This window comes from Aeromonas sp. s7(2024) (assembly GCF_040907825.1).
In the GTDB taxonomy this organism is placed as follows: Bacteria; Pseudomonadota; Gammaproteobacteria; order Enterobacterales; family Aeromonadaceae; genus Aeromonas; species Aeromonas veronii.
The window spans coordinates 1-53582 of sequence record NZ_JBFOCM010000033.1 but is presented as its reverse complement, the minus strand read 5'-3'; the positions used below and the strand labels follow the sequence as shown (position 1 = coordinate 53582).

Here is a 53582-nt window from a genome sequence, read left to right as displayed (position 1 = left end):
ACGTTGATAGGTGGGGTGTGTAAGCGCGGCGACGTGTTGAGCTAACCCATACTAATTACCCGTGAGGCTTAACCATACAACACCCAAGAAGTGTTCTGGGCCTTGTAGCGAATGAACGAACTACTCAAATTCAGTGGTAATGACAAAGCAAACTAGCAAAGTCGTTACTCACGTCAGCTTTCTAGATTAAGAATTTGCCTGGCGGCCATAGCGCCGTGGAACCACCTGATCCCATGCCGAACTCAGAAGTGAAACGCGGTAGCGCCGATGGTAGTGTGGCATTCGCCATGCGAGAGTAGGACACTGCCAGGCACCCAATACAAGAAACCCCGCTCATCGAGCGGGGTTTTTATTGTCTGAAAATCAGCAAATAGCCTGATAATTGCCCCGTTTTATTACTATCCCTTTGAATTCCTCGTCTTCCCCGTCTGTTTTACTCATAAAAAACGGTCGCAACAGCTTAAAATGGCGCTTTATTTCGTCGGATATAGCCCATGTTTTGTCCAAAATGCGGCGGTCAAACCCTGCAGAGCGTCAGCCCCAAAGAGCTTCGTTGTGGCTGCGGTTTTCATTTTTTCCAGAATGTGGCGACGGCGGTAATGGTGGCGCTTTGCTGGCAGGATGAGGTGCTGGTTGCGGGGCGTGCCCGCAATCCGGGCAAGGGGTTGCTGGATCTGCCGGGAGGATTTGTCGATCCCGGCGAGTCGCTGGAGGTAGCGCTGGTGCGCGAGTTGCAGGAGGAGCTGGGACTCGATGTCAGCGCTCAACCTTTTACCTATCTTGGTTCCTTCCCCAATATCTATCCCTACGATGGCATTACCTATCACACCTGTGACACCTTCTTTGCCATCAGGCTGAGTGAAAAACCGGTCATCCAGCCGGCTGACGATGTGGCCGCCTGTCAGTGGTTGAAGATCAGCGATATCCCCTTGTCCCGCTTTGCTTTCGAGTCGACGCGCACCGCTATGGCGCGGCTGCAGCAATCCTCTTTGCAAGCCTGATCCCTGCTGATGATATGGGGATTGGCAGCGACCATACCTGTCTCATCCTTGTCCACTTTTGTCCCGCAGACGCCATTCGTCAGACGGTGAGTGATATAGTCTGCAGTGGATCCGGATTCAAGGAGCATATCGTGAAGAAGATAGTTCTCATCTTGCTCGGCATCGCCGTGGCGGCCTTGCTGGCCATAGTGACGTTGATAAGCCTTATCGACCCCAATCAATTCAAGCCCCAACTGGCTGAACAGGTGCGCAAGAGCACGGGCCGGGAACTGGTGATGGCGGGGGAGATTGACTGGCGTTTCTGGCCGAGTCTTGGCCTCTCGCTGGAGAAGGTGGCTCTGCGCAATCCGGCCGGCTTTGCCGAGCCGGATCTGGTTCGTTTCGAACAGGGGGAGGCCTCGGTGGCCCTGTTGCCGCTGCTCTCCCATCGCCTGGAGATCGGCAAGGTGACCCTGAGTGGCGCCCATCTCTTTATCCAGACCAAGGTGGATGGCAGCTCCAATCTGAGCGGACTGCTCAAGGATGCCAATGCTGATGCAAGCGAACCGGTCGTCCCCGCAACCCCTGCGCCAACCGCTGATAGCAAGCCCTGGCAGATCAGCTTGCAGGGTGTCGCGCTCTCCCAGGCCAGTGCGCTGGTACAGGATGATCGCAGCGGCACCTCGCTGCGACTGGATCGCCTCGATCTCGATATGGGGCAGCTGGCCACCGGTCAGTGGGTACCCGTGACGCTGGCCGCCAAGGGGAGTGCCGACAAGCTCGCTTTCGATGTTAAAGGGCAGACCCAGATCAAGCTGGCGCAGGAGGTGATGGCCAGTGAACTGAAAGACTTGAGCCTCAGTGGCAGCCTGAGTGACCCGTCCCTGCGACTCGACAGTTTCTCCATCAAGGCAGACCGACTGGCCCTTGGTGAGTGGAGCAACCTCACGTTGGCGCTGAAGGGGGCCAAGGTAGAGGGGCAGCAAGCTTCACTGGCTGGTTCGCTGGAAGGAACACTCAAGGGACGGCTCGATAAAGAGATGAAGCTGGCCGAACTCTCCGATATGGTGCTGACAGCAGCGCTGGAAGGTGATGCGCTGCCGCGCCCGCAGATGAAGCTGAAACTGGCCGGTTTTGCCCGTGCCGAGCTCGACAAGCAGTTGATTACCCTGAGCAAGCTGGTGATGAGTGCTGATGAGGCGCTGCTGAGTGGTGATGGAAGCGTGCAGCTTGGCGCTGTTCCCTCGATCAGCTTCGATCTCAAGGGGGAGAAGCTGGATCTCGACAAATGGCTCGCCAAATCGGCACCGACCATGACCGCACAGGCGAAAGAGGACAAACCGGCGGTCGGTGCTTCCAATACCGCTGCAAGTGGCAATAAAGCGGCAACCGGCAAGAGCGAAGCCCTCTCCGCGGTTGAACCGGATCTGGGCGCGCTCAAGGGGGTGGATCTGGATGGTCGGCTGCAACTTGCCAGCCTGCGCCTGAAAGGGCTGGATCTCGGCGCTGTCGATCTGCAGGTGGCTCTGGCCAAGGGACTGCTGACGCTCAAACAGTTCAGCGCGACCGTGGCTGGCGGTCAGGTAAGCGCGAAAGGGGTTCTCGACGCACGCCAGAAACCCGCCACCTACAAGGTGCACAAGCAGGTGGACGGAGTGAGCATTCGTCCCTTGCTGCAGACTCTGGCCCAGAGCGATCTGCTGGAGGGCAAGGGCGATCTCGATGTGCAGGTGCAGGGGCGTGGTCTCTCTTCTCTGGCATTGCGCAACGGAATGCAGGGCAAGGTTACCTTGAAGCTGAGCGACGGCGCCCTGCATGGCATCAACCTGCCGGAGATGATCCGCGAGGCGCGGGCCACCCTCACCGGCAAGGGGGCCGAGCAGGTGAAGGAGGCGCGCAAGACCGACTTCAGCGCTCTGACCGCCAGCTTCCAGATTGCCGATGGCATCGCCCGCAGCAAGGATATCCAGCTCTTTGCCCCCGCCTTGCGGGTCAAGGGGGAGGGGCAGACTGCGCTGGTGCCGGAGAGCCTCGACTTCCTGTTCCTCACCTCCATTGTCGAGAGCAGCAAGGGGCAGGGGGGCAAGGATGTGGATGAGCTCAAAGAGATCACCATTCCGGTGCGGATCGGCGGCCACTGGCAGGCTCCCAGCTATCAGCTCGACGTGAAGGCGCTGCTCAGCAACAACAAGCTGCTGGAGGATAAGGCGCGCAAGGAGGCCGAACGCGGCCTCAAGAAGCTGCTGGGTGACAAGGCCGACAATGAAGCCGTCAAAGGGGTGGCTGACCAGCTGCTCAAGGGACTGTTCAAATAGGTGACGGTTCATATGGGCTGGCGCGAGCCGCGCCAATGCCGTTAGCGGTTGACCGGATGTCAGCGCCATTGAAAAATGGCGCTGACATTTTTTATGGCGCAGTGATCTGCTGCGCCTTCATCCGGAGTCATCTCGAGTTGAACTCATGCGCCTGATCCTGCTGCTCTGCTCCCTGATCTGCTACGGCATGGCGTATCCCGTGCTGGCCGGGCAGCTGGCGGATCGTCTGGCTGGCGAGCTGGCCAGGCAGGCTCCCGAACAGGCGCTGCCTCTTGACGAGGTGCAGCGGCTCGACCGGCGCTTGATTGCTCCCGACTCCCTCTATCCCGCCTGGCAGCGCTATCCGCTGCGCCAGCTGCAGGCCATCTATCGCTATCAGCAGGAGTGCGGGACAGATAATGACTTACCCGCCGAGTGGCTGCCGCTGCTGAGGGCGCTTTGTGGCCAAGGGGCTAAGCCCTCGACCAGCTGGTTTGCCGCTCACCCAATCTATCCGCTGGGCGGCTCCAGTGCGGCTCGCTGGCAGGTTGATCATCCGGCGGCTGGGCTCGACGCTCTGCTCCATGTGCGGGAGCGGAGCGATCGGTTGGGGCAGCTTGGCGAGCTTGATGATGACAACCTCGACGCCCTACTGAGGGGCGAGCGCTGGCTGCTGCAATCGGGTCAGATCTGGGTGCTTGCCGATGGGCAGTGGCGCCGTTATGGTGCCGGGCAGTGGCAACCGCTGGCCGAGCGGCTTGGCGTGACGCTGGATAGCCGCACAGCTGGTACTTGTGAAGAGCGAGTCGGAGCGATCTGTTTCAATACTCGCCCCACGCTTGACTGGCAGTGGCTGGCGCTGGCCAGCTCGCTTGGTTTTATCCTGTTGCTGGGGTGGGCCAGCTGGCAGCGCTGGTGCCTGCTGCGGGAGCGGCGCGTCGCATTGCAGATGCTGACCCACGAGCTGCGTACTCCCATCATGGCGCTCTCTGGCATCAGCGAGGAGCTGCGCCACGATTTCGACCGGCTGCCCCCTTCCGCCCAGCAGAGCGTGGGTCAGCTGCTGGGCAGTGTCGCCCGTCTGCATCAGTTAGCGCAGGCCAGTCGCCACTATCTGGCGGCAGAGACCCTCGAGGATGAGCGGGTTGCGGTCAGTCTCACCGAGTGGCTCACCCTGGCTTGTGAGCGGCATGGCGCTACCTTCTGCCTTGAGCGGGAGATGACTCTGGCGCTCCCCTTTTATTGGCTCGATCTCGCCCTCGACAACCTGCTGCGCAATGCCAGCCAGCATGGTCGTGCGCCGGTTCGGATCTGTGCCAGCTGGCAGGCGGGGCGCTTGAGCCTCGCAGTCAGCGATGGCGGCGAGCTGCCAAATTACCGGCTCGCTACCCTGCTGCGCCGCGGTGCCCGTGCCGATGGTCTGGGGCTGGGGCTTACCATCGTGCGCCATCTGCTGCGCCGTCTTGGCGGGCGCCTCGCCCTATCCGGCCCGCCCACTACCTTCACCCTGACGCTGCCCTGCCAACTCTGGAGCGACCCCGAATCATGAAGACCATCTTGCTTGTCGAAGACGAGGCATTGCTGGCGGAGAACCTGCAACGCTATCTGACCCGCGAGGGGTATCGCTGCCTCTGGTGCGACACCCTGACTGCGGCGGAGCAGCAGTGGCTGGCGGCGGATCTGGTGCTGCTGGATCGCACTATGCCGGAGGGGGATGCCCTCGACTGGCTGCCCCAGTGGCAGGCACGCAAGGCGCTGCCAGTGATCGTGCTCACCGCCAGGGTGGAGGTGAGCGATCGGGTGGCCGGGCTCGATGCGGGGGCGCGCGACTACCTGACCAAGCCCTTCTCCCACGACGAGCTGCTGGCGCGGATCCGGGCTCAGCTGCGCCAGCTGGGGGATGGCACTCAGGCGGTGGGCGGCTTGCAGCTTCATCCCGCCCGGATGCAGGCGAGCTGGCAGGATGCGGAGGTGAGCTTTACCCCCACCGAGTTTGCCCTGCTCACCCTGCTGGTGCGGATGGCGGGGCGGGTGCTGAGCCGGGAGGAGATCCTCAACCGGTTGTGGGGCTATCAGGCGTTTCCTTCCACCCGCACCGTTGATACCCATATTCTGCAACTGCGCCAGAAGCTGCCTGGGCTGGCCATCGAGACGGTGCGCGGTATCGGCTACCGGCTGGAGGTGACAGCGTGAAGCGTGCAACGCTGGTTGGGCTGCTGTTGGCTCTAAGCGGCGGCCTTTTGAATGCAAGCAGCGTGATGGCAACCGAGCGCCTCCTGGAAACCGAACGCGCCGACCCGCTGCAACCGGCTACCTTGGCGCTGTTGCAGGGGGATAACCGGCACGCCTGGCAATCTTTGCAGCAGGCTTGGCCTGCCCTTAACAGCGATGCCGAGCGCCGTAGCTGGCAGGGGATGCTGGCCGCGCTGAGTGCCCAGCACTGCGGCAAGGATTTCCCGCTCACTCTGCCTGATGGGGTGAGCGAGCTGCGCCTTGAGCTGATCCAGCGCGATGCGCCGCTGCTGCGGGATTATCGGGTGCAGTTGACCGGGGAGGGGCCCATCACCGTCGCTGAACTTGTCGATCCCGCTGGTCGCAACCGGTTGGAAGGTGCCCAGTGGGAGGCGGAAGAGAATAAAGGGGTCAGGGTCGTGGGGGCCGATCTACCGGCGCCTTTACCAGCCGGACTCTATCAGCTGCGGCTGACGGTGGCGGGCAAAGCGTGGCAGATGGCGTTGCCGCTGCCTGCGGTGCAGGATCTGGACTGGCTCTCCCGCTCGCCGCTGGCGGTGGCCAATCCCCCCGCCAATCCCGCTTCTTGTACGCCGCTCTGGCTTGAGCAGACGGTGCTGGCCCGCCCGCAATATTCCCTGCTGTGGTGGAACCGCCTGCCTCTGGATGGCAAGGTGGGTTGGCCTGCCGCCACGCCCGACAGTTGGCGCACCCTTTCGTTGGTGCAAACCAGTCAGCGCGGCCAGCTGGTGTTGCAGCTAAGTCACAGTCAGGCGGGGCCGGTGGAGTGATGCCGGGGGATTGGGTCGCTGCTTCTGGCAAAGATTGTTTCGCTGGTGCAATGACTGTCACTTTTTGTTGATGTTATTTGCAACAATTGCCCGGTGGATGGTGGGGGCTATTAAACGGGACATGGCTGAGAGAAGCCTCCGCCGCCAATCTGTGCTTAATCCTGACATTGGCCTGACAATCCAAGCCTGCCGATCTGCTGCAATGGCGGCTCCCGTTTTTATCAGGAATCACCGACCATGACTTCTTTCCCCGTGCTGGCGAGCCGGATCCGCCTGCTGCTGTTGATGCCGCTGTTCTCTCTGCCTGCCGAGGCGCTGACCCTGGCCAATGATCAGTGGCGTATCGAGCTGGATCCCGCCACCCTGGCGGCCGAGGCTGTGCTGCCATCGGGCCAGCACCTTGCCATCTCTTCCCCCGGTCCGCGCCAACCGGTCACCACGCTGCAGCAGGAGGGGGAGCGTGCCAGCTGGCTGACTCGTGCCGATGGCGAGGTGCGAGCCTCTGCCCGTCTCGAGGGCAACCGTCTGATCCTCAGCTTGAGTCGTGCGAGTGCTGGTGAGCTGGTGTGGCCGCGAGTGCCGGCAGGGGCGCAGGCGCTGATGCTGCCGATCCACGAGGGTTTTCGCATCCCGGTTGATCATCCCGCGTGGCGCAAGGCGCTGGCGCAGGAGTATCAGGGGATCAATACCACCGAAAATCTCACCCTGCCGCTGGTCGGGCTGGATCACGGGGATCAGCAGCTGGCGATCCTCTTTGCCAACCCCTTCAACAACCGGCTCACTTTTACGCCGAGGAAAGATGGTATTGCCCTGACGGCGACCCATAGCGTCAATCGCCTCAATCTGGCCGACCCCTATGAAGTGGTGGTGACGCAGCAGCCGGGCAACGACTGGCTGGCGGCGGCCAAGGTCTATCGCAGTTGGCTGCAGGAGCGGGGCGAGCTGGTCTCGCTCGAGAGCAAGTTGGCGGCAGTACCGGATGGCAAGCGGCTGATTGGCGCCTCTCACCTCTACCTCTGGGGCGAGCGACTGCTGGTGCCACAGGATGTGAAGAGTTGGCCCGCGCTGCGCCGCCTGATCCCCGCCGACTGGCTCAAGGGGGAGAACAAAACGGCGCTGCAAGCGCCCGATCTGGCCCGTAACCGCTACCTGCAAAATCTAGTGTTGGCCGGAGTTGAGCAGGCGCTGGCGCTGCGCCATCCGGGTCAGCAACCGGCCGATTTCGCTGCCCGGCGCACGCTGGCGGCCATGCAACTGGGGGCTGCGCTCAACGAGCCGCAGAGTTGGGGGGATGGCAGCTCGGCCAAGATGATCGCTGCTCTCAAGCAGGCTGGACTACCCAAACTCTGGCTGGGGCTGCCCCAGTGGACCGCCGGTTTTGCTGCGCCAGAGGGGATTGAATTTGCCAAACAGGCGGGCTATCTCATCGCCCCTTACGACTCCTACGATACCGCGCTGCCGGAGGGGAATCGCCAGCAGAGCTGGCTCACCGCCCAGATGGGGCAGGATATCAATCTGCGCTGCGGCATCATGCTGGAGAATGGACGGCGCAAGAGCGGCTTTCAAAACAGCGGCGTCTACACCAATCAGGCCTGCGTGCGTCCGGTGATGGAGCAGCGCGTACCCTGGTTGCAGCAGGCAAGCCACTACAACAGCTGGTTCCTCGATGTAGCGGCGACCGGCATGGTGTTTGACGACTTCGACCCGGCCAAGCCGACCAGTCAGGCGCAGGATGCGCAAAACCGGATGGCCGGGATGGCGTGGATTGCCAGGAGTCAGGGGGTGCTGGTGGGCTCCGAGGAGGGCGGCGCGGTAGCCAACCGCACCGCGGCTTTTGCCCACGGCCCCCAGACCAGCGGCTTTGGCTGGCAGGATCCCGATATGCGCCGCAACAAGCGCTCTCCCTACTATCTGGGGGCCTGGTATCCCGACTATCAGCCTGCATTTTTCTTTCGCCAGAGCCACCTCAAGCCCGGGTATCAGGGACTCTACTTTGATCCGGCGCTGCGGTTGCCGCTGTTCCAGAGCGTCTTTCACGACAGCATAGTGACCACCCACCACTGGACGATGGACAGCCTCAAATTCAGGGAGAGCCGTCAGGTGACCGAGCTGTTGCTGCAGCTCTACAACGTGCCGCCCCTGCTCAACCTCAGTCTGGATAGCGCCAGCGTGCGCATTCCCTACCTCAGGGGGCTCGATGCCTTCTTCCGCCCGCTGCATGAGCGGCTCTACAACCAGTCCCTCACCGGTTTTCGCTGGCTCGATAAAAGAGGCGTGGTGCAGCAGAGCGAGTTTGCCGATGGCACTCGACTGATTGCCAACTTCGGCCCGGCCACCGAGCTGGCAGGGATCAAACTGGCCGCTCAAAGCGTGCTGGCGCTGCTGCCAGATGGCAGCCAGCAGCAGTTTGTCTCGCAACCGGATGGCGCCCGCTAATCTGGCGTTCTGGCTTTTATTTCATCAGAGGATGATGTGGTAGAACTTTTCATGTATAGATGAACGTTCTGCAAAATAAACGAGAGGCAGTTCTGATGATTGAGAGTGAAGTGATTAGAGAGGTAAACCATCCGGCGTGGCCGCTGGTCTGGCAGATCTATGGCGAGAGTTTTCCCCGCTACGAGCAGCGCCAGTCACAGCATCAGCCCCAGAAGATGCGGGATCCTCGCTATCACTGCCAAATCTTTTATCAGGACGGCCTGCTGCTCGGTTTCATCTTCTGGTGGGCGTGTGGCGAGCAGATCTATATCGAACATCTGGCCATCAATCCGGCGCTGCGCGGCCGCAATTACGGTAGCCGCCTGCTGGCCGAATTTTGCGAGCGGGCAGGCAAAACCGTCATTCTCGAGATCGATCCGCCAGAGGATGAGATTGCCATTCGCCGTCTGCGCTTCTATCAGGGGCTGGGCTTTTGTCTCAACGATTATGCCCATCTCCACCCACCCTATCATCCTGACTATCAAGGTCATGCCCTGCGGGTGTTGAGCTATCCGGGGCTCCTTGAGGAAGAGGCCTATCAGCGTTTCAACAGCATGCTGGTGGAGACGGTAATGGATCACGGCTGAGCAGCCGTAAGGAGAGAAGAGAGGGGCCCGCCTGAAGCAATTCAGGCGGGCCCATTTGCATTGCCGCTGGCGGGAATTACTCCCCCAGCAGGGTTTGCCAGACGGCGAGCACATGGCTGCGCTCGTTTTGCAGCTGATCGTCGCTCACCTTGCGGGAGATCTCCGAGAGGTTGAGGCGATGGCCGAGGTTGCGGATCTCCAGATAGGCCTGCTTCAGCCCCTCCGCCTGCTCCAGGGTCAGCACCCCCGCCATCACGCACTCATCGAAGATGCGCACGTTATCGGACCAGCGGGTGAGGGCATCGGGCTCGCCGCAGGCGTGGGCCAGCACCAGATACTGGGCGATAAACTCGATATCCACCATGCCGCCGGGGGACTGCTTGAGGTCGAACTCGCCAGCCCCCGCCTTGAGCAGGTGATCCCGCATCTTGTGGCGCATCTCGCGCACCTCGCGGGCCAGGGTCGGCAGATCCCGCTCCTTGGCCAGCACATCACGGCGGATACGGGCAAACTCGGCAACAATGGCGTCATCGCCATAGATGGGGCGGGCCCGCACCAGCGCCTGATGTTCCCAGGTCCATGCCTCGTTTTGCTGGTATTGCTCGTAGGCCGACAGCGACGAGACCAGCAGGCCGGAGTCGCCGGAGGGGCGCAACCGCATGTCGATCTCGTAGAGGATGCCGGAGGGGGTGCGGGTGCTGAACAGGTGCAGGATCCGCTGGGCGAGGCGCAGGTAGAACTGGCGGCTGTCGATGGGCTTGCGACCATCTGTGTAGCTGTTGGGGTCGCCGCCGTGCAGAAACACCAGGTCGAGATCAGAGCCGTAACCGAGCTCGATGCCGCCCAGCTTGCCATAGGCCACCACCGCAAAGCCGCGCTGGCCGCTCACCGCCACCTCAGGCGGCACCCCGTAGCGCTCGCTCATCTGGGCCCACGCCTGATTGACTACCTCTTCGGTGATCGCCTCCGCCAGCCAGGTGAGGTGGTCGCTCACCTTCATCAGCGGCAGGGCGCCGGCGATGTCGGCCGCCACGATGCGCAGCAGCTGCACCTGTTTGAACTGGCGCAGCGCCTCCATCTGCTGCTCCACGTCCTCTTCGGGGATGCGCAGCAGGAACTGGCGCAGCTGGGGCTTGTACTGATCGAGCGGGGTGGGGTGGTAGAGGTGCTGGGGATCGAGCAGCTCGTCCAGCAGGATGGGGTAGCGGGCCAGCTGCTCGCTCACCAGATGGCTGGCATCACACAGCCGTACCAGCTGGCGCAGGGCACCCGGGTTCTCCGCCAGCAGCTGCAGATAGGCGCTGCGGGTGAAGATGCGGGTTAGCAGCTCACACACCCGCTCGAACAGGCGAGCAGGTTGCTCACTGGCGACCACCAGCCGCAGCAGCTCCGGCATCAGCCAGTCCAGTGCGATGCGCCCCTGCGGCCCCACCTGACGGCGCTTGTACTCCTCCTTGAAGCGCAGCAGGGCGGCGCAGAGCGGGGCGGGCTCGGCCACCCCCTGCGCAGTCAGCAATTTTTCCAGCTCGGCGGCGTCGAGCTCGGTGCGCCAGAGATCGAGCCAGAGCTGCTCCAGATGGGCGGGGGCCTCTTTCTCTTCCCCCACCACGGCGGCGAACTCCTGATGGACGGCTGCCATCTCCTCATCCAGATGAGCCATAAAGGCGTCCCAGTCAGCAAAACCCAGAGCCGCGATCAGCCGCTGGCGATCCCGCTCCTCGGTGGGCAGGGTCTGGGTCTGCTGATCGCCGATCTCCTGCAAGATGTTTTCGACCCGGCGCAGGAAGCGATAGGCCGTCAGCAAGCGGTCGCAATGGGCAGATTCGAGGGCGCCACATTGGGCGATGGCGGCCAGCGCCTCCGGCAGGTGACGCACCCGCAGTGCCGGTTCACGGCCGCCGCGAATAAGTTGCAGCGCCTGGGCGATAAACTCCACTTCACGGATGCCGCCAGCCCCCAGCTTGATGTTGCCCTCCAGCCCCTTGCGGCGCACCTCGGCGGCGATCATCGCCTTCATCTGGCGCAGGCCGTCGATAACGCCAAAGTCGATATAGCGGCGAAACACGAAGGGGCGCAGCATCTCGGCCAGCTCCACCGCGTGCTCGCACTGGGGCCCCAGTACCCGCGCTTTGACCATGGCGTAGCGCTCCCAGTTGCGGCCGTGGTGCTGGTAATAATCCTCCATGGCGGCGAAGGAGATGGCCAGCGGCCCCGCATCGCCAAACGGGCGTAGTCGCATATCAACCCGGAACACCTGACCATCCTGGGTGGGCTGGTGAAGGGCGTTGATGATGCGCTGGCCGAGCTTGATAAAGAACTGCTGGTTGGCGAGCTCGCGCCGCCCGCCGACCGTGTAGCCGTTCTCGGGGAAGGTGAAGATAAGGTCGATATCCGAGGAGAAGTTGAGCTCGCCACCTCCCAGCTTGCCCATCCCGAGAATGAGCAGCGGCTGCGGGTTGCCATTGCCGTCCATCGGGGTGCCCAGCTCGCTGCACTGTTTGGCGTAGAGCCAGTCGCGAGCGGAGCAGATCAGGGCATCCGCCAGTTTGGTGAGATGGATAAAGCTCTCTTCCACCGCCGCATGGCCCAGCAGCTCGCGCCAGGCGATCACCAGCATGCGGCTGCGGCGGAACTGGCGCAGGATACGCTTGAGCGCCTCTTCATCGCTTACCTCGGCGAGCAGGGCGGTCAGATCGCGCTGGTAGGCGGGCCAGCGTTCGGAGCGCTCCAGATCTCCGGAGGCGAGCAGCTCGGTCAGCAACTCCGGCTGTTTGAAGAGGGAGTCGGCGACAAAATCGGAGAGGCCGAGCAGGGTCTGCAGGGTCTGGCGAACGGGCTCGGGCAGCGAGCCATAGTCGGGGGCCAGCTCGACCAGTCGCTGCCATTGGCGCTCGGCCTGTTCTTGCAGCAGGGGGGAGAGGGCGGAGAAAGAGGGAGAGTGCTGGGCCACGGTTGCCGTCCTTGTGGTTCACGACAGCGGGTTAACGACACGAGGTTAACAACGCTGCCGGTTCAAAATGGTGGCTGCCAATCTAGCACTGTCAGGCCCCCGCGTCACAGCGCAGGGGCGAGAAGCATGATCCGGTGGGAATTATTGGCCGCCAGTCAATCAGGTGCGCTGGTAGATGGCAGGGTTGTAGATCTCCATCAGGCTGTCTGGACTTGCTGGGGGCGCAAAGCCAAAACCGGCATAGAGGCCGTGAGCATCAGAGGTGGCGAGAGCGAGACGACGTAATCCCTGCAACTCGGGATGGTCGACAATGGTTGCCACCAGTGCCTTGCTGTAACCCCGGCCGCGGTACTCAGGCAGCACGAAGACATCGGCCAGATAGCCAAAGGTGGCCTTGTCGGTGATGACCCGGGCGAAGGCAACCTGCTGACCGTCGACATAGCCGCCAACGCAGAGGGAGTGGTTGATGGCCCGCACCACAGTGCTGTGGGGAATACCGCGGCACCAGTAGGCCTCTTCGGAGAGAAAACGGTGGATCAGCGGCACATCGAGCCGCCCCTTGTCGTCACTGAGCTCGAGTGGTGGGTGCGTTGCATTCTGCTGCATATTGGCTCCTTGCCGTGCGCTGGAAATGAGAAAGGCCCCCTCAAGGGGCCTTCCAGTCTAACCGGATTGGGGCATGAAAACAGTCAGACGAGTTTGAAGGACTGGATCTGGCTGTCGAGCTCCTTGCTGTGCTGCTCGACCAGCTCGGAGGCCTCTTGCAGTTCGCGCAGCACCACGACGGAGCCTTCGGCGATCTGCTTGACCTGCTCCAGATTGCCGCGCATCTCTTCGGCGACCGAGCTTTGTTGCTCGGAGGCGGCGGCGATGTGGCGGTTCATGTCGGCGACACCCTGTACCCGCTGTACTATGGTGGCGAGCTGGGTACCGGCCTGGGTCACCTGTTCCACCCCCTTGTCGGCCTGCTGTACGCTTTGGGCCATCAGCTCGCCAGCCTGATGGGCATTGCCCTGCAGCTGTTCGATCATCTTCTGGATTTCGACGGTGGCGGCCTGAGCCCGGTTGGCCAGCTCGCGCACTTCGGAGGCCACCACGGCAAAGCCACGACCCGCTTCACCGGCGCGAGCCGCTTCGATGGCGGCGTTCAGTGCCAACAGGTTGGTCTGCTCCGAGATGCCGCGAATGGTGTCGACTACCGAGCCAATGCGCTCGACCCCCTGCTCCACCTCGTTGACCACGGTGGCGGAGCGCTGGATGTTGCCGGAGAGGGTGTCTATGGTGCTGACGGTGTCGGCGACGCAGCGGCTCCCCTCTTCCGCCAGTTGGCTGGTCTCGGCGGTGGCGTGAGAGGCCTGATCCGCATGGGCGGCCACTTCGCGAATGGCACCGACCATCTGGCTCATGGCGCTGGCCAGCTGTTCGATCTGGGTGAACTCTTCGTTGATCGCTTCGTTGGCCTCTTCCATGCAAAGGGTCACCTGGGAGGCGATGTCGTTGAGCTCCTTGCAGGCGGCGCGCTGGTTGCCAAACACCTCTTTGAGGTTCTCCTGCGAGTGGGAGACCGCCTTGGCGATGTCACCGAATTCGTCACGAGACTTGAGCAGTACCTTGTGGCTGAGGTCCCGCTTGGCGAAGCGTTCCAGCAGGCTCACCAGATAGTGCACCTGCTTGACCATCAGGCGGGAGCCGGTGAGCAGCAGGATCACGAACAGCAGCCCCATGATGGCGGTCTCCATCAGACCGGTCCAGAGCAGGCGATTGGAGATCGCATCCGCCTTGGCGGGATCGAGCCCTTCGCTGAGCAGGGTCGCTTCCAGATTGTTGGCGTCAAACCAGAGTTTTGTCAGTAGCAGGAGGGTACTGAACACCATCAGCAGCACCACTTTGGGTACCAACCGGATGTTGCTCATTCTTTTCTCCAGCAGGTTCAGCTGCATTGTCATTCTCCTTTTAAAAGCCGTTTTTTCCTTTGCCCTCAGGACTATCGGCATTATCTTCTCTTTTATTAATTTGCACTGTGCTTAAAGTTGGAAAATGTATGCGACATCACTTAACTCATCTGCGGGCGATGGATCTGCTGATGGCATTTCTGTCGATTATCTCGGTTGTGCTGGTGACGGCCCGCTGGTGGGGCCATGAGAGCCTGACACCACAGACCCTGCAGCTCTTCTATGACCTCGACAGTCTGATCTGCTACTTCTTCCTCGCGCACTTTGCTTATGGCTGGATCCGGGCCTCCGATCGCAAGGCCTATTTCAAGGCCAACTGGATCTATCTGCCGGGTAGCCTGCCGATGGCGGAGCAGTTGCGCTGGGCGCGGTTGATCCAGCTTTGGCGGGTCTATCAGCTGTTCAAGGAGCACCCGGATCTCTGGGCCATGTTCCGTCGCGAGCGCAACGAGACCACTCTCTCCGGCATCCTGTTCCTCTTCTTCCTGCTGCTGGGGGTGGGTTCCGGCGTCATGTACTGGATTGAGTCAGGCCAGCCCGGCAGCCAGATTGAGACACCCTATGACGCATTCTGGTGGACGCTGGTGACCCTCTCGACAGTGGGTTACGGGGATCTGGTGCCCAAGACAGAGGAGGGACGGTTTGTCGCCAGCCTGCTGATCCTGTTCGGAGTGGGTCTGTTCGGTGCCATCAGCGGTTTTATGGCCAGCCTGTTTTTGCAGCCCAACAAGGGGGATGGCGAGACCGACAAGTGGCGTCATCACTACAACAACCAACAAGAGGAGCTGCTGCGGGAGATCCGCGCCCTGCGCAGCGAGGTGCAGGAGCTGAAAAACAAGTGAGACCGCAGACGGGCAAGTTGCGAGGTGACTCGCAACTCTGCGCTCTTTATCTGGGGGGAGGTGCTTTTTCTTTGCTTGTCCTTTAACCTGCTGGCGGCTTAACATTCAACCTCTTGTCCAAACCTGAAAAAGAGAACCGATCGACCATGCGCGCCCTTCTCGGGATTTTGATCTGCTTGTGTGCCCAACAGGCACTGGCCGATACCCGTTATGTTTCAGACAACATCTTTACCTATATCCACAATGGCCCGGGTACCCAGTACCGGATCCTTGGCAGCGTCAAGGCTGGTGAACCGCTGGAGGTAAAGGCGGTGAACAGCGAGGCCGGTTTCACCCAGGTGGTGGACGGTCGTGGCCGCGAGGGGTGGATCAAGAACAGCGAACTGCAGAGCCAGATCAGCCTGCGCGAGCGTCTGCCCCAGGTGGAAAAAGAGCGCGATGAGCTTAAAGATCGCCTGCAGAACCTCAACGGTGACAACGAGAAACGCTTCACCGAGAAGGATGGTCAAATCGCTGCCCAGAGCAAGGAGATCGCCGCCCTCAAGGCTCAGCTGGTCAGTCAGGGTGAGGAGATGAGCAATCTCAAAGAGCAGAATGATGCCCTGACCCAGAGCTACGACAACCAGGAGCACGACATGCAGATGGACTGGTTTATTCGTGGTGGTGCCATGGTGGGTGCCGGTATCCTGCTTGGTATCCTGCTGCCCATGCTGCCCCGTCGTCGCAGCCGTGGCGATCGCTGGATGAACTGACAGCATCTGGCTGAATGAATTGCTGAGAAGGGTCGCCGTGGCGGCCCTTCTTTTTTTGGGGCGCATTGACGACATCCGCTATTGGGCGGAATGCGTGGCTGCTTTGCGACAGGGCGGGCGGTGGCAGATCGTATACAAAATGAAGTCAGATGACCCTCACGCTTGCTGACGTATTGGCTTCAAAAGGGAATTCATGGGGGGAATGAGCGATCTTTGTTAAAGAGTGGCAACAAATTCATTTCATATAGGGTGCAACATTGTATACATTATCGGCGTTTCGGCGGCACGTCCGCCTTTGTCGATATCAGCCCTAGGGCGTACAGGAAGACCCCATATGTTCAAAGCTACTCAAGTGCTTGCCGCTGACTATATCCCCTCTGATCTGGCCGCCCTGCGCGAAGCCATTACCCAGAACTACGTGGTGGATGAAAATGCCTATCTGGCCGAACTGTCGGCCATGTTGCCGGGGGATGGCGCCTCGCTGGAGCAGGTGACCCAGCGTGCCCGTACCCTGGTGACCAAGGTGCGCAAGGAGAGCGGCTCCGGTGACGGTATCGACGCCTTCTTGCAGGAGTACAGTCTGGATACCCAGGAGGGGATCATCCTGATGTGTCTGGCCGAGGCGCTGCTGCGCATTCCCGATGCCGAGACCGCCGATGCCCTGATCAAGGACAAGCTCTCCGGCGCCAACTGGTCTTCCCATTTCCGCAAGAGCGACTCTACTCTGGTCAACGCCTCCACCTGGGGGCTGATGCTGACCGGCAAGATCATCAAGCTGGATAAAAAGCTCGACGGCAACCCGGCCAACCTGCTGGGGCGGATGGTCAACAAGCTGGGGGAGCCGGTGGTGCGTTCCGCCATGTACGCCGCCATGAAGATCATGGGCAAGCAGTTCGTGCTGGGTCGCGACATGAAAGAGGCGCTCAAGGCGAGCCGCAAATCCCGCGAGCTGGGTTACACCCACACCTACGACATGCTGGGCGAATCGGCACTGACCATGCAGGATGCCGACAAGTATCTGGCCGATTACCGCAACGCCATCGAGGCGGTGGGCAACGAGCGGATCAGCGACGGCGGCCCGGCCCCCTCCATCTCCATCAAACTCTCGGCGCTCCATCCGCGCTATGACGTGGCGAACCGCGAACGGGTGCTTGGCGAGATGTGCGAGCGGCTGGTGGGGCTGGTGCGGCTGGCTCGCGACAAGGATGTGGCCATCAGCATCGACGCCGAGGAGATGGACCGCCTCGAGCTGTCGCTGGATCTGTTTGAGCAGCTCTACCGCTCCGACGCCAACCGTGGCTGGGGCAAGCTCGGCATGGTGGTGCAGGCTTACTCCAAACGCGCCCTGCCGGTACTCTGCTGGCTCACCGCACTGGCCCGCGAACAGGGTGACCTCATTCCGGTTCGCTTGGTAAAAGGCGCTTACTGGGACAGCGAACTGAAATATGCCCAGCAGGCGGGCCTGCCCGGCTACCCGCTGTTTACCCGCAAGGCGGGCACCGATATCTCCTACCTCGCCTGCGCCCGCTACCTGCTGAGCGAGCCGACTCGCGGCTTTATCGCTCCCCAGTTCGCCACCCACAACGCCAATACCGTGGTCAGCATTCTGGAGATGGCTGGCGATCGCCAGTTCGAGTTCCAGCGTCTGCACGGCATGGGGGAGGAGCTGCACAATGCGGTGCTGAACGACAATCCCGGCCTGCACTGCCGCATCTATGCGCCGGTCGGCGCCCACAAGGATCTGCTGCCCTATCTGGTGCGCCGCCTGCTGGAGAACGGGGCTAATACCTCCTTCGTTCACAAGCTGGTGGACCCCAACACCCCGGTGGACTCGCTGGCCGAGCACCCGCTGCGCACCCTCAAGCGCTACTCCGGCTTTGCCAACGACCGTATTCCCCAGCCGGTGAACCTCTTCAGCGACCGCAAAAACTCCAGCGGCGTCAACATGAACATCCTCTCCATCCAGCGCCCCTTCTTCGCCCGCTTGAAAGAGCTGGAGAGCAAGCAGTGGCTGGCGGGCCCCATCGTCGATGGCGAGACCCTCAAGCGTAGCGAGGCACGCACCGTGCTGAGCCCGCAGGATGTGAGCCTTACCGTCGGCAAGATCCACTGGGCCGACGAGCAGGCGGTGGAGCAGGCCTTGGCATCTGCCCACGCTGCCTTCCCGCGCTGGCGTGAAACCCCGGTGAGCGAGCGTGCTGCCGCGCTGGATAAGCTGGCGGATCTGCTGGAAGCGAACCGCGAGCAGTTTGTCTCCCTCTGTACCCGCGAAGCGGGCAAGTTGCTGCAAGATGGCATCGACGAGGTGCGTGAAGCGGTGGATTTCTGCCGCTACTACGCGGTACAGGCCCGCGGCCTGATGGGGCAGGCGACCCTGCTGCCCGGTTACACCGGCGAGCAGAACGAGCTGTTCCTGCAGGGGCGCGGCGTCTTTGTCTGCATCAGCCCGTGGAACTTCCCGCTGGCGATCTTCCTCGGCCAAATCGCTGCGGCGCTGGCCACTGGCAACACCGTCATCGCCAAACCGGCGGAGCAGACCGGTCTTATCGCCCATCTGGCGGTGACTCTGGCCCATCAGGCCGGTATTCCGGGCGACGTGCTGCAGCTGCTGCCCGGTGATGGTGCCACCGTCGGTGCCAAGTTGACGGCGGATCCGCGCATCGGCGGCGTCTGCTTCACCGGCTCCACCGAGACCGCCAAGCTCATCAACATGACCCTGGCCCAGCGCGATGGCGCCATCCTGCCACTCATCGCCGAGACCGGCGGCCAGAACGCCATGATCGTTGATTCCACCGCCCTACCGGAGCAGGTGGTGCGCGACGTGGTGAGCGCCGCCTTCCAGAGCGCCGGTCAGCGCTGCTCGGCCCTGCGGGTGCTCTACCTGCAGGAGGAGATCGCAGAGCGGGTGCTGGAGATCCTCACCGGCGCCATGCAGGAGCTGAAAGTGGGCAACCCGGCCGAGCACAACACCGACGTCGGCCCGGTGATCGATGCCGATGCCAAGGCCGGTCTCGATGCTCACCTCGCCTACATGATCCCGCGTGCTCGCCTGATCGCGCAGGCGCCGATGCCGGCCGCGACCATGGAAGGGCACTTTGTCCAGCCGACCGCGCTGGAGATCGGCTCCATCCGCGAGCTGGCCAAGGAGCAGTTCGGCCCCATCCTGCACGTGGTGCGCTACGCCACCCGGGATCTGGACAAGGTGATCAGCGACATCAACGGCACCGGCTACGGTCTGACGCTGGGGATCCACAGCCGCAACGAATCCCACGCGGAGGAGCTGGCGAGCCGCATCAACGTCGGCAACGTCTACATCAACCGCAACCAGATCGGCGCCATGGTCGGGGTGCAGCCGTTCGGCGGCCAGGGGCTCTCCGGCACCGGCCCCAAGGCGGGTGGCCCCCACTACCTGAGCCGCTTCGTTACCGAGAAGACCCGCACCATCAACACCACGGCGGTGGGCGGTAATGCCTCCCTGCTGGCGATGGGTGATGCCTGACCCGCGTAGATAGAGGCCGGATACGGGATGCCGGATAACAACGGGCCGCCTTCGGGCGGCCTCTTTATTTGCACCATCCGTTTTTTACGAATGGGACAATCGGCCACGGCGGGGTCGTCAGCGACCCGTGCTGGTCGTAAGATGGAAGCCATTCGCGTGGCGTTTGCCCCTTGGCGGGCCCGCCGTAGCCGGGGTTTTGTTTTAACGAGAGTGTTTATCCGATGTCATTAACCGAACAAGCCTGCTGGTTCGTGCTGGGGGGCGATCATCTGGTACTGCTCGATCAGCAGGGAGAGGTGCCACAAGGAAGTAAAGCGTGTCTGCCCGCAGCGCTGGCTGACGCCCATTTCGAGCGTTTTGACGAGTGGCAGGGGCTGCCCTGCTATCTGCTGGATCTGGGGGCTGAGGCCGACACGAGCGCCATGAGCCCGCTGCGCCAGCTGATGGTGGCGGGAGACGAAGAGGGCTTTCGCCTCGCAGGCCGTGCCTGGCAGCTCGTTACCTTCCGCCGCACCCACCGCTTCTGCGGCGAGTGCGGTGCCCCCATGACCCCGAAGGCGGGGGAGTGGGCGCAGGTGTGCCACCTCGGCCACACGGCCTATCCGCGTATCTCCCCCTGCATTATCGTGGCGGTGCGCAAGGGGCCGGAGATCCTCTTGGCGGCCCATCGCCGTCACTATCAGGCGGACGATCCCATGTATACCGTGCTGGCCGGCTTTGTGGAGGCGGGAGAGAACCTCGAGCAGTGCGTGGCGCGGGAGGTGTTCGAGGAGAGCGGCATCCGGGTGCGCAATGTGCGCTATGTGGCGAGCCAGCCCTGGCCCTTCCCCCACAGCCTGATGATGGGCTTTACCGCCGACTACGAGAGCGGCGAAATCCGGGTGCAGGATGACGAACTGGTGGCTGCCGATTTCTTTGCCGCAGACCGGCTGCCCCGTTTGCCGCCCCACGGCACCATTGCCCGACGGCTGATCGAGCGTTCGCTGGCGGGCGAGGGGTAACGAGGCGCTTATCTTTTCGCCAATCTTTTTGCACTTCTTGTTACAAGCGGGGCGGTCAGGTTTGCGCCCCTTCACATCTTTGCAACCGCGCGCCCATTTGCCACGTTTTGGGCAGTCCGCTTGGCTGGGCAAAGTGGTATTATGGCCGCCATTTTATGCGTGATACGAACTCAGGAACTGGGATGAAAGAGCTGAAGAACGATCGATACCTGCGCGCTTTGCTGCGTCAGGACGTGGATATGACCCCGGTATGGATGATGCGCCAGGCTGGCCGTTATCTGCCGGAATACAAGGCGACTCGCGCCCAGGCGGGGGATTTCATGTCCCTGTGCCGCAATGCCGAGCTGGCCTGTGAAGTCACCCTGCAGCCGCTGCGCCGCTACCCGCTCGATGCCGCCATTCTCTTCTCCGACATCCTCACCGTGCCCGATGCCATGGGGCTGGGGCTCTACTTCGAGCAGGGTGAAGGCCCGCGTTTCGAGCGTCCGATCACCTCCATGGCCGACGTGCAGGCGCTGCCTATTCCGGATCCGGAAGATGAGCTGGGCTACGTGATGAACGCGGTGCGCACCATCCGCCGTGAGCTGAAGGGCGAAGTGCCGCTCATCGGCTTCTCCGGCAGTCCATGGACCCTGGCCACCTACATGGTGGAGGGGGGCAGCTCCAAGGCGTTCACCAAGATCAAGCAGATGATGTACGCAGAGCCGCAAACCCTGCACCTGCTGCTCGACAAGCTGGCCGACAGCGTGATTGCTTACCTCAACGCCCAGATCAAGGCGGGTGCGCAGGCTGTCATGGTGTTCGACACCTGGGGCGGCGTGCTCACCCCGCGCGATTACCGCGACTTCTCCCTGCAGTACATGCACAAGATTGTCGATGGCCTGATCCGTGAGCACGACGGTCGCCGTGTGCCGGTCACCCTGTTCACCAAGAACGGCGGTCAGTGGCTGGAGCAGATCGCCGCCACCGGTTGCGATGCGCTGGGTCTGGACTGGACCACCGACATTGCCGACGCCAAGCGTCGGGTCGGCGACAAGGTGGCGCTGCAGGGCAACATGGACCCCTCCATGCTCTACGCCACTCCGGCCCGTATCCGTGAAGAGGTCGCCTCCATTCTGGCCGGTTTCGGCCACGGCAACGGCCACGTCTTCAACCTCGGCCACGGCATCCATCAGGATGTGAACCCGGAGCACGCCGGCGTGTTCGTCAACGCGGTACACGAGCTCTCCGCCCAGTACCACGGCCGCTAAGGCCGGGGCGAGCGAAGAGAAACTGATTGAAATCCGGGGCCGTCAGGCCCCGTTTTACATTGAAATAGGCGCTGCAACGACGAGAGCGTGGCGCCAGTGCAGGAGGCAAGATGAGCAGCAAGTCACTGGATTGGGGTATCGATCTTGGCGGTACCAAGTGTGAATGCGTGGTGCTGGATGGCGACGAGGTGCTGCTGCGCCACCGCATCCCCACCGAGCGGGCGGGCGGTTATGAGCACATGATCGGCCAGATCGCCAAGCTGGTAGCAGAGTGCGCCGAGAAGATTGGCCAGCGCCCAGCCGTGATCGGCATGGGCACGCCGGGGGCGCGGGATCCGCAGACCGGCCTGATGAAGAACTGCAACACCACCGAGCTCAACGGCAAGCCGTTCAAGGAGGATCTGGAGCGCAAACTGGGCGTGCCGGTGCTGATCGCCAACGACGCCAACTGCTTTGCGCTGGCAGAAACCCATCTCGGTGCAGTGCGCCAGCATCATCCCGATGCGAAAGTGGTGTTCGGCATCATCATGGGCACCGGGGTCGGCTCCGGCATCGTCATCAACGGCCAGATCCTCAATGGTCACCACGGCATCGCCGGTGAGTGGGGCCACAACGTGCTTTCCCCTGATGGCCCCGAGTGCTACTGCGGCAAACGTGGCTGCGTCGAGACCCTGATCAGCGGTCCGGCGCTGGAGGCTTGGTACGAGGCCAAGGCTAAGCGGCGCCTCTCGCTTGCCCAAATCGCGGCCGCCACGGCTCACGATCATGTGGCCAAGCTCACCATCGACCGGCTGCACCTGCTGTTTGGTCAGGCGCTGGCCAATGTGGTCAATATTCTCGACCCAGATGTGATCGTCATCGGTGGTGGGGTGGGCAATGTGCAGAGCCTTTACAGCGCCGGACGGCAGACAATTTTGCCCTTCCTCTTTAATCCCCGTTTCAGTGCCCCCATTATTGCTCCTGCCCTTGGCGACAGTGCCGGGGTATTCGGGGCCGCACTGCTGGCCCGTGGTGAATTCAAGGGGGCCCTGCTGTCGTAGCCGGGGCTCCCGGGCGGCCGGTGCGCCGCCCTGTTGCTGGTTCAAGGAAACGGATTCTCGATGATCAAGATTGCCATCAATGGTTACGGGCGGATCGGTCGCAACGTGTTGCGAGCCCTCTATGAAAGCGGGCGCGACAAGACCATCAAGATCGTCGCCATCAACGAGCTGGCGGCCCCCGAGGCCATGGTGCACCTGACCCGTTACGATACCAGTCACGGTCGCTTCCACCATCCGGTGCAACTGGCGGGCAACAGCATGCTGGTGGGGGAGGATCTCATCTCTCTGTTTGCCGAGCGGGATCCGTCAAAGCTGCCGTGGCGGGCGCTGGGAGTCGATGTGGTGCTCGATTGCACCGGGGTATTCGGCTCGCGGGCCGATGCCGAGCTGCATCTGGCGGCGGGGGCGGGCAAGGTGCTCTTCTCCCACCCGGCGGATGCCGATGTGGATGCCACCGTGGTCTACGGGGTCAACCATCATACCCTCACCGGAGCGGAGCGGATCGTCTCCAACGCCTCCTGTACCACCAACTGCGTGGTGCCGGTGATTGAAACATTGCATCGAGAATTCGAGATAAATTGTGGTACTATTACGACAATTCATTCGGCCATGCATGATCAGCAAGTCATCGATGCCTACCACAGTGACTTGCGCCGAACCCGCGCTGCCAGTCAGTCCATCATTCCGGTGGATACCAAGCTGGCAAAGGGGCTGGAGCGCATCCTGCCCCACTTCGCCGGCAAGTTCGAGGCGATCGCGGTGCGGGTGCCGACCATCAATGTAACAGCGATGGATCTGAGTATTACTGTTCGTAAAAAAGTGACAGTTAGTGACGTAAATCAAGCCCTGCAACGGGCATCCAGAGGTACATTACACGGTATTCTGGATTACACGGAAGAACCGCTGGTCTCCGTAGACTTCAATCATGATGCACACTCCTGCATCATTGATGGTACCCAGACCCGGGTGAGCGATGCCAACCTCGTCAAGATGTTGATGTGGTGCGATAACGAATGGGGCTTCGCAAACCGGATGCTGGATACCACCCGGGCCATGATGGCCGCAGGCTGAGCCTGCCCCGGGCGAAAGGTTACTGTTTTTAACATTACCTGGAAAATATAGAGGACTGAATATGTCTGTTATCAAGATGACTGACCTGGATCTGGCGGGTAAACGCGTTCTGATCCGTGCTGACCTGAACGTACCGGTAAAAGACGGCAAGGTCACCTCCGATGCACGTATCGTTGCGACTCTGCCGACCATCAAGCTGGCTCTGGAAAAGGGCGCCAAGCTGATGATCACCTCCCACCTGGGTCGTCCGACCGAGGGTGAATACAACGAAGAATTCTCCCTGGCTCCGGTTGTCAACTATCTGAAAGACGCTCTGTCCTGCCCAGTTCGCCTGGCCAAGGATTACCTGGATGGCGTAGAAGTCGCTGCCGGTGAGCTGGTTGTGCTGGAAAACTGCCGCTTCAACAAAGGCGAGAAGAAGAACACCGAAGAGCTGGCCAAAAAATACGCCGCCCTGTGTGATGTCTTTGTAATGGATGCGTTCGGTACTGCTCACCGCGCCGAAGGTTCCACCTACGGTGTTGCACAATTCGCTCCGGTCGCCTGTGCTGGTCCGCTGCTGGCGGGTGAACTGGAAGCCCTGGGCAAAGCCATGCTGAAGCCCGAGCGCCCGATGGTTGCCATCGTTGGCGGCTCCAAGGTCTCCACCAAGCTGACCGTTCTGGAATCCCTCTCCAAGATCGCTGACCAGCTGGTTGTCGGTGGTGGCATCGCCAACACCTTCATCGCTGCTGCTGGTCACAACGTCGGCAAGTCCCTGTGCGAGCACGACCTGATCGACACCGCCAAGAAACTGGCTGCCGAGACCAACATTCCTGTGACCACCGACGTGGTTGTAGGTGCCGAGTTCTCCGAGTCCACTCCGGCGACCATCAAGTCCGTCTCTGACGTGACCGACGGCGACATGATCTTCGACATCGGCCCGGATTCTGCCAAGGCCCTGGCTGACATCATCATGAACGCCAAGACCATCCTGTGGAACGGTCCGGTCGGTGTGTTCGAGTTCGACCAGTTCGCTGAAGGCACCAAGGTTATCGCTGAAGCCATCGCAGCTTCTCCGGCCTTCTCCATCGCTGGCGGTGGTGACACCCTGGCTGCTATCGACAAGTTCGGCATCGCTGACAAAGTCTCCTACATCTCCACTGGCGGCGGCGCCTTCCTGGAGTTCGTAGAAGGCAAGGTACTGCCGGCTGTTGCGATTCTGGAACAGCGCGCCAAAGCCTAATTGACCCGGAACGGGGGGCAAAAGCCTCCCGTTTCGTTTATCATGTGCCCGCTGTGCCGGTTCATGATGAACCCCCCATTTTTTATTAACGGCATACGAGACAGGACGATTAAACATGTCTAAGAAAATTTTCGACTTCGTAAAACCCGGCGTGATCACTGGTGATGACGTTCAGAAAGTGTTCGCCATCGCTAAAGAGAACGGCTTTGCTCTGCCGGCCGTAAACTGCGTTGGTACCGACTCCGTTAACGCCGTACTGGAAGCTGCCGCCAAGGTTAAAGCGCCGGTTATCGTTCAGTTTTCCAACGGTGGTGCCGTGTTCACTGCCGGTAAGGGTCTGAAGCTGGAAGGTCAGAAAGCTGCCATCCTGGGTGCCATCTCTGGTGCCAAGCACGTTCACGCTGTTGCCGAAGCCTACGGCGTGCCGGTAATCCTGCACACCGACCACGCTGCCAAGAAGCTGCTGCCGTGGATCGACGGTCTGCTGGAAGCGGGCGAGAAGCACTTTGCTGAAACCGGCAAGCCGCTGTTCTCCTCCCACATGCTGGATCTGTCCGAAGAGTCTCTGGAAGAGAACATCGACATCTGCTGCGAGTACCTGACCCGCATGGCCAAGATGAACATGACTCTGGAGCTGGAACTGGGTTGCACCGGTGGCGAAGAAGACGGCGTCGACAACAGCCACATGGATCAGTCCGCTCTGTACACCCAGCCGGAAGATGTTGCTTACGCTTACGAGCGTCTGTCCAAGATCAGCCCGCGTTTCACCATCGCTGCCTCCTTCGGTAACGTACACGGTGTATACAAGCCGGGTAACGTCAAGCTGACCCCGTCCATCCTGGACGCTTCCCAGAAGTACGTTTCCGAGAAGTTCGGCATCCCTGCCAAGTCTCTGGACTTCGTATTCCACGGTGGTTCAGGTTCCACTCTGGAAGAGATCCGCGAGTCCATCTCCTACGGCGTAGTGAAGATGAACATCGACACCGACACCCAGTGGGCAACCTGGGAAGGTCTGCTGAACTTCTACAAGAAGAACGAAGCTTACCTGCAAGGTCAGCTGGGCAACCCGGAAGGCGCCGACAAGCCGAACAAGAAGTACTACGATCCGCGCGTATGGCTGCGTGAAGGTCAGACTTCCATGATCGCTCGTCTGGAGAAAGCATTCTCCGACCTGAACGCCATCGACGTACTGTAATTCGTTACAGCACCTTGATTGCATGAAAAGGCGCCCTTCGGGGCGCCTTTTGCATTTCTGTGATCCGTGGTAGCTGGTTTGCCGTGCCGTAGCTGGGTATTATCGAAACAAGTTTGCTTATTTTATTAAACAATTTGCAACCAAGGCAGGATGCTGAGTATGCAGGCAGGAAAGCACAACGGATATCAGGAGCACGTCGCCTCCTACTACGCGGCCACCCGCAACGACTCGCAACAGTGGCCCGAGCTGGAGGGGGAGCACAAGGCTGACGTCTGCATCATCGGCGGCGGTTTTACCGGTCTCAATACCGCTATCAATCTGGCTGATGCCGGTTACAAGGTCGCCTTGCTGGAAGCCAACCGTATCGGCTGGGGTGCCTCCGGGCGCAACGGCGGCCAGCTTATTCGCGGTATCGGCCATGACACCAGCCAGTTCGCCCGCTGGATTGGTGAGGATGGGGTGCGCGAGCTGGATCTGATGGGGCTGGAGGCGGTGCAGCTGGTGCGCGAGCGGGTTGAGCGCTTCAACATCGAGTGCGATCTCACCTGGGGCTACTGCGACCTCGCCACCCGTCAGCGTCATCTGGCTGGCTTCGAGGAGGATCTCGACCATCTGGCGAGCCTCGGCTATGAGCACGAACTCAAGCTGGTACCGCGGGAAGATATCCATACAGTGGTGGGATCGGATCGCTACATCGGCGGCCTCATCGACATGGGCTCCGGCCACCTGCATCCTCTCAATCTTGCGCTCGGTGAGGCGCGAGCCGCTGCCAGCCTCGGGGTTTCCCTGTTTGAACACTCCAGAGTGACCCATATCGATTACGGCAAGCAGGTCGAGGTGACCACGGCTCATGGCCGGGTCACTGCCGATTATCTGGTGATCGGCTGCAACGCCTATCTCAACGACCTCAATCCGGAGCTGGGGGGGCGGGTGCTACCTGCCGGTTCCTACATCCTCGCCACCGAGGTGCTCGATCGCCGCTTGCGCCAGCGCCTGCTGCCGCAAAACATGGCGGTGTGCGACCAGAATGTTGCCCTCGACTATTACCGCCTCTCCGCCGACGGCCGCCTGCTGTTTGGCGGCGCCTGCAACTACTCGGGAAGGGATCCCCGCGATATCAAGGCCTTTATGTTGCCCAAGCTGCTGCGGGTATTCCCCGAGCTGGCTGGCACCGCCATCGAGTTTCAGTGGGGCGGCATGATCGGGATCGGCGCCAACCGGCTGCCGCAGATTGGCCGCTTGAAGGAATACCCAAACGTGTTCTACGCCCAGGCCTATTCGGGTCACGGCCTCAACGCCACCCATATGGCGGGCAAGCTGGTGGCCGAGGCGATCCGCGGCGAGAGCCGGGGTTTCGATCTCTTTGCCAGCGTGCCCCATATCACCTTCCCCGGCGGCCCGGCGCTGCGCTCCCCGCTGCTGGCACTGGGAATGTTGTGGCACCGGATGAAGGATATCTTCTGACCCCCATTGTCAGCCTGCGCAGTGATGGCTGAACGTGGCCCCTTTTTGCCAACCCCTTGTTTATAGCGGGTTGGCACTATCGTTCCGCCTGATAGACCAAAAGATGCATTCGCGCCAATCTCGTCTGGTTGGCGCTATCTTTTAGGTGTGAGTGCGGTTATCTGCCAAGGGGCAAGAGTTTGTCAGATTGCCGGAATATTTGCCGAAAAAGGGCCAGAGGGCGGGGAGAGGAGGGCCAAGATGGAGATAAATGTGGTCGCGTCAGGCGGGCTCAGCCCGCTGGCGCAACGGCAGGGTTCTCCCGCTGTGCAGGCACAGGAGCGGGCTGCAACTTCACCATCAACGGGCAGTGACAGCCTGGTGCGCGACCTTGGCGCTGTGCTGGATGAACTGGGGCTGTCACCGCAAGGGGAGAGCAGTGGCGGTGGCACTGTTTCAATCAGGGATTCGCTGGAAGCGTTCATCAACACCATGATGGGCTCCCTGCAACAGCAGCAGGAACAACAGCTGGCATTGCAGCAACAACAGCGGCAAGAGCAGGAACAGCGCAAACTCGCCATCGCCGACAGCAGCGAGAACCCGCTCAAGCGGGATCTGGAGCGCCTGCTGGAGACGCTGGATCAGCAGGGCGGACAGGAAAAAGAGAGCGAGCAAGGAGCCGAGCGTGAAGCGGTCAACCCCTTGCAGAGCCAGCTGACCAAGCTGCTGGAGAGCAGTGGTGCGGCAGAGAGCGGGGTCACCCTCAAGGAGGTGCTGTCAGGGTTGGCCAGCAAGCTGCCGAACGAACCTGCCGAGCGAAAAGGGTATCGGGTCGATACCCAAGTTTGAGCTGGTTGGCAACGGCAGTCCCGCCGTTGCATAGACATGAGGGGCTTGTTGCCCTTTATTGCGCCGGTTCCGCCAGCCGCCACCCCTGTTCGTCCTTCATCATCCACACCTCGGCCTCTTGTGGCAGCACCTGGCCTGCCTCGAACTCGCCATATTTACGCTCGAGCTCCATCAGACCCATCTCCTGCTGGAAGGGGCCAACCCGGTCGTAGACCAGATCCTCGTCGTGCAACACCTGCAACTGATCGAGCCCCTGCTTGAAGTGGAGCTGGTAACTCACCTTGACCAGATAGACCCCCTCCATCCGCTCCTCCTTGCCGAGGATGGTGAAGTCGCTGATATCGAACAGGTTGGCGTCTGTCTCGGCCAGTAGCTTGGCGGTGACCTGCTGGCGGATATCCTCTTCACCGGGCCCTGCACTGCAGCCATAAAGCCAGAGGGCTAGCAGGGGGATGAACCACTTTTTCATCAAAACTCCGGACAAGTGCAAAACGAGAGGGGCGATTGTGCCACGCGAATGCGCGGCGGCAAACCTCGGCTCACGGTTCCAGTGAACGTTCCAGCACGATGGCCTCGGCCCGATAACCAGCCAGCTCGCGGCGATAGCACTCGGTGAACCCTCTGCGCAGCCAGAAGGATAGAGCACTCTCATTGCTGGCAATTACTGACAGGCGAAGCCGGGTAGCCCCCCATGAGCTTGCCAGCGTGCAGGCGTGAAGATAGAGCGACTGACCACGGCCACTCCCTTGCCAGGGTTCCCCCACCAGTAACAGACCCAGATAGGCGGTGTCTGGATTGGGGTAGCCGCGCAGCAGATCAATGACAGCGGTGAGTTCTCCCTGCTCCCAGCGGCCGATGAGATGTTTGTCGGAGAGAGGCAGGCCGGATGGGCAGGCGACAAGTTCCTCTTCTCCTGCCTGTGCAGAGAGAGGGTCATTGCTCACCGCCGCCTGATAGGAGGGGGCCTGCTCGAACAGCCGCTGCAAGGCAGGTGCATCGCTTGTCTGCAGCCGACGCAACTCAGTGTGTATCACTTACCATCTCGAGATGTTTGGCAAAGGGGATAGGCCCCATAAAACCGGTGACCCGCTGGCCTGTCAGCTCCTTGCCCTCGCGGTCGAAGAAGATGAGGGTCGGCAGTCCCAGCACATTGAGGCTGTTGAGCAGCTCGACATCGGCATCGTCGTTGGCGGTGACATCCGCCTGCAGCAGCACCATCTGGCCGAAGCGCGCCCTCACCGCCGGGTCGCTGAAGGTCTTGTGCTCGAACTCCTTGCAGGCGACGCACCAGTCGGCGTAGAGGTCGAGCAGCACCGGCTTGCCGCGGGCGGCGGCCAGCTGCACCTTGAGATCATCCAGCGTCTTGACGCGGATAAACCGCGGCGCCGTTTGACTGGCATCCGCCGTGATGGCAGCAGGGGTGGCCGGTTGCAGCAGATCCTTGCCTACGACCACGGCGCTGATCATCGCCAGCAACAGCACGAAGCCGCGCACGCTTTTGGCCACCGAGTGGGGTTGGTGCTGGTTGTGGTGATAGAGATAGCCGCACAGCAGCAGCCCCCAGCCGAGCCAGGTGAGAGTGACAATCTGATCGCTCCAGAGCCGTGACAGCAGCAGGATCGGCACCGCCAGCAGGGCAAAACCAAACAGCTGCTTGATCACATCCATCCAGGCGCCCGCTTTGGGCAGCAGCTTGCCACCCGAGGTGCCGAGCAGCAGCAGCGGCAGGCCCATCCCCAGTGATAGCGCATAGAGCGCCGCCCCGCCGAGCCAGAGATCGCCGCTCTGGGCCACGTAGATCAGCGCCCCCGAGAGCGGCGCCGTGGTGCAGGGGGAGCAGACCAGCCCGGAGATCATCCCCATGATGGCGACCCCGACTACCGAGCCCCCCTGCTGGCGGTTGGAGAGGCCGGAGAGACGGGTTTGCAAACTGCTCGGCAGTTGCAGGGTATAGAGTCCGAACATGGAGAGGGCCAGCAGCACGAACATCACCGATAGGCCGATCAGTACATAGGGGTGTTGCAGCGCCGCCTGGAATTTCAGCCCCGCTGAGGCCACTACCAGCCCCAGCAAGGTGTAGGTGACCGCCATCCCCTGCACATAGACCATGGAGAGCAGGAAGGCGCGACCGGTGGAGAGGCGATGACCGGCGCCGGCGATGATGCCGGTCAGAATGGGATACATGGGGAAGACGCAGGGGGTGAAGGCGAGCCCCAGCCCCAGCGTGAAGAAGGCGACGATGCTGAGCCAAAAACCCTGATTACCGAGGGCGGCGGCCAGCTGATCCTGCTGGCTAACCGGTGCGACGCTTTGTGCCGTATCAGCAGTGGACGCTGTGGTTGCCGTGACCAGCGGGGCCACGTCGATCAGTTTGTCGGTCGGCGGGTAGCAGAGGCCGTCGGTACAGCCCTGATAGCGCACCCGCAGGGTGGCATTTTCCCCCACCTCCTTTAGCGGCACCACGATGCTCACCTGCTGGTAGTAGACCCGGGTCTTGCCGAAGAAGTCATCCTCGTGCTCGGTGCCTTCCGGCAGGGTCGGCTCGCTGAAGGTGAGGTTGTTCCCCTTGAAACGCAGGCTGTGGCGATAGAGGTAGTAATCGTCGGCGATGTGGAGGGTCAGCAGCAGCTGATCGCCGCGCTGTTCGCTCTCGATCTGAAAGGCCTCATCGACCTGCAAAAATTTGGGTTTGGCGTTGGCCTCAATGCCCAGCGAGCTGAGCAGATCGGCGCCGCTGGCGTGGGCAGGGGAGCTGCCCACCGCTGTCATCAACAGGGCACAGAGCAGCAGCAGGGGGGAGAGCAAGCGGGTGAACGTCATGAGGTCTCCCCATTGATCCAGTCGAGATAGGCAGGTAGTCCGGCACTCACCGGCAGGGCCAGCAGCTCGGGCACCTCATAGAGGTGATTGGCTTGAATACATGCCTGCAGCTCGGCAAAGCGCGATTGGCGGGATTTGATGATGAGCTGGATCTCGGTGGCGCGCTCCACCTTGCCTTGCCAACGATAGACGGAGGTGACGCCCGGCAGTTGATTGATGCAGGCGGCCAGCCGCTGGTTCAGCAGCTGTTCGCAGAGAAGGTCGGCACTGGTTTGATCTGGGCAGGTGCAGAGCACCACAATGGCGTCGGTCATAAAGCGGATCTTCACCTCGTTGGGGTAAACCGGGCAGGCGCCCTTGCCGTCTCATCCCTGTTTGCGGATGAGGGTGAAAAAAGCGCCTGAAAATCAGCGGCTACTATACCCCAGAGCCACTTCAAATAGCATCTGTAGCCATTTGTGAGCCAGCGCCAAAAATTTGTGGGGGGCATGAGATAGACGCTGTCATGGGGACAGGGCAGAATGAGCGGGCTTGTTCCCAATTGACGTAAGGAAATGTATGACCCAACAGAATGAGCAGCAGAGAAACCGCATGTTGAGCCTGCTGCGCGAAGGTGAGCGCCGCATGTTGGTTCAATTGGCCGGGCTGCTGCGCACGACCGCCGATGAAATCAATGCCGAGCTGGAGAAAGAGGAGCTGATGGCCACCCTGGAGCAGCCCATCACGGTGGAGTATCTCAACGGCGTGGTGCAGCACCATCTGTTCGAGCGCAAACACAAGGGAGATATGGCGGTTGCCCAGCAGATCCTGAGCGATTATCAGAGCGAACTGGAAGCGCTGCAGGCCGCTCAGGCCCAGCCTGAAGAGGCTGCCGCTGCCGACGAGAGCGGCGAAGAGCTCAAAGCCCAGGCTTGAGCGACGGGCAGGCTTGAATCCTTACCTCTGAATCAGCCGGCCTGCCAGCGCTGACGCCTTTTGCGGCCCCATCATGTCTGCCATGATGGGGCCGTGTCGTTTCTTCTGTAGTCTTTCCTTGTTGACCTTCACGTCTCGGCTTCAGTCCAACTGATTCGTGCCTTAGCGCGCCTCTTGTGGCATGCCGTGCGGCACTTCGCGGGGGATGGGGAACACCTTGTCATAGCCCCAGTTGTAGACGAAGGCATAGATCAGGTAGAAGACGACGAAGCCCAGGTCCAGCACCAGCGCCTCCAGCATGCTGACGCTCAGCCACCAGGACATGACCGGCAGCGCGACGATCAGCAGACCGCCCTCAAAGCCGAAGGTATGCAGCACCCGTTGCCACAGGGTTTTGTGGGTATGGCCCTGATATTTGAGCAGCAGCTTGTCGACCCCGATGTTGTAGATGTAGTTCCAGACCGTGGCCAGCACCGAGAAGAACAGTGCCAGCGGGCCCATATGGTTTAGCCCGACCCCGGTAACCCAGCTGGCCAGCGGGGCGGCAATCAGCAGGCCAATGAATTCAAAGCCAATGGCATGGCGCAGGCGATCGTTACGGGTACGCATAAGTCACTCTCTCAATCAGATTTATTCACGGATTGCTGGTTAATCTATAGAACTTTAGCGATAGATTCATGTTGGTATCCATCGCTAAAATAGATGGATGAGAGGGCTTGCCGGAGGGCCATAAGATGACGCCATCACTGGAACAACTGAGGATCTTGCTGGCTGCCGCCGAAACCGGCTCGTTTTCCGCTGCCGCCCGCAAGCTGGGCAAGGCGCAGTCGGTGGTGAGCAGCGCCATCGCCAATCTGGAGATCGATCTGGCGCTCACCCTGTTTGACCGCAGCGGCCGCTATCCGCAGCTGACGGAGGCGGGGGCCCGCATGGTGCAGGAGGCGGGGATCCTGCTGGCGCAGAGTGAACGGTTGCAGTCCATTGCCGGGGAGCTGGCGGCCGGGGTGGAGACGCGCCTCACTCTGGCCATCGATGATGACTCCCACCTCCCCTGGCTCGGCACCCTGCTGGAGGAGTTCGCCACTCGCTACCCGACCGTGGAGCTGGAGCTGCTCTTCCCGCTGATGGAAGATGTGACCGAGATGCTGGTGACCGGCCGGGCCCAGCTCGGCATCAGCTATCAGAAGGTGCATCCGCAGCGGGAGATTGTTGCCCATTCGCTGGGGGAGGTGACCATGCCGCTGGTGGTATCACCGGATCATCCGCTGGCCCGCAAGCAGCCGCTGCGGGAGGTCGATCTGCAGGGGGCACGTCAGCTGATGGTGACCGGCCGACGGGAAGGGAGCGAGCGTCAGCGTTTTCGCATCTCGGCTCAGGTGTGGTGGGTCGAGGGGGATCTCGGGGTGCTGGAGCTGGTCAAGCGGGGCCTTGGCTGGTCCGCCATTCCGGAATTTCTGCTGCATCAACCGCTGAAGCGGGGCGAGGTGGTGGTGCTGGAGCCGGACTTTATCGCCAGCCACGCGCTGGCGCTGGAGTTGCAGTGGCATCGCGCCCGCCCGCTGGGGCAGGCGGGGCGCTGGCTGAAGGAGGCACTGCTGGCGCGCGTGCCTCGCTAGCCGACCTTACTCGGTCAGGGCGTAAGGCAGGGGTTGCAGGGTGAGGCGGGAGCCTTCGTCCTGCTTGAGGCGGAATTGGGCGTCAGCCTCGGTATCTTTCGGCAGTACGGCGGTGAGCCACACCTGCCCGGCCTGTTGCCAGGCGTTGAGCACCATGCCGCTGCGGCGCCAGTTGTCACCCAGTTGCAGCTCCAGGGTATCGCCCGCATTGACCGGCTCACTGGCACTGCCCGCCAGCAGGAACAGGGCGCGGTTGTTGGCGCCGCGATACTTGGCGCGGGCCACCGTCTCCTGCCCCATGTAGCAGCCCTTGTTGAAGCTGATGCCGTCCAGTGCCTGCAGGTTGAGCATCTGCGGGATGAACTCCCCCTGATGCACCGCTTCCATGTGTGGCAGGCCCGCCTTGATCTCGAGCCCCCACCAGAGTGACTCGTCACCTTGCGGCAGGGCGTCGGCTTGCTGATTGCTTACCAGCAGCCAGCGATCCTGTTCAATCTTCACCGCCATGCCGCCGTCGATAAGACCGCTCTGCAGAAGGCCAAACTGCTCGGCGATCCACCCATCGCTGCCCGTACCGGCGATCCCGGTGGCGTGACGCTCATCGGCGGCGATCTCGACCTTGGAGAAGACGGCAAATTTCTGCAGCTCCGGCAGCTGACGTTCCAACACTGAAGGGCTGGTCAGCAGCAGCAGGCTGTCGTCGAGGCAGAGCAGGCGGAAATTGCTCCACAGCTTGCCCTTGGGATCACAGTGGCCACCCGGGGTCTGTTGCCCCGGTTGCAGGGCGTTGACATCACAGGTGACCTGACCTTGCAGATATTTGGCGCGATCCTGGCCGCTGATACGGGTGATGGCCAGCTTGGTCAGGGGGAAGCGGGTCGGCTCGGCAGGAAAAACAGGTGGTTGCAGGCTCACGATGGTATTCCAGAGAGAAAGTATGTGAGCTGCATGGTAAAGACGTAACTAATGTTTGTCAGCCGGAAAATCCAGCTGGTACCATCCCCCGGTCTTTGTAAGGAGAGTGCCATGTTGAGCCCAGTTGAAAAATCCCGCCTGAAGTGGGCCTGCCGTCGCGGTATGCTCGAGCTGGATGTGATCTTTATGCCCTTTTTCGAACACGAGTTCGACGCCCTGAGCGAAGCCGATCAGCAGACCTTTATCCGCCTGCTGGCGAGCGACGATCCGGATCTGTTCAAATGGTGCATGGGGCATGGCGTCCCTGCCGATCCCGCATTTGCCGCCATGATCCCGATGATCCTGGAGCGCAATCAGGCGCGCCACGACCGCCAGGGGTAATCCTGTGGAGCGGGTGATCATGACGGTTCACCCCTCCCGCCATCAGCAATGTTTGCTGGTGGCCCTCTTTCTGTTGCTGCTCTGGCCGGTGGCTGGCCTGATTGCCGGTTGGCAGTGGGCGCTGTTGCTGCCCGTCTGGCTGGCGGCGCTCTGGTTGAGCTGGCGGGCGCTCGCCGAGCCCCCGTTCGAGCTTGTCTGGGATGGTCAGTGGCTACAGTGGCAAGGTTGCCGCTATCAGCTCGGCAAGAAAAGCCGCATTTTGCCCGGCGTGCTCAGGCTGGCGCTTTGCCCCGAGCCGGAAGGCTCTGAATCGGCGTCGCCACGGCAACTGTGGCTCTTCTCCGACGCCCTTCCCCCCGAACATTACCGCCTGCTGGCGCGAGCCATCCACTTTCTGCCGTCCCGGCGCTGACGCCTGCTTTCCGTGATGACCATGCGCTGATTTATCGCGATAAGCTGTTGCCATGTGGCTGGCGGCACTCTTTTTGTGGCTGAAAAGCGGTTGAAAACAAGTGACCCCGCCGGGGCGGGGTCACTGATAGCTGCAACGCTTGGCAGGAAGGAGGATTAATCCCGCTCCGGAGTTAGCACTGTCGGTTTGGAGTCCGGCAGCATATCCGGATAATCCAGGTTGTAGTGCAGGCCACGAGACTCCTTGCGCTGCAGGGCGCAGTTGACGATAAGTTCGGCCACCTGCAGCAGGTTGCGCAGCTCCAGCAGGTTGTTGGAGACGCGGAAGTTGGCGTAGTACTCCTGCACCTCCTGCTTGAGCAGGTCGATGCGGCGCTTGGCGCGGGCCAGGCGTTTGTTGGTACGCACTATCCCCACGTAGTCCCACATCATCAGCCTCAGCTCGTGCCAGTTGTGCTGGATCACCACCAGTTCGTCGGAATCTTCCACTTTGCTCTCGTCCCATACCGGCAGGCGCGGCGGCTCCACGCTCATCGGCAGCTTGGCCAGAATGTCGGCCCCCGCCTGATGGGCATAGACCACGCATTCCAGCAGGGAGTTGGAGGCCATGCGGTTGGCGCCGTGCAGACCGGTGTAGGTCACTTCGCCGATGGCATAGAGGCCGGGGATATCGGTCTGGCCGTTGTTGTCGATCATCACGCCGCCACAGGTGTAGTGGGCGGCCGGCACGATGGGCATCGGCTCCCTGGTGATGTCGATGCCGACCGCGAGGCAGCGCTCATAAATGGTCGGGAAGTGCTTGATGATGAAATCGGCCGGTTTGTGGCTGATATCCAGATACATGCAGTCGGCGCCGAGTCGCTTCATCTCGTGGTCGATGGCGCGGGCGACGATATCGCGCGGAGCCAGCTCGGCCCGCTCGTCAAACTCCGGCATAAAGCGGCTGCCGTCCGGGCGGCGCAGATAGGCCCCCTCGCCACGCAGCGCTTCGGTCAGCAGGAAGTTGGGGTCGTCCGGGTGGAACAGGCTGGTGGGGTGGAACTGGTTGAACTCCAGGTTCGCCACCCGGCAACCGGCCCGCCATGCCATGGCGATGCCATCGCCAGAGCTTACATCCGGGTTGGAAGTGTACTGGTAGACCTTGGAGGCGCCACCGGTGGCCAGCGCCACGAAACGGGCGCGGATCACCTCGACCTGCTCGGCGTTGCGGTTCCAGACGTAGGCCCCCAGTACCTTGTTGCCCGGCAGGTTGAGCTTGCGGGTGGTGATGAGGTCGACCGCGTTGAAGCGCTCCATCAGCTGGATATTGGGGTGGGCGCGCACCTGATCGATCAGGGTGAGCTGCACCGCCTTGCCGGTGGCATCCGCCGCGTGGAAGATGCGGCGATGGCTGTGGCCCCCTTCCCGGGTGAGGTGGTACTGAGACTCGCCGTCGGCGTTCTCCTCCTGATCGAAGGGGACCCCTTGCTGAATGAGCCACTGGATGGATTCGCGGGCGTGGCGGGCGGTGAACTCGACTACTGCCGGGTCACACAACCCGGCGCCCGCGTTGAGCGTGTCGCTCACGTGGGATTCGATGCTGTCGGTTTCGTCGAAAACGGCAGCGATGCCTCCTTGCGCATAGAAAGTGGCCCCTTCACTGATGGGCCCCTTGCTCAGAACCAGGACTTTGGCGTGGTCTGCCAATCGCAACGCGAGGGACAAACCAGCGGCACCGCTGCCAATGATCAGTACATCGCAAAGGTATTCAACACTTGCTTTCATAAGTATCATTGGCCTGGATTAAGAACTGGCACCATGGTAGCCCAAGCGAGGGCGAGGATGCAGCCTGCATCACATTTTTTTCAATTGAAGCGAACTTTCTCTGATTCTCCCTGTCTGAACTTGTGCGCTTAGGAAGGGCCGGAAAAGAAAAACGATAACCTGATGGGGGTTTTACGGCTCTGATGAGCGACCAGAATCTACTGGACGAACAGCTGGTTGAACGGGTCCAGCGCGGCGATAAAGCAGCTTTCAACCTGTTGGTAAAAAAATACCAGCATAAGGTGGTCAACCTGGTTGCCAGGTATGTCAACAATCCCGGTGATGTGCCCGATGTGGCGCAAGAGGCCTTTATAAAAGCCTACCGTGCATTGCCGACATTCCGTGGCGAAAGTGCTTTTTACACCTGGTTGTACCGAATTGCCGTGAACACGGCGAAGAATTATCTCACCTCCCAGGGGCGCAGGCCGCCCAGCAGTGATGTGGAGGCTGACGAAGCGGAGTCTTATGGTGGTGGTGAAGCCTTGCAAGAGGTCTCAACCCCCGAAAACCTGGCGCTGACTGACGAGATCAAACGCACCGTGTTTTCAGCCATAGAGGCATTGCCGGAAGACCTGAGGACAGCTATCACCCTCCGCGAACTGGAAGGGCTGAGCTACGAAGAGATTGCCGAAATCATGGATTGCCCAGTGGGTACGGTCAGATCCCGTATCTTCCGGGCGAGGGAAGCAATCGATAAAAAGCTGCAACCTCTGATCGAGAATTAACTGGGGAAAGACGGGTTAACTTATGGCAAATAAAGAGCAAATCTCTGCCCTGATGGATGGTGACCTGAGTGACGCAGAGGTACTGAACGAGCTGGAGATGGACTCCGACTTGCAAGATACCTGGGGTCGTTACCACCTGATCGGCGATGCCATGCGGGGTGACCTGCCGGTCAATCTGCAACTGGATCTCAGTGACAGCATTATGGCTGCGCTGGAGGATGAGCCCACCATACTGGCACCCAAGCCGGTCGAGACGGCTCCCGTGCTGCAACCTGTCGTTGCACCGGTCAAGACAGATGCCAATGTGGTTCCGTTGTTCCGCCGTGTCGGTCAGCAGCTGGGTCAATATGCCATTGCGGCATCCGTGGCCGCTGCCGTTATCTTCGGGGTGCAGCAGTATCAGGGGCATGATGGCGTTCCGGCCAATCCGGTGCTCAATACCATTCCAATCGGTGGCAGTGCGGCGCCTGTGAGTGTTCACTATCCGCAACAGGAGGGTGCCCGTGCCCGTCAGCAGGGGCTGACCGAACAGCAGATGCAGGAGCAGCGGGAGCGGATCAACGCCTTCCTGCGTGACCACCAGTTGCAGCAGCGCCTGTTGCAAGACAGACAGATCCAACAATAACGAATTGTCAGGGATACAAACGTGCGCCAGTCCAGCCGTATTTTGCTGGCCTCTCTCCTGCTGATCAGTGCCAAGGCCTCGGCCGACGATAAGTCGGCCGAGGCCTTGTTGCAGCAGATGCAGAGTGCCGTGCAGCAACAGAATTTCGAGTTGTCCATGGTCAAGGCCCGTCAGGGGCGTCTTGAACCGATCCGGATCAGCCATGCCGTGATCAATGGCAAGGAAGTGGCCCACCTCAGTTACCTCGACGGCAAGGCGATCGAGTATCTCCAGCGCCAGAACGAATACACCTTCTTTGAAAACAGCCACGATCCCTACACCCTGAAGGATGCCCGCTTCCCCGGCATCTGGTCGACCCTGGTGAAGATGCCGCTGGCGCAGGTGCTGGAGAGCTATGATCCAGTGCTGGCTGGTCGCAGCCGGGTCGCCGGTGTGGTGGCACAGGTGGTGAGGCTGGTGCCTAAAGAGGCCGATAAATATGGTTTCGTGCTCTGGATTGACGAGCAGAGCCACTTGCTGTTGCGGATCGACATGGTCGAGCGGGAAGGCAATCTGGTGGAGCAGGTACTTGGTGTCGAACTGGATCTGCAGAGCAAACCAGCCCCCTGGCTGGTGAAGCTGGCCAACAGCAAGCAGCCTCCGGCGCTGGCGCTGGAGGATGCTTATCCGGCGCCGCAACAGCAGTTGAACTGGCAGATCACCTGGTTGCCCGATGGCTTCAAGGTGCTGTCGCAAGACCGGCACCAGCTGGTGACCACCAGTATGCCGGTGGATTACATGATGCTCTCCGATGGGCTGGTGGATCTCTCGGTCTACGTCTCCCGGGTGGATCCCAAGCAGGCGGTGCGCCAGCAGCTGATCCGCCAGGGGGCGACTTCGCTGGTGAGCTATGTCAACGAGGTGGGGGTCGAGATCACCGTGGTCGGTGAGGTGCCTGCCGAGACTGCCAAGCGCATCGCCGAGTCGGTCCAGCCGCTGGCCCGCAACGAAGCGGTGCAGTAACGGGGGATGCGGGGTTCTTCCCCGCTTGCCGAGCGTGGCGAGTCGTGGTCAGATCCCCTGATTGTGTGAACCCGAGGTGTTGCCGTGAATGAGATGAGTGAAGAGCTGGCGACCGTGGTGGCCATTGAGGGTGACCATGCCTGGGTGGAGTGCGAACGGCGCTCTGCCTGCAGTGGTTGTCAGCAGCAATCCAGTTGCGGTACCGGCACCGTGGCGAAGGCGTTTCCCCTGAAAGCTCCCCGCTTGCGGGTCAGGCTGACCGCCGAGGTGTGGGTTGGCCAGCAAGTGAGGCTCGGTATCCCGCAGGAGAGTCTGCTGCGCGGGGCTGCGCTGGTCTATGTGTTGCCGCTGTTTTGCCTGCTGGCTGGCGCCTTGCTGGGGCAGCTCTGGCTGGCGCCGCTGCTCTCGGGCGGGGAGGGGATCACCATCCTCTGCTGCCTGCTGGGGGGCATGCTGGGCTTTTTACTGGTTCGTTACTTTTCCAACCGCCTGGATCAGGGGCGTTACGGCCCGCAGATGCTCGGCGTTGTCGTCCCTGTCCGCATCCTCCCCTGACTGAACAGGCGCTATTTCACTGGCGCTGGCGACTAAAGAATGGCCGTCAGCCGGGTTATCCAGTAAAATCGCGCCTCCATAACTGACCTTAACTAATTTTGAGTGACTCTTGCTCGATGAAACACATTCGTAACTTTTCGATTATTGCGCACATCGACCACGGTAAATCGACCCTGTCGGACCGTCTGATCCAGACTTGCGGTGGCTTGTCCGACCGCGAGATGCAGGCTCAGGTGCTTGACTCCATGGATCTGGAGCGCGAGCGCGGCATTACCATCAAAGCACAGAGTGTGACCCTGAACTACCAGGCACAAGACGGTAACACCTACCAGCTGAACTTTATCGACACCCCGGGCCACGTGGATTTCTCCTACGAGGTCTCCCGCTCTTTGGCGGCCTGTGAAGGGGCGCTGCTGGTGGTGGATGCCGGCCAGGGGGTTGAGGCACAGACTCTGGCCAACTGCTATACCGCCATGGAAATGGATCTGGAAGTGGTGCCGGTGCTGAACAAGATTGACCTGCCGGCTGCAGAGCCGGAGCGGGTTGCCGAGGAGATCGAAGACATCGTCGGTATCGACGCGGTTGATGCAGTGCGCTGCTCCGCCAAGACTGGTCTGGGTGTTGATCTGGTGCTGGAAGAGATCGTCGCCAAGATCCCGGCACCGGAAGGTGACCCGGATGCCCCACTGCAGGCGCTGATCATCGACTCCTGGTTCGACTCCTATCTGGGCGTTGTCTCTTTGGTGCGGATCAAGAACGGTTCCCTGAAGAAGAACGACAAGATCAAGGTGATGAGCACCGGTCAGGTGTGGGGTGTCGATCGTATCGGTATCTTCACGCCCAAGCAGGTGGATACCCAGGGTCTGGGTTGCGGCGAGGTAGGTTGGGTTGTCTGCGGTATCAAGGACATCCACGGCGCGCCGGTGGGCGATACCCTGACTCAGGCCAAGAACGGTGCCGACAAGGCGCTGGCTGGCTTCAAGAAGGTGAAGCCGCAGGTTTATGCGGGTCTGTTCCCCATCTCCAGCGATGACTACGAGTCGTTCCGTGACGCCCTCGACAAGCTCTCCCTGAACGATGCCTCCCTGTTCTTCGAACCGGAGAGCTCCACTGCGCTGGGCTTCGGCTTCCGTTGTGGCTTCCTCGGCATGCTGCACATGGAGATCATTCAGGAGCGTCTGGAGCGTGAATACGATCTGGATCTGATCACCACGGCGCCGACCGTAGTGTACGAGATCGAGCTGACCGACGGCTCCACTATCCATATCGACAGCCCGGCCCAGATGCCCGCCATCACCAGCATCAAGGAGATGCGCGAGCCGATCGCCGAGTGTCATATCCTGCTGCCGCAGGAGTACATGGGCAACGTGATCACCCTCTGTATCGAGAAGCGTGGCGTGCAGACCAACATGGTCTACCACGGCAAGCAGGTGGCGCTGACCTATGAAATCCCGATGGCGGAAGTGGTGCTCGACTTCTTCGACCGTCTGAAATCCACCAGTCGCGGTTACGCCTCGCTGGACTACGGCTTCAAGCGTTTCGAAACCTCCGACATGGTCCGTTTGGATATCATGATCAACGGTGAGCGCGTCGATGCCCTGGCCATCATCACCCACAAGGACAACGCCCAGTATCGCGGTCGTCAGGTGGTGGAGAAGATGCGCGAGCTGATCCCGCGCCAGATGTTCGATATCGCCATTCAGGCGGCCATCGGCAACCAGATCATCGCACGCAGCACCGTCAAGGCTCTGCGTAAAGACGTAACCGCCAAGTGCTACGGTGGTGACGTGAGTCGTAAGAAGAAACTGCTGAACAAGCAGAAAGAAGGTAAGAAGCGGATGAAGTCCCTCGGCCGTGTCGACGTGCCGCAGGAAGCCTTCCTCGCGATTCTCCACGTCGGAAAGGATTAATAGATGGCAAGCACGTTTTCCCTGATCCTGGTGGTGGTCTGCGCGATCACCGGTGTTATCTGGTGTCTGGACAAGATGATTTGGTCCAAGCAGCGCGCCGCCAAGATTGCCGTGGCTCGTGCCCATGGCGGTGCCCACCTGGATGAGAAGACCCTGGCCAAGGTGGCCCCCGTGCCGGTCTGGATTGAGCAGACCGCCGGGGTCTTCCCGGTCATCACCTTTGTGCTGATCCTGCGTTCGTTCATTTTTGAACCGTTCCAGATCCCGTCAGGTTCCATGATGCCCACCCTGCTGGTGGGCGACTTCATCCTAGTGGAAAAATTTGCCTATGGTCTGCGGGACCCGGTGACCAACACCAAGTTCCTCGAGACTGGCGAGCCCAAGCGTGGCGACGTGGTGGTGTTCAAGTATCCCCTTGAACCGCGCGTTGACTACATCAAGCGGGTGGTCGGCATGCCGGGTGATCGGGTTATCTATCGCAACAAGGAGCTGATGATCCGGCCCAAGTGCGAGGAGCAGGAAGGGAAAACGTGCCCGGGCTTCAAGAAGCTCGACGTCAAGTTTGAACAAAGAGGCGAATTTACCCAGATGGGGATCCCCCTTGACCGCTATACCGAGCAGTTGGGTGATGTCTCCCACGAGACCCTGCGCAATCCACTGATGCCCGACATGGTTGGCCGTTACTATCGCCAGCCCGGCACCTACCCCGACGAGTGGGTGGTACCGGAAGGCCAGTATTTCGTGATGGGCGACAACCGCGACAACAGCACCGACAGCCGCTTTTGGGGCTTTGTGCCCGAGCAGAATCTGGTCGGCAAGGCGGTCGCTATCTGGATAAGTTTTGAATTCGAGCGCGAAGAAGGCTCCCTGCTGCCAAGTTGGGTACCGACAGGTGTGCGCTTCAACCGCATTGGCGGAATCAAGTAAATGAATATCAAGATGAACAGACTGCAGTCCCGTCTCGGGCATGTCTTTGCGGATCTGGAACTGCTGACCCGCGCGCTGACTCACCGCAGCGCCGGCTCCCGTCACAATGAACGACTGGAATTTCTGGGTGACTCGATTTTGAGTCTGGTGATTGCCGACGATCTCTTCCACCGCTTCCCGCAAGCGGCGGAAGGGGATCTCAGCCGGATGCGCGCCACCCTGGTGCGCGAGAAGACCCTGGCCGAACTGGGCCGGGAGTTTGATCTCGGGGATCACCTGATCCTCGGTCCCGGCGAACTCAAGAGCGGCGGTTTTCGCCGCGAATCCATTCTGGCCGATACGGTCGAGGCGGTGATCGGTGCCGTCTATCTGGATACCAATCTTGAGACGGTGCGGACACTGCTGCTGAGCTGGTACGCCAGCCGCCTGGAAGAGATCAAGCCGGGCATCGAGCAGAAAGATCCCAAGACCCGTCTGCAAGAAATTTTGCAGGGAAGCCGCAAATCCCTGCCGACCTACACTGTGACCAACGTCAAGGGCGAGGCACACAACCAGGAGTTCACCGTCCAGTGTGACGTGGAAGGTCTGGATGGTCCCCTCGTCGGGGTCGGCACCAGCCGTCGCAAGGCCGAACAGGCCGCGGCGCAGCAAGCATTGGAAAAACTGTCATGACAGATACCACCTACTGCGGCTTTGTCGCCATCGTGGGCCGCCCGAACGTGGGCAAGTCCACCCTGCTCAACAAGCTGCTTGGCCAGAAGGTCAGCATTACCTCGAAGAAGCCCCAGACCACCCGTCACCGGATTTTGGGGATCGACACCGAGGAGAACTACCAGACCATCTATGTAGATACCCCGGGTCTGCACATTGAAGAGAAACGGGCCATCAACCGTCTGATGAACCGTGCCGCCACCAGTTCGCTGGGTGATGTGGCCATGGTGGTGTTCATGGTCGACGGTACCCACTGGACCAAAGACGACGAGATGGTGCTGGGCAAGCTGCGCAATCTCAAGTGCCCTGTGGTGCTGGCGGTCAACAAGATCGACAACGTCAAAGAGAAAGAAGATCTGCTGCCCCACCTCGAGTGGCTGGGCCAACAGATGAACTTCGCCCATATTCTGCCCATCAGTGCCGAAAAGGGCACCAACGTGGAGAAGATCCGCGAGTGGGCCAAGGATCTGCTGCCGGAAAACGTCCACTTCTTCCCGGAAGATTACGTGACTGACCGCTCCTCCCGCTTTATGGCCTCCGAAATCATCCGCGAGAAGCTGATGCGCTTCACCGGTGAGGAGCTGCCCTACTCGGTGACGGTGGAGATCGAGCGCTTCAAGGTGGAAGAGAACGGCCTCTACCACATCCACGGCCTGATCCTGGTCGAGCGCGATGGCCAGAAGAAGATGGTCATCGGCAACAAGGGCGAGAAGATCAAGACCATAGGCACCGAAGCGCGCCTCGATATGGAACGTCTGTTCCAGAACAAGGTGCACCTCGAGCTGTGGGTCAAGGTCAAATCCGGTTGGGCTGACGATGAGCGCGCCCTGCGCAGCCTCGGGTATGGCGACGACTGATTGCTGACCCCGGCTTTCGTCATCCACAGTCGGCCCTATCGGGAGACCAGCCAGCTGGTCGAGGTCTTCACCCAGGATAGTGGCCGATTTACTCTGGTGGCTCGCGGTTCTCGCGGGCCACGCTCCCCTCTCAAGGGGCTGCTGCAACCCTTTACCCTGCTCACCATCGCCTGGCGCGGCAAGGGGGATCTCAAGAACCTCACCCAAGTCGAATGCCCGGATCACTCCCTGCGTCTCGGTGGCGATCGCCTCTTCTACGGCCTCTATCTCAACGAGTTGGTCTACTACCTGCTGGAAGCGCACACCCCGTTCCCCGAAGTATTCGACGCCTATGCTCGTGCCATCATGGCGCTGGCCGACGGCGAGACGCCGGAGCTGCCGCTGCGTCGCTTCGAGTTCCTGCTGTTGCAGGCGCTCGGTTATGCGGTGGATTTCGAATACACGGCGGACGACGAGTCGCCCATCGAGCCGACCCTGCTCTATGGCTTCGAGCGTGAATTGGGCTTTGTTGCTTGCGAGCGGGCGCCGGATCCCCGTACCCTGTTTCTCGGTGCCCACCTGCTCGCCTTTGCCGAGGGACGTTTCGATACCCCTCCCTTGCTGCAGGCGGCCAAACGTTTCAGCCGATTGGCACTGCAACCCTATCTGGGCAAGCGCCAGCTAAAGAGCCGGGAGCTGTTTTTAAAACGCAAAGCCAGTATGCAAGGCTGACACAGATTACAGACATACGGATATTGGCGCGGTGTGATTCGCTGACCGCGCAGTCAACAGATGAAGCCTTTCAAGGAGTTCTCAATGAGTGAAATCTATCTGGGTGTGAACATCGACCATATCGCCACCCTGCGCAACGCCCGTGGCACCCAGTATCCTGATCCGGTACAGGCCGCGTTCGTGGCCGAGCAGGCCGGGGCCGATGGCATTACCGTGCATCTGCGTGAAGATCGCCGCCACATCACCGACCGCGATGTGGAGATCCTGCGCCAGACTATCCAGACCAGAATGAACCTGGAGATGGCTGTGACCGAAGAGATGATCGGCATCGCCTGCCGCATCAAGCCCCACTTCGTCTGTCTGGTGCCGGAGAAGCGCACCGAAGTGACCACTGAGGGCGGTCTGGACGTGGCCGGTCAGCTGGCCAAGGTGACTGACGCTGTTGCCCGTCTCTCCGCTGTGGGGGCCCAGGTTTCGCTCTTTATCGATGCCGATCCCATCCAGATCGATGCGGCTGCCGAGAGTGGCGCCCCCTTTATCGAGATCCATACCGGCCGTTACGCCGATGCCACCACCGATGCCGAGCGTAACGCCGAGTTCAAGCGCATCGCCGCCGGTGCCTCCTATGCCGCTGGCAAGGGCTTGAAGGTCAATGCCGGTCACGGCCTGCACTACCACAACGTCAAGGCCATCGCCGCCATCCCCGAGCTCTATGAGCTCAACATCGGCCACGCCATCATCGGCCGCGCCGCCTTCGATGGCCTGGCCAAGGCCGTGAGCGATATGCGCCTGCTGATGCAGGAAGCCCGTCAGGGGATCTGAGTTGCAAAATAGGCCCGCGGCCTGAGACTGGCCGCTAGAAATAACAAGGGACGCCACGGCGTCCTTTGTTATTTCAGGTGTTGTTCAAGTGAGGACAATGGGCTGGCGGCCACCGAGCTGTAATAACCCAGCACAATCGGCTATAAGCAGTTGATGTCAAAAGGGTTACACTGGTTGACCCTGTGAGTTGGACGAGATTGTTATGGATCATCCCCTGTACCACCCCGATATCACCGAACTTGAACCTGTCGCCCGCGCGGCGGGGGCGGCCATCATGGCCATCTACAGCCAGCCCTTCGCTGTGGAGTACAAGAGCGACGAGAGTCCGCTGACCGCGGCCGACAAGGGGGCTCATGAGGTGATAGTGCAGGCGTTGGCACGGCTGACTCCTGATATCCCTGTGCTGTCGGAGGAGTCAGGGCCCGAGGTGATGGCGGTGCGTCATTGCTGGTCCCGCTACTGGCTGGTGGATCCCCTCGATGGCACCAAGGAGTTTGTCTCCCGCAACGGTGAGTTCACCGTCAATATCGCGCTGATTGAAGAGGGGGCACCGCGCTGGGGGCTAGTCTATGCCCCTGTGCTGGACAAGCTCTGGTATGGCGGAAAGGGTCTCGGTGCCTGGCGCATCGCCGATGGCAAGCGCGAGCCTATCCAGACCCGGCCTCATCGTGAAGGCGAGGCGTGGCGAGTGGTGGGCAGTCGCAACCACCTGTCGCAGGAGACCCTCGATTTCTTGGCTCCTTTTGGCGAGCTCGAGCTGGTCTCCATGGGCAGCTCCCTCAAGTTCTGCATCATTGCCGAGGGGGGGGCCGAGCTCTATCCGCGCCTCGCCCCCACCTGCGAGTGGGATACCGGCGCTGCGCAGGCGGTGCTGGAGGGGGCCGGTGGCAGCGTCACCCAACTCGATGGCTCGTCCCTTGTCTACAACAAGCCCGATATTCTCAACCCCTGGTTTGTCGCCAGGGCGTAAGCCTGATGTCGGGATGCAAAAAGGCCGGACTGGAGTGAACTTCCAGTCCGGCCTTTTTTATTTCGCTATGCGCTTCGGGTCAGAAGACCTTTTTGAACGGCTTGATGGTCACTTTGGCATAGACGCCAGCTGCCACATAGGGATCGGCATCGGCCCAGGCTTGGGCATCCGCCAGCGAGGCAAACTCGGCGATGACGGTGCTGCCGGTAAAACCTGCATCGGCCGGATCCTCGGCATCGATGGCCGGGTTGGGGCCGGCGGTCAGCAGGCGACCCTCATCCTGCAGGGCTTGCAGTCGGGCCAGATGGGCAGGGCGAACCTGCTTGCGCAGTGGCAGGCTATCGGGGACATCTTCGGAGTAGATGAGATACCACATGAGAGGATCCTTTTCTGATGAGGGTTATTCTTTGGGTTCGTCTTTTTGCTGGGACAACTGCTCGGCAGGGATGTGGCGATAGAGATAGACGCCGCTCAGCAGGGTAAAGACCAGCGTCATCCCCAGCAGACCGAACACCTTGAAGTTGACCCACATCTCTTGCGGCAGGTTGAACGCCACGTAGAGGTTGAGCAGGCCACAGACGGTAAAGAAGCCGACCCAGCCGAGATTGACCTTGTCCCAGACTGCATCGGGTGCTTGCAGCTCCTTGGCCAGCATCTGTTTGATCAGATTCTTGCCAAAGCCGTAGCGGCTGATAAGCAGACCCAGTGCGAACAGCACGTTGATGACAGTCACTTTCCACTTGATAAAGGTGTCATCGTGGAAGAAGACGGTGAGGCCGCCGAAGAAGCCGACCAGCAGGAAGGTAAAGAGCTGCATCTTCTCGACCTTGCGATAGCGGATCCAGCTATAGGCGAGCTGCAGACCGGTGACCACCACCAGTGCGCCGGTAGCCATGTAGATGTCGTAAAACTTGTAGACCGCAAAGAAAACGATAAGTGGAATAAATTCAATAAATTGCTTCATTGTTGGCGCCTAGTCCTCAAAGATGGCCTGCAAATTTCGCCCAGTCTACCTGTACAGCAGACAACGGCAAATGAATAAGACCGCTCATTTTTACGCCGGTTCCGCGCCGTCGCCAAACAGTTGGCGTGCAATGGAGATCCCCAGTCGCTGCTGATCGGCCAGCAGTTCACGGATATGGCGCTCTTCGATAAGCGGGTTGAGCAGCACGGCGCGCAGCAGGGTGAGCGGTTGGGCGCCGTAGCGCAACACAGCGCGCTGGGTGCGGGAGACAAAGCTGTGCCCCTCGGCCCGCTGGGCTTTTTGTAGCGCCACGTTGAAGGCGTTGATCTGCTCGTTGGCCGCTTCGTCCAGCACCTTGCCCTGCAGATGGGGCGGGATGCAGCGGTAGGAGAGCAGGTTCATCACCGGAGCAGACATCAACTCGAAGGCAGGATCGCTTTCGATGAGCTCTGCCATCAGTCGGGCCCGGTCGTAGTTGGCTTCGATAAGCTCGGCATAGCCTCGCTGGCCGAAGAGCTGGAAGGCGGCGTCCAGATAGAGGGCATTGGCCGGGCGGGTGCCCTCCAGGGTAAAGCGACCCTGATCGAACGAGGTGGCGCGAATGGCATAGGGCGCCTCCCGCTTGACTGCCATCATCAGGTCGGGCTGGCGGCAGAGCAGCATGCCGGTACCGAGTGGCACCAGCAGCTGTTTGTGGCCATCCAGTGTGACGGTGTCGGCCTGCTCAATGCCGGTCAGCAGGCCTTGATAGCGGGGGGAGAAGAGGGTCGGGCCGCCCCAGGCGGCATCCACGTGAAAGTGGATCTGCTCGCGCTCGGCGATGGCCGCCAGTTCTGGTAGCGGATCGATGGAGCCAAAGTCAGTACTGCCCGCCACGCCGACCAGCGCCAGCACCTTGAGTTTCTGTTCCTTGCACTGGATCAGTGCCTGCTCCAGCGCAGCCAGACTGAGCCGGTTCTGCTCGTCAGTCTCAAGGCGCCAGACGCTTCGGGCGCCCAATCCCAGCAGATCCATCCCCTTGTCGAAGGAGTAGTGCATCAGCCGGGAACCCAGAATGACGGCGCCGCGATAGCCCTGCTCATAGAGGGCGAACAGGTTGTCGCCACAGGCGCGGTTGCGGGCCAGCCACAGTGCCGTGACATTGGCGATGGTACCGCCGCTGGTCATGACGCCGAGAGCGGCATCCTTGGCATGCATCTGCTCGCCGTAGAAGGCATCGTCCCTGCCATAGATGAGACGGTGCAGCTTGGCCAGCACCTCCCGCTCCAGAAAGCTGAGCAGGCGGGAGGACTCCATCTTCATCGGATTCTGGTTGAGCATCACCAGCAGGCGCGACAGCTCGGCGGTATAGGCCGGCAGTGGCGCGGTCATGTGGCCCATGTAGCGTGGCGAAGTGAGGTGAGAGGCACCGGGTACCAGAGTAGCCAGCCGCGCCAGATACTCCTCGATAGGTTGGCCGACTGCAGGCATGCGGGATTGATCGAGCTGGTGGGTGAACAGGTCGCGCTGATAGGGGGCCTGACTGTCGTCGGAGTGGTGGAAGCTCTCCAGCAAGGTGTTCATCGCCTCGCCAAAGGCGGGATCCGCTTGTGCAAACAGCTCAGTCAACTTCATCAGGTTCTCCAGACCAGGTCACCGGGGTAGGTGTCTATGCCGCTTGTCTCGGGCATCGGCGGCAGAGCATACACCAAAGGGGGGCGGGTGACAGCCATCCCCTTTTTTAAGCGAACACTTGTACTCCGAAATGGTGCTGGGTAGAGTGAGCCACAGTTATTGTGGAGTTGATGTTATGAGTGGTGTGATGGATTACTCCCCCCGGGAGGAGCTGGCAAACCGGCTGAGTCATGGTGCGGGATTGTTGCTGGGGATTGTCGGACTGGTGTTGTTGCTCATCAAAGGATGGGGGCAGGGTACGCAGGCGCTGGTGAGTTACAGCCTTTATGGCGGCAGTCTGGTGCTGCTCTATCTCGCCTCGACCCTCTATCACAGCATGGCGGAAGGGCGGGCCAGACGTTGGTGCAAGGTGTTTGATCACTGCGCCATCTATCTGCTGATTGCCGGCACCTATACCCCCTTCCTGCTGGTGGCGCTCGACACGCCGCTGGCGAAGGGCTTGATGGTGGTGATCTGGGCCCTGGCGCTGGCTGGTGTGGTGTTCAAGCTGGTGTTTATCAACCGCTTCAAGAAGTTGTCGCTCTTTACCTACCTGATGTTGGGCTGGCTGTCGCTGGTGGTCATCTATCAGCTCTATATCCATCTGGCCGGTGAGGGGCTGCTGCTGCTCGGGCTTGGTGGCCTTATCTACAGCCTCGGGGTCATCTTCTATGTGGCCAAGCAGATCCCCTATAACCACGCCATCTGGCATCTCTTTGTGCTGGGTGGCAGCGTTTGTCACTTTGTGGCCATTTACGGCTACATCGCCTAACGTCTTGCAACTAGCCCTTAATTGGTATTTTTGGCGCGTAAAAGGATAAATTCGTGCGGTATCACACAGTTGGCATCAGCGTTTGCTGACAAGCTAGGGCCAGTTCAATTCGCAAAGGATGCACGAAATGAGTGAAATCGCGCTTTCCATCAGCATGTTGTCGCTGGTGGCAGTGCTAGGACTCTGGCTGGGAAACTGGCGAGTCTATGGCGTTGGCTTGGGAATAGGGGGGGTGCTGTTCGGCGGCATCATAGTGGGTCACTTTGCAGGCGCCTCCGATCTCGCGCTGGATGCACAAACGCTTCACTTTATTCAAGAATTTGGCCTGATCCTGTTTGTCTATACCATCGGCATCCAGGTTGGGCCGGGTTTCTTCTCGTCATTGCGCAGTTCGGGTCTCAAACTCAACGCCTTTGCCGCTTTGCTGGTCATCCTTGGCTGCGTGGTGGCCGCAGGCTTGCATCAATTTTTCGATGTGCCGTTGCCGGTCATTCTGGGGGTCTTCTCCGGTGCCGTCACCAATACGCCATCCCTCGGTGCGGGCCAGCAGATCCTGGCCGAGCTGGGCGCCGCGCCCGGTTCGACCGGCCTGATGGGAATGGGCTATGCGGTTGCCTATCCGTTTGGTATCTGTGGCATTTTGCTCACCATGTGGCTGGTTAGGGTCTTCTTTCGCATCAAGATCGACGATGAAGCCGCCCAGTTCGAGCTACAAACCGGTAAAACCAAGGAGAGCTTGCAGACCATCAACATCGCGGTGCGCAACCCCAACATGCACGGCCTGATGCTGAGCGAGATCCCGAGTCTCGACGAGTCTGATGTCATCTGTTCACGGCTCAAACGGGGCGATGAGCTGATGGTGCCACGGCCGGAATCCCGTATCGAACTGGGTGACTTGCTGCACCTGGTGGGTGAGCGCCACGCGCTGCACAAGGTGTTGCTGGTATTGGGGGAGGAGGTGGAGACCTCGCTCTCGACCCGCGGCACCGATCTGCGAGTCGAGCGGGTTGTGGTGACCAACGAGCAGGTTCTTGGCAAGAAGATCCGCGATCTGGACATCAAACAACGCTATGACGTGGTGATCTCCCGTCTCAACCGTGCCGGTATCGAACTGGTGCCGACCAGCCAGACCAGCCTGCAGTTTGGTGACATCCTCAACCTGGTTGGCCGTCTCGACGCCATCGAGGCCGTGACCAATGTGGTCGGCAACGTGCAGCAAAAGCTGCAGCAGGTGCAGATGTTGCCGGTATTTATCGGGATTGGCCTTGGCGTATTGCTCGGCTCCATCCCCTTCTATCTGCCCGGTTTCCCGGCCGCCCTCAAGCTGGGTCTGGCGGGCGGGCCGTTGGTGGTGGCGCTGATCCTGTCGCGGATTGGCAGCATCGGCAAGCTCTACTGGTTCATGCCCCCCAGTGCCAACCTGGCGCTGCGGGAGATCGGCATCGTGCTGTTTCTGGCTGTGGTCGGCTTCAAGTCCGGTGCCGGTTTCGTCGATACCCTGATCAATGGTGATGGCCCAGCCTGGATGCTCTACGGCATGGCGATCACCCTGATCCCGCTGCTGGTGGTCGGTGTGCTGGCGCGCCTCTATGGCAAGATGAACTATCTGACCCTGTGCGGCTTGCTGGCCGGCTCCATGACAGATCCTCCCGCGTTGGCCTTTGCCAACGCCATGCACCCGACCAGTGGCGCCAGTGCGCTCTCATACGCCACTGTCTACCCGCTGGTGATGTTCCTGCGGATCATCTCGCCACAGCTGCTGGCTATCATCCTCTGGGCGGGAGCATAGGGTTCATCCTGACGGGAGCATGCCTTGTCATGCTCCTGTCATTACTCTGTAATCTATTGATAATTTTGGTTTTTGCTATTCTCACAACCTCGTTTTACACACTTCTGTCTGGCTGAACAGTTCAGCCTCAAATCTCCCTATCCTTTCGAATTTTCGAGCTGGTTATTTTTGCCATGTGTATGCACAGTAAGATGTGGCTTGTTGCATTCAAATCAGGATTCAGGAGAGAACATGATTACCAATGCCGTTACCTTGGAACAGGGCGTAACCGTAACCCAACTTAAAGGACAAATTTATCTGGTTGCCGCAGATGGCAGCCGGAAGCTGTTGGCTGAAGGGGATGTGCTGCCGAAAGGGGCTGTGATCATGTCGCCGGATGGCGCCAGTTTCATGGGGGGCGGACAGTCGTTCACTGTGCAACCGGCCAGCGAACAGAGTGAGCCTGCCGAAGAGGGGGATGTCCCCCAGCTGGCGCAAAATGGTGCAGCCGGCACTCCTGATGATATCAATGCCCTGCAACAGGCGATCTTGGGTGGCGCTGATCCGACCCAGGCCTTTGAAGCATCTGCCGCAGGCGGTGCGCCTGCTGCCGGTGGTGGCGGTATTGGTGGTGTCGCCGGTGCCAGTGGCAACGGCGGTTTTGTCACCATCGACCGTACCGGTTCCGAAACCATCGCAGAGGCCACCTTCGATACCACCTACAACGCCAATGGTGAGCCGCCGCTTGGTGCTGCTGGCGAAGATGAAGTATTTGACCTTACGCCCCCTACCATTTCCGTCGTCGCGCCAGACAATACCAATGACACCACTCCGACCCTGACCGGAACCACAGATGCTCCTGTTGGCAGCATCGTCACCCTGCTGGTCACCGATGCAAACGGTAATCAACAAACCCTGACCGCTATCGTCACACCCAGCGGTACCTTCACCGTGGATGTGGTTACTCCTTTGGCCGAGGGTTCTTATACCGTTACCGCCACGGTGACCGATCCTGCGGGGAATTCCGGTAGTGCTACCGACGGCGGCAGCGTTGACGCCACGGCACCAGCGGTGAGCCTCACGATCACTGACGATACCAACGATGATGGCCTGCTCAGCAGCGCTGAGCTCAGCGGTCAAGTGAACTACCAGGTTGCTCTCGGCGCCGGTACTGCCCTTGGTGATACCCTGGTGATTGTCGACCAGGACGGTAACGAGCTGTTTAATGGTGCGGTCACTCAAGCCATGCTGGATAACGGCCTGAGCCTGGCCGTTGATGCCCCTGCTGATGGTCAAACCCTGACCTTGACCGCCACGGTCA

General features: G+C 60.7%; 49 protein-coding genes and 2 rRNA genes. 38 read left to right on the top strand and 13 right to left on the bottom strand.

The window, feature by feature from the left end:
* The 9 genes from AB5Y73_RS14155 to AB5Y73_RS14115 form a co-directional block, all read left to right on the top strand.
* A 23S ribosomal RNA gene (locus AB5Y73_RS14155) occupies window positions 1-76 on the top strand; the annotation flags it as partial.
* A 121-nt stretch (window positions 77-197) separates the two neighbouring features.
* Window positions 198-312: ribosomal RNA gene (gene rrf / locus AB5Y73_RS14150) — 5S ribosomal RNA — on the top strand.
* A gap of 182 nt (window positions 313-494) precedes the next feature.
* Window positions 495-1001: an NUDIX domain-containing protein gene (locus AB5Y73_RS14145; protein ID WP_107683479.1), complete on the top strand. Its 507-nt coding sequence runs from the start codon at window positions 495-497 to the stop codon at window positions 999-1001.
* A gap of 131 nt (window positions 1002-1132) precedes the next feature.
* Window positions 1133-3295 (top strand): AsmA family protein, encoded by a 2163-nt coding sequence (locus tag AB5Y73_RS14140; RefSeq protein WP_279499421.1) that lies wholly within the window; start codon window positions 1133-1135, stop codon window positions 3293-3295.
* Between the two features lie 145 nt (window positions 3296-3440).
* Window positions 3441-4823: a DUF3404 domain-containing protein gene (locus AB5Y73_RS14135; protein WP_279499422.1), complete on the top strand. Its 1383-nt coding sequence runs from the start codon at window positions 3441-3443 to the stop codon at window positions 4821-4823.
* Window positions 4820-5467 (top strand): response regulator transcription factor, encoded by a 648-nt coding sequence (locus AB5Y73_RS14130; protein WP_368148103.1) that lies wholly within the window; start codon window positions 4820-4822, stop codon window positions 5465-5467. Before AB5Y73_RS14135 ends, AB5Y73_RS14130 begins: the two co-directional genes overlap by 4 nt.
* Entirely contained in the window at window positions 5464-6297 is an 834-nt protein-coding gene (locus AB5Y73_RS14125) for a DUF2861 family protein (RefSeq protein ID WP_107683475.1), read from the top strand. The genes AB5Y73_RS14130 and AB5Y73_RS14125 overlap by 4 nt, the downstream gene beginning before the upstream one ends.
* Window positions 6298-6534: 237 nt before the next feature.
* The gene (locus tag AB5Y73_RS14120; protein WP_368148102.1) at window positions 6535-8733 is read left to right on the top strand and encodes a glycoside hydrolase; all 2199 of its coding nucleotides are present in this window, start codon (window positions 6535-6537) and stop codon (window positions 8731-8733) included.
* Window positions 8734-8828: 95 nt separating this feature from the next.
* Window positions 8829-9359 carry a GNAT family N-acetyltransferase gene (locus AB5Y73_RS14115; RefSeq protein ID WP_069651902.1) on the top strand — a complete coding sequence of 177 codons (531 nt, stop codon included), beginning with the start codon at window positions 8829-8831 and terminating at the stop codon, window positions 9357-9359.
* 76 nt (window positions 9360-9435) lie between these two features.
* On the opposite strand, the gene glnE is transcribed toward AB5Y73_RS14115, so the two are convergent.
* From glnE to AB5Y73_RS14100, 3 genes are all read right to left on the bottom strand, one after another.
* Window positions 9436-12309 (bottom strand): bifunctional [glutamate--ammonia ligase]-adenylyl-L-tyrosine phosphorylase/[glutamate--ammonia-ligase] adenylyltransferase, encoded by a 2874-nt coding sequence (gene glnE / locus AB5Y73_RS14110; RefSeq protein WP_181497100.1) that lies wholly within the window; start codon window positions 12307-12309, stop codon window positions 9436-9438.
* Window positions 12310-12468: 159 nt separating this feature from the next.
* Window positions 12469-12915 (bottom strand): GNAT family N-acetyltransferase, encoded by a 447-nt coding sequence (locus AB5Y73_RS14105; RefSeq protein ID WP_064339507.1) that lies wholly within the window; start codon window positions 12913-12915, stop codon window positions 12469-12471.
* A gap of 83 nt (window positions 12916-12998) precedes the next feature.
* On the bottom strand, window positions 12999-14249 hold the full coding sequence (locus AB5Y73_RS14100) for a methyl-accepting chemotaxis protein (protein WP_107683472.1): 1251 nt from the start codon (window positions 14247-14249) through the stop codon (window positions 12999-13001).
* 101 nt (window positions 14250-14350) lie between these two features.
* Here AB5Y73_RS14100 and AB5Y73_RS14095 point away from each other — a divergent pair, with 101 nt between their 5' ends.
* The 11 genes from AB5Y73_RS14095 (at window position 14351) to AB5Y73_RS14045 (ending at window position 28428) form a co-directional block, all read left to right on the top strand.
* The gene (locus AB5Y73_RS14095; protein WP_005354446.1) at window positions 14351-15103 is read left to right on the top strand and encodes a potassium channel family protein; all 753 of its coding nucleotides are present in this window, start codon (window positions 14351-14353) and stop codon (window positions 15101-15103) included.
* 146 nt (window positions 15104-15249) lie between these two features.
* A complete protein-coding gene (locus AB5Y73_RS14090; RefSeq protein WP_005335443.1) occupies window positions 15250-15855 on the top strand; it encodes a TIGR04211 family SH3 domain-containing protein in 606 nt (201 codons plus the stop codon).
* Window positions 15856-16189: 334 nt separating this feature from the next.
* Window positions 16190-19354, top strand: a complete 3165-nt coding sequence (gene putA / locus AB5Y73_RS14085) for a bifunctional proline dehydrogenase/L-glutamate gamma-semialdehyde dehydrogenase PutA (RefSeq protein ID WP_107683471.1) — start codon at window positions 16190-16192, stop codon at window positions 19352-19354.
* A gap of 221 nt (window positions 19355-19575) precedes the next feature.
* Window positions 19576-20355 (top strand): NAD(+) diphosphatase, encoded by a 780-nt coding sequence (gene nudC, locus AB5Y73_RS14080; protein ID WP_107683470.1) that lies wholly within the window; start codon window positions 19576-19578, stop codon window positions 20353-20355.
* Window positions 20356-20537: 182 nt separating this feature from the next.
* Window positions 20538-21605, top strand: coding sequence for a uroporphyrinogen decarboxylase (gene hemE, locus AB5Y73_RS14075; protein ID WP_005335440.1), 1068 nt, complete (start codon window positions 20538-20540; stop codon window positions 21603-21605).
* A gap of 110 nt (window positions 21606-21715) precedes the next feature.
* Window positions 21716-22645: an ROK family protein gene (locus AB5Y73_RS14070; protein ID WP_181497101.1), complete on the top strand. Its 930-nt coding sequence runs from the start codon at window positions 21716-21718 to the stop codon at window positions 22643-22645.
* A gap of 60 nt (window positions 22646-22705) precedes the next feature.
* A complete protein-coding gene (gene epd / locus AB5Y73_RS14065) occupies window positions 22706-23716 on the top strand; it encodes an erythrose-4-phosphate dehydrogenase (protein ID WP_139402656.1) in 1011 nt (336 codons plus the stop codon).
* A 61-nt stretch (window positions 23717-23777) separates the two neighbouring features.
* On the top strand, window positions 23778-24941 hold the full coding sequence (locus AB5Y73_RS14060) for a phosphoglycerate kinase (RefSeq protein ID WP_005335436.1): 1164 nt from the start codon (window positions 23778-23780) through the stop codon (window positions 24939-24941).
* Window positions 24942-25056: 115 nt separating this feature from the next.
* Window positions 25057-26136 (top strand): class II fructose-bisphosphate aldolase, encoded by a 1080-nt coding sequence (fbaA, locus tag AB5Y73_RS14055; RefSeq protein WP_005335434.1) that lies wholly within the window; start codon window positions 25057-25059, stop codon window positions 26134-26136.
* Between the two features lie 159 nt (window positions 26137-26295).
* Window positions 26296-27600 carry an FAD-binding oxidoreductase gene (locus AB5Y73_RS14050; protein WP_107683467.1) on the top strand — a complete coding sequence of 435 codons (1305 nt, stop codon included), beginning with the start codon at window positions 26296-26298 and terminating at the stop codon, window positions 27598-27600.
* Between the two features lie 240 nt (window positions 27601-27840).
* Window positions 27841-28428: a hypothetical protein gene (locus tag AB5Y73_RS14045; protein WP_107683466.1), complete on the top strand. Its 588-nt coding sequence runs from the start codon at window positions 27841-27843 to the stop codon at window positions 28426-28428.
* Window positions 28429-28483: 55 nt separating this feature from the next.
* On the opposite strand, the gene AB5Y73_RS14040 is transcribed toward AB5Y73_RS14045, so the two are convergent.
* The 4 genes from AB5Y73_RS14040 to cutA form a co-directional block, all read right to left on the bottom strand.
* Window positions 28484-28897: a hypothetical protein gene (locus AB5Y73_RS14040; protein WP_042080037.1), complete on the bottom strand. Its 414-nt coding sequence runs from the start codon at window positions 28895-28897 to the stop codon at window positions 28484-28486.
* A 70-nt stretch (window positions 28898-28967) separates the two neighbouring features.
* On the bottom strand, window positions 28968-29459 hold the full coding sequence (locus tag AB5Y73_RS14035; RefSeq protein ID WP_064335563.1) for an N-acetyltransferase: 492 nt from the start codon (window positions 29457-29459) through the stop codon (window positions 28968-28970).
* Window positions 29449-31248: a protein-disulfide reductase DsbD gene (locus AB5Y73_RS14030; RefSeq protein ID WP_107683465.1), complete on the bottom strand. Its 1800-nt coding sequence runs from the start codon at window positions 31246-31248 to the stop codon at window positions 29449-29451. Before AB5Y73_RS14030 ends, AB5Y73_RS14035 begins: the two co-directional genes overlap by 11 nt.
* On the bottom strand, window positions 31245-31562 hold the full coding sequence (gene cutA, locus AB5Y73_RS14025) for a divalent-cation tolerance protein CutA (RefSeq protein ID WP_107683464.1): 318 nt from the start codon (window positions 31560-31562) through the stop codon (window positions 31245-31247). Before cutA ends, AB5Y73_RS14030 begins: the two co-directional genes overlap by 4 nt.
* 244 nt (window positions 31563-31806) lie before the next feature.
* Here cutA and AB5Y73_RS14020 point away from each other — a divergent pair, with 244 nt between their 5' ends.
* Window positions 31807-32163 (top strand): hypothetical protein, encoded by a 357-nt coding sequence (locus AB5Y73_RS14020; RefSeq protein ID WP_005362699.1) that lies wholly within the window; start codon window positions 31807-31809, stop codon window positions 32161-32163.
* A 162-nt stretch (window positions 32164-32325) separates the two neighbouring features.
* On the opposite strand, the gene AB5Y73_RS14015 is transcribed toward AB5Y73_RS14020, so the two are convergent.
* A complete protein-coding gene (locus AB5Y73_RS14015; protein ID WP_005335423.1) occupies window positions 32326-32772 on the bottom strand; it encodes a PACE efflux transporter in 447 nt (148 codons plus the stop codon).
* A gap of 125 nt (window positions 32773-32897) precedes the next feature.
* On the opposite strand from AB5Y73_RS14015, the gene AB5Y73_RS14010 reads away from it, so the two are divergent.
* Entirely contained in the window at window positions 32898-33779 is an 882-nt protein-coding gene (locus AB5Y73_RS14010) for a LysR family transcriptional regulator (protein WP_005335421.1), read from the top strand.
* Window positions 33780-33785: 6 nt separating this feature from the next.
* Here the strand turns inward: AB5Y73_RS14010 and ygfZ are convergent, their stop codons facing one another.
* Window positions 33786-34694, bottom strand: a complete 909-nt coding sequence (gene ygfZ, locus AB5Y73_RS14005) for a tRNA-modifying protein YgfZ (protein ID WP_162895454.1) — start codon at window positions 34692-34694, stop codon at window positions 33786-33788.
* A 111-nt stretch (window positions 34695-34805) separates the two neighbouring features.
* Here ygfZ and AB5Y73_RS14000 point away from each other — a divergent pair, with 111 nt between their 5' ends.
* Both AB5Y73_RS14000 and AB5Y73_RS13995 read left to right on the top strand, forming a co-directional pair.
* Complete coding sequence (locus AB5Y73_RS14000) at window positions 34806-35075, top strand: succinate dehydrogenase assembly factor 2 (RefSeq protein ID WP_047436065.1); 270 nt, start codon at window positions 34806-34808, stop codon at window positions 35073-35075.
* 19 nt (window positions 35076-35094) lie between these two features.
* Window positions 35095-35487, top strand: a complete 393-nt coding sequence (locus AB5Y73_RS13995; RefSeq protein ID WP_107683480.1) for a protein YgfX — start codon at window positions 35095-35097, stop codon at window positions 35485-35487.
* A 155-nt stretch (window positions 35488-35642) separates the two neighbouring features.
* On the opposite strand, the gene nadB is transcribed toward AB5Y73_RS13995, so the two are convergent.
* Window positions 35643-37250: an L-aspartate oxidase gene (gene nadB, locus AB5Y73_RS13990; protein ID WP_107683463.1), complete on the bottom strand. Its 1608-nt coding sequence runs from the start codon at window positions 37248-37250 to the stop codon at window positions 35643-35645.
* A 182-nt stretch (window positions 37251-37432) separates the two neighbouring features.
* On the opposite strand from nadB, the gene rpoE reads away from it, so the two are divergent.
* The 11 genes from rpoE to cysQ all read left to right on the top strand — a co-directional run bounded on the left by rpoE (window position 37433) and on the right by cysQ (window position 47104).
* Window positions 37433-38014, top strand: a complete 582-nt coding sequence (gene rpoE, locus AB5Y73_RS13985; RefSeq protein ID WP_005335411.1) for an RNA polymerase sigma factor RpoE — start codon at window positions 37433-37435, stop codon at window positions 38012-38014.
* 22 nt (window positions 38015-38036) lie between these two features.
* A complete protein-coding gene (locus AB5Y73_RS13980) occupies window positions 38037-38639 on the top strand; it encodes a sigma-E factor negative regulatory protein (RefSeq protein WP_107683462.1) in 603 nt (200 codons plus the stop codon).
* 21 nt (window positions 38640-38660) lie between these two features.
* Entirely contained in the window at window positions 38661-39641 is a 981-nt protein-coding gene (locus tag AB5Y73_RS13975) for a MucB/RseB C-terminal domain-containing protein (protein ID WP_005335407.1), read from the top strand.
* A gap of 93 nt (window positions 39642-39734) precedes the next feature.
* Window positions 39735-40196, top strand: coding sequence for a SoxR reducing system RseC family protein (locus tag AB5Y73_RS13970; RefSeq protein WP_107683461.1), 462 nt, complete (start codon window positions 39735-39737; stop codon window positions 40194-40196).
* A 116-nt stretch (window positions 40197-40312) separates the two neighbouring features.
* The gene (gene lepA, locus AB5Y73_RS13965) at window positions 40313-42106 is read left to right on the top strand and encodes a translation elongation factor 4 (RefSeq protein ID WP_005335396.1); all 1794 of its coding nucleotides are present in this window, start codon (window positions 40313-40315) and stop codon (window positions 42104-42106) included.
* A 3-nt stretch (window positions 42107-42109) separates the two neighbouring features.
* Window positions 42110-43033, top strand: coding sequence for a signal peptidase I (lepB, locus tag AB5Y73_RS13960; RefSeq protein WP_005335395.1), 924 nt, complete (start codon window positions 42110-42112; stop codon window positions 43031-43033).
* Window positions 43034-43705, top strand: coding sequence for a ribonuclease III (gene rnc, locus AB5Y73_RS13955; protein WP_005335394.1), 672 nt, complete (start codon window positions 43034-43036; stop codon window positions 43703-43705).
* Window positions 43702-44601, top strand: coding sequence for a GTPase Era (era, locus tag AB5Y73_RS13950; protein ID WP_042053921.1), 900 nt, complete (start codon window positions 43702-43704; stop codon window positions 44599-44601). The genes rnc and era overlap by 4 nt, the downstream gene beginning before the upstream one ends.
* A complete protein-coding gene (gene recO, locus AB5Y73_RS13945) occupies window positions 44602-45312 on the top strand; it encodes a DNA repair protein RecO (RefSeq protein ID WP_005335391.1) in 711 nt (236 codons plus the stop codon).
* A gap of 84 nt (window positions 45313-45396) precedes the next feature.
* On the top strand, window positions 45397-46134 hold the full coding sequence (gene pdxJ, locus AB5Y73_RS13940) for a pyridoxine 5'-phosphate synthase (RefSeq protein WP_005340919.1): 738 nt from the start codon (window positions 45397-45399) through the stop codon (window positions 46132-46134).
* 214 nt (window positions 46135-46348) lie between these two features.
* Complete coding sequence (gene cysQ / locus AB5Y73_RS13935) at window positions 46349-47104, top strand: 3'(2'),5'-bisphosphate nucleotidase CysQ (protein ID WP_162895482.1); 756 nt, start codon at window positions 46349-46351, stop codon at window positions 47102-47104.
* A gap of 79 nt (window positions 47105-47183) precedes the next feature.
* Here the strand turns inward: cysQ and AB5Y73_RS13930 are convergent, their stop codons facing one another.
* The 3 genes from AB5Y73_RS13930 to AB5Y73_RS13920 form a co-directional block, all read right to left on the bottom strand.
* Window positions 47184-47480, bottom strand: coding sequence for a YciI family protein (locus tag AB5Y73_RS13930; protein ID WP_107683459.1), 297 nt, complete (start codon window positions 47478-47480; stop codon window positions 47184-47186).
* A 24-nt stretch (window positions 47481-47504) separates the two neighbouring features.
* A complete protein-coding gene (locus AB5Y73_RS13925) occupies window positions 47505-48068 on the bottom strand; it encodes a septation protein A (RefSeq protein WP_043822692.1) in 564 nt (187 codons plus the stop codon).
* Window positions 48069-48158: 90 nt separating this feature from the next.
* The gene (locus tag AB5Y73_RS13920) at window positions 48159-49682 is read right to left on the bottom strand and encodes an aminotransferase class V-fold PLP-dependent enzyme (RefSeq protein WP_107683458.1); all 1524 of its coding nucleotides are present in this window, start codon (window positions 49680-49682) and stop codon (window positions 48159-48161) included.
* Between the two features lie 175 nt (window positions 49683-49857).
* Between AB5Y73_RS13920 and AB5Y73_RS13915 the strand changes: the two genes are divergently transcribed.
* The 3 genes from AB5Y73_RS13915 to AB5Y73_RS13905 all read left to right on the top strand — a co-directional run.
* Entirely contained in the window at window positions 49858-50493 is a 636-nt protein-coding gene (locus AB5Y73_RS13915) for a hemolysin III family protein (protein WP_107683457.1), read from the top strand.
* Between the two features lie 127 nt (window positions 50494-50620).
* Window positions 50621-52282, top strand: coding sequence for a putative transporter (locus AB5Y73_RS13910; RefSeq protein WP_005335335.1), 1662 nt, complete (start codon window positions 50621-50623; stop codon window positions 52280-52282).
* A 231-nt stretch (window positions 52283-52513) separates the two neighbouring features.
* Window positions 52514-53582, top strand: a 1069-nt coding sequence (locus AB5Y73_RS13905) for a retention module-containing protein (RefSeq protein WP_368148089.1), incomplete at its 3' end; no start/stop codon positions are given.

Bases quoted from the DNA above. Each gene is read 5' to 3' on its own strand.
- AB5Y73_RS14145 (WP_107683479.1), top strand. From the start codon at position 495: ATGTTTTGTCCAAAATGCGGCGGTCAAACCCTGCAGAGCGTCAGCCCC.
- AB5Y73_RS14135 (WP_279499422.1), top strand. From the start codon at position 3,441: ATGCGCCTGATCCTGCTGCTCTGCTCCCTGATCTGCTACGGCATGGCG.
- AB5Y73_RS14130 (WP_368148103.1), top strand. From the start codon at position 4,820: ATGAAGACCATCTTGCTTGTCGAAGACGAGGCATTGCTGGCGGAGAAC.
- AB5Y73_RS14120 (WP_368148102.1), top strand. From the start codon at position 6,535: ATGACTTCTTTCCCCGTGCTGGCGAGCCGGATCCGCCTGCTGCTGTTG.
- AB5Y73_RS14115 (WP_069651902.1), top strand. From the start codon at position 8,829: ATGATTGAGAGTGAAGTGATTAGAGAGGTAAACCATCCGGCGTGGCCG.
- AB5Y73_RS14105 (WP_064339507.1), bottom strand. From the start codon at position 12,915: ATGCAGCAGAATGCAACGCACCCACCACTCGAGCTCAGTGACGACAAG.
- AB5Y73_RS14100 (WP_107683472.1), bottom strand. From the start codon at position 14,249: ATGCAGCTGAACCTGCTGGAGAAAAGAATGAGCAACATCCGGTTGGTA.
- AB5Y73_RS14095 (WP_005354446.1), top strand. From the start codon at position 14,351: ATGCGACATCACTTAACTCATCTGCGGGCGATGGATCTGCTGATGGCA.
- AB5Y73_RS14090 (WP_005335443.1), top strand. From the start codon at position 15,250: ATGCGCGCCCTTCTCGGGATTTTGATCTGCTTGTGTGCCCAACAGGCA.
- putA (WP_107683471.1), top strand. From the start codon at position 16,190: ATGTTCAAAGCTACTCAAGTGCTTGCCGCTGACTATATCCCCTCTGAT.
- nudC (WP_107683470.1), top strand. From the start codon at position 19,576: ATGTCATTAACCGAACAAGCCTGCTGGTTCGTGCTGGGGGGCGATCAT.
- hemE (WP_005335440.1), top strand. From the start codon at position 20,538: ATGAAAGAGCTGAAGAACGATCGATACCTGCGCGCTTTGCTGCGTCAG.
- AB5Y73_RS14070 (WP_181497101.1), top strand. From the start codon at position 21,716: ATGAGCAGCAAGTCACTGGATTGGGGTATCGATCTTGGCGGTACCAAG.
- epd (WP_139402656.1), top strand. From the start codon at position 22,706: ATGATCAAGATTGCCATCAATGGTTACGGGCGGATCGGTCGCAACGTG.
- AB5Y73_RS14060 (WP_005335436.1), top strand. From the start codon at position 23,778: ATGTCTGTTATCAAGATGACTGACCTGGATCTGGCGGGTAAACGCGTT.
- fbaA (WP_005335434.1), top strand. From the start codon at position 25,057: ATGTCTAAGAAAATTTTCGACTTCGTAAAACCCGGCGTGATCACTGGT.
- AB5Y73_RS14050 (WP_107683467.1), top strand. From the start codon at position 26,296: ATGCAGGCAGGAAAGCACAACGGATATCAGGAGCACGTCGCCTCCTAC.
- AB5Y73_RS14045 (WP_107683466.1), top strand. From the start codon at position 27,841: ATGGAGATAAATGTGGTCGCGTCAGGCGGGCTCAGCCCGCTGGCGCAA.
- AB5Y73_RS14040 (WP_042080037.1), bottom strand. From the start codon at position 28,897: ATGAAAAAGTGGTTCATCCCCCTGCTAGCCCTCTGGCTTTATGGCTGC.
- AB5Y73_RS14030 (WP_107683465.1), bottom strand. From the start codon at position 31,248: ATGACGTTCACCCGCTTGCTCTCCCCCCTGCTGCTGCTCTGTGCCCTG.
- cutA (WP_107683464.1), bottom strand. From the start codon at position 31,562: ATGACCGACGCCATTGTGGTGCTCTGCACCTGCCCAGATCAAACCAGT.
- AB5Y73_RS14020 (WP_005362699.1), top strand. From the start codon at position 31,807: ATGACCCAACAGAATGAGCAGCAGAGAAACCGCATGTTGAGCCTGCTG.
- AB5Y73_RS14015 (WP_005335423.1), bottom strand. From the start codon at position 32,772: ATGCGTACCCGTAACGATCGCCTGCGCCATGCCATTGGCTTTGAATTC.
- AB5Y73_RS14010 (WP_005335421.1), top strand. From the start codon at position 32,898: ATGACGCCATCACTGGAACAACTGAGGATCTTGCTGGCTGCCGCCGAA.
- AB5Y73_RS14000 (WP_047436065.1), top strand. From the start codon at position 34,806: ATGTTGAGCCCAGTTGAAAAATCCCGCCTGAAGTGGGCCTGCCGTCGC.
- AB5Y73_RS13995 (WP_107683480.1), top strand. From the start codon at position 35,095: ATGACGGTTCACCCCTCCCGCCATCAGCAATGTTTGCTGGTGGCCCTC.
- nadB (WP_107683463.1), bottom strand. From the start codon at position 37,250: ATGAAAGCAAGTGTTGAATACCTTTGCGATGTACTGATCATTGGCAGC.
- rpoE (WP_005335411.1), top strand. From the start codon at position 37,433: ATGAGCGACCAGAATCTACTGGACGAACAGCTGGTTGAACGGGTCCAG.
- AB5Y73_RS13980 (WP_107683462.1), top strand. From the start codon at position 38,037: ATGGCAAATAAAGAGCAAATCTCTGCCCTGATGGATGGTGACCTGAGT.
- AB5Y73_RS13970 (WP_107683461.1), top strand. From the start codon at position 39,735: ATGAGTGAAGAGCTGGCGACCGTGGTGGCCATTGAGGGTGACCATGCC.
- lepA (WP_005335396.1), top strand. From the start codon at position 40,313: ATGAAACACATTCGTAACTTTTCGATTATTGCGCACATCGACCACGGT.
- lepB (WP_005335395.1), top strand. From the start codon at position 42,110: ATGGCAAGCACGTTTTCCCTGATCCTGGTGGTGGTCTGCGCGATCACC.
- rnc (WP_005335394.1), top strand. From the start codon at position 43,034: ATGAATATCAAGATGAACAGACTGCAGTCCCGTCTCGGGCATGTCTTT.
- era (WP_042053921.1), top strand. From the start codon at position 43,702: ATGACAGATACCACCTACTGCGGCTTTGTCGCCATCGTGGGCCGCCCG.
- pdxJ (WP_005340919.1), top strand. From the start codon at position 45,397: ATGAGTGAAATCTATCTGGGTGTGAACATCGACCATATCGCCACCCTG.
- AB5Y73_RS13930 (WP_107683459.1), bottom strand. From the start codon at position 47,480: ATGTGGTATCTCATCTACTCCGAAGATGTCCCCGATAGCCTGCCACTG.
- AB5Y73_RS13925 (WP_043822692.1), bottom strand. From the start codon at position 48,068: ATGAAGCAATTTATTGAATTTATTCCACTTATCGTTTTCTTTGCGGTC.
- AB5Y73_RS13920 (WP_107683458.1), bottom strand. From the start codon at position 49,682: ATGAAGTTGACTGAGCTGTTTGCACAAGCGGATCCCGCCTTTGGCGAG.
- AB5Y73_RS13915 (WP_107683457.1), top strand. From the start codon at position 49,858: ATGAGTGGTGTGATGGATTACTCCCCCCGGGAGGAGCTGGCAAACCGG.
- AB5Y73_RS13910 (WP_005335335.1), top strand. From the start codon at position 50,621: ATGAGTGAAATCGCGCTTTCCATCAGCATGTTGTCGCTGGTGGCAGTG.